The following is a 57,671-nucleotide window of genomic DNA, read 5'->3' on the forward strand; positions in this document are numbered from 1 at the left end:
AGGAGTATTTAAGGGTGCTGACCGAACTGAATGCGTTGTGTGCAAAAGCGTAACAAATCACTTAAATGACAAAAGTGTAAGGACAGGACTTTGTACCTGTCCAGACGACCCCACATCCTTCAGGGCAACCACAAAATATTGCTCCCACGGTAGTTTGGAATCATCAAGGCTAACTGATTGTGCTAATTTCCGGTAAACAAAAAGCCATTCTTGCCCTGCTCGCTGACGGACAATTTCACTCTGGTACGGAATTGGCGGAAACGTTAAGTATCAGCCGTTCAGCAATCTGGAAGCAGTTAAATGGTTTAGCTGATCTGGGTCTACAACATTCTGCCATTAGTGGTAAAGGTTACCGACTGGTAAGGCCATTGGAATTACTGGATGAGAACAATATTTTAGCAGCCGTTGACGAAAAAACACGCGCATTAATAAGCTCTTTTGAAATTCATGACCAAATCCCTTCCACCAATACTTACTTAGTAGAACGCGCCCTGGAAAATACCCATTCAGGCGCTATCTGTTTTGCAGAACAGCAAACGGCTGGTAAAGGCCGACGCGGACGGCACTGGGTTTCGCCATTTGGCAGCAACATTTACTTGTCGATACTTTGGCGTTTTCAAGCTAGTCCAATGGCAATATCTGGACTTAGCCTTGCCATTGGCATTGCCGTTATCCGAGCACTCAAAGTCCACTATGGCGACACGTTTCGTTTAAAATGGCCTAATGACATTTATTATCAGGATAAAAAACTGGGCGGTATTTTGGTTGAAGTTTCTGGCGAATCCGATGGCCCATGCGCTGCAGTCATCGGTTTGGGGTTGAATGTCTACTTACCGGAAACGGAAGCCGCTGAAATTACCCAGCTATGGACTGATCTAACCCAGATTACCGGACAACAGCAGCTCAATAGGAATGTTTTAGCAGGAACTTTGCTAGATCAATTGCTGTTTGTTATTTCCGAATTTGAAGCAGTGGGCATAGCCGCTTATTTGGACGAATGGCGTAGATACGATTGCCTCAAAGACAAACCTGCAAAGCTGTTTATCGGACAACATAGCTATGAAGGCATTGTGCAAGGTATTGATGACAACGGACTGTTGCTGTTAGCCCGACCCGATGGCAGCACCCAGGCGTATGCTTCAGGGGAAGTCAGTTTTAATAGCCAGCATACGTTACCGGAGCAGATAAAAATCCCCTCTCCCCCTGAGAGAGGGCTAGGATGAGGGGAATAACTGCTTTATTTTAAATCCCTCATCCCAACCTTCTCCCAGGGGGAGAAGGAGTTTTTAAATTTTTAGAGGTTTCCATCTTATGAATTTATTGATCGACATGGGCAATACGCGGCTCAAATGGGCGGTCGGTAATTACCTTGATATTGCCCCTGGGCAAGCTATAGAAAATGTCAAGATTGATCGGGCCGCATTCACCCAATTATGGCGGGCTATCCCCCAGCCTACCCAATTAGCAATTTCTTGTGTCAGCACCAGCCAACTATCGGATTTGGTTGTATCAGTAGCCAACGAACTCTGGCCTGGAATAGGGATGGTTCAAGCAAAATCTGAAGCACAAGGATTTGGGGTCACCAATGCTTATCAAGAACCTGAAAAGTTAGGCGTTGACCGTTGGTTAGGTATGATAGCTAGCTACAACAAATATCAAAAAGCACTTTGTATCGTTGGGTGTGGTACGGCTATTACGGTCGATGTCATCGATGCATCAGGCAGGCATCTAGGTGGATTGATTAGTCCAGGTTTGCGGTTGATGAAAGAATCGCTTGCAAAAGGCACTGAAAATCTTAGCTTAAGCAAAACTGTATATCCATTCGGACTCGCAACAAATACCGATGCCGCCATTTATAATGGTACATTATCAGCCGCCTGCGGACTAATCGAGCGTGCGCTAAAAAATCAGCCCGACACAACGCAGTTGCTTTTAACAGGCGGCGATGCAGAAGTAATCGCCCCCCACCTTTCCAGGCTGGCTATTATTGACCCTGATTTGGTATTGCGTGGATTGGCGTTAACGTTACAAAGACAATCATGAAAATACTTTGCCTATTAGTCCTTCTGGCCAACATTTTTTTGTTGACGTGGGAATACAGAAGCGGCGCTTTAACAACTCATAAAGAAAGCCCTGAAGAACAGGCTCTCAAAGGGAAAGAGCAAATCCTATTGATACGCGAATTGAAAAAAGAGACCCATTCTTCGTTACCTAACATAAATCAAGCAACTCAGACGGATGTACTGAAACCAGATAGCCGTATTATCGAAATACAGGGCAACATTGAACAAACGTACATAACAACCAAGCAAGCTGAACATCCCAAAGTCAAGTTATACCAATTCCAATAAGTTCTCATTGTTACCTTCTCCAAAGGGAGAAGGCTAGGATGAGGGGATTTATATAACAACTTTTTGGAATTGGTATTACCTTAAGAAGATTTAATTGGCTTGTAGAGACGCGAGATTTTGCATTTCAACCAACTCATTTTCAGCTCCAATAGCTGCCAGAATGACGATCTTGGAACATGGCGATCACATGATACGACTAGCATTACGTGAATAATGCAGGTAAATAGCTAGAAAAAACTGTGTTCCAAAAATTAGGGTTGCCATCAACAAATGGATAGGTTGCGCTACTGGTGGCACACCCAATCTATCCAGGGAAATGCCTGCAATAATCGCAGTGACTATTAGCCCCATCAACAATATACCCACCTTAAAAATAAGAGTCGTTCTACCAACTCCCTGAAATATTTTCCAAAACAGCCAAGCGTTGGTAAACAAAATTACGGAAGAAAAAGAGCGGTGTACATAAAAAATAATAGGAAAATCATCGCGCCAATACTGTCGGTCAATATAAGCGTGTTCGTTGGCAATCAAATCCACCGCTTCTCTCACCTGCGTTCCCATGACCACTTGCAATAGGGTCATCGCCATTGCCGCAACCAGCACTTTATTGAACTTGGCAGGTAACCCACTTATATCTAAATAGCCCCAATGCGCCTTTTGTGAACGAGCAAGAATGTAGATAAGCAAGGCGACAATGAATAAAGCCAGCAACATGTGCAGGGTAATAATAACTGGTTTGAGATTACTGGCAACAACCGTCGAACCTAGCCAACCTTGAAAGCCCACCAGAAAAAACACAGCCCAAGACAAGTAAAAAATCACTTTGTCATCGCTACGATAAATGCGCGAACGCCAAGCTGTAAGGAAGATGAGAAATCCAATGGTAACGCCTGTTAAGCGGTTTAGGTATTCCGTCCAGGTCTTTACAGGATTAAATTGGGTGTTTTCATAACCTATTGCATAACGTTCATGGTAATCAGGCGGTAACTGAGATTCTTCCGTCGGAGGAATCCACTGGCCAAAGCAGGTCGGCCAATCGGGGCAACCCATTCCAGCACCGGATGCACGGACTATTCCGCCAACCAGTATCAGGAAATAAACGGCAATGACGGTTAGCGTCGCTAAGCGGCGAAAAGACTGGACGGCTTGTTGGTCAATCATACGTTAAAAGGTAATAGCTTGATCTGGGCTTGCATATCATCTTGCAAACCAAGATTGTTGTAGTCAGAGTCAGTCGTTTGGAGAACAATTAGCATTTTGTAACTTTTTTCGCCTAACTGTGCCAGCAGTACTTTTCCTACCACCTCTTGCTCGGCACTATCTTTGTTGATTATGCTTGAATTCGATTCTGGGCGAGTTAAAGTTTGGCATTCGGCAAGAAACATCTCGCGTTTAGATTTGCCTAGATAATGTGTACGGGCGACAATTTCCTGTCCGGTATAACAACCTTTATTGAAGCTAATGCCGCCTAACTTATCGAGATTTAGCATTTGTGGGACAAATTCTTCTGAAGTTGCCGTCGTCACCCAAGGAATGCCAGAGATAATGTCGAGATAAAGCCATTCATTCGAGCTGCCTGTGCGGAAGCCTTTGGAATCAACTTGCTCAGTCCATATGCGTGTAGCACTATCAACGTTGGTCACCAACAGTTTACGGCTTGTCAATCCAGGAAAACTGATCGAGATGATGCCTTTTTGAATCAGTGTGGAGAAAGTTTGGGCAGCATGTTCAGGTTCACATAAACCTAATAAACAAAACTCATCAGAGCTATCCGTTATTTTGGCATCAGAACGCAACACATACATCTGCAATCGTTTTTTGACGGTTTCCAACAATTCTACCGGCAGAATTAAAAGAAATTCATCCGATTTTTTCACCAGCAAAAACGTAGCTATCGCCCTGCCTTTAGGGTTGCACATTGCTGCCAAACTACTTTTAGCCTCACTAATGTCATTGACATTACAGGTGATTTGTCCTTGCAACAATTTGGCTGCATCTTTACCCGTGACCGACAACACGGCAAGATGGGTCAGTGGGTAAATGCTATTTTCGCTAATGTTTGCTGTATCTGCGAAAGCAACGCGATTTTCATCATTGGGTAATGTCTGTTGGTTTAGCAAAAATGTTTTCCAGTTTGAGTTCATGCGTTAGGGTAAAGGCCAAAAAATATTGGCTAATTATACCCGTATTATGTAACAGCCACACAAAGCCCATAGCCGCGCAGCGTTTTAGAATAAACCCGAAAATCTATCGTCTCATCAATCCAACCGGAAACTTTTGGATGTTGATTGACATAACTTCATCTAAATTCTATTTTCAAGTGGTTTTAAGTGCGATTGCCCTGGGGTTTTAGGTTTATTTCCTTGAACTAAAAAAGATTTGCTCTGACAATAGCCGTATTTTTCGGAAAATCATATGGCTCCCTTCAACAATATACGCGCCCTCATCATCGACATGGATGGTGTTCTGTGGCATGGCAACCAAGCAATAGCAGGCTTGACCGAGTTTTTTCAAACCTTACGCGAACTTAATCTCCGTTTTATTTTGGCAACCAATAATGCCAGCCATACGCCGCAACAATATGTGAAAAAACTGGCAGATATGGGAGTTACGGTTGATCTCAACGAAATTATGACTTCCGCCATGGCAACAGCGATGTATCTGGCTGAAATCATGGATCCCTCCCAAACTCGGGTTTTTGTGGTCGGTGAAGACGGGGCGATCCAAGCTCTGCAAGAACAAGGCTTTATCTTAACCGGATTGTATGAAATCAACAGTGCAACCAATAGAGGTGCGGATGTGGTCGTTTGCGGCAAAGATCATTCGATAAGCTGGGATAAGCTCGCGACGGCAACGCTCAATCTCCGCGCTGGCGCGAAGTTTTACGGCACCAATGGCGATAACACCCTGCCCACAGAACTCGGTTTGATACACGGCAATGGTGCTATCTTGGCGGCATTGCAAACCGCAAGCGGCGTTAGCCCAACGATTATCGGCAAGCCCGAACCCATCATGTACCAGCAAGCAATTTCACGCCTCGGCACTGATCTTGCCGAAACAATAGCAATCGGTGATAAGCTTGAAACAGACATTCTTGGAGCAGTTCGTACAGGTATTCGCAGCTTGATGGTATTGACTGGGGTATCAACGGAAGCTGACTTGAAAGCATCGGAATACCAACCTACTTGGGTTATGAAAGATATTCGTGCGGTCACCGAGGCATTGAGGATGCTCAAAATAAACTAATCCGAATAGTTTAAAAAAACCCTTTTCCCTTTGATTAAGTCAAACACCTCCGGCAAAGCCGGAGGCTTGAAAATATGAACCGCTCAAAGCGGGTTAGTTATTGCTCCACCTAAAGGTGGCGGCGCCTTAAAATGAGCTAAGTTGTTCTATTCGCTGATCCTCGGCTTCTTGATGCCTGATGTAATTCCTCACCGTTGCCTCATCCCTACCCACTGTTGAAACATAATAACACCAATCCCAATAAGTTTTCATTGATACCTTCTCCAAAGGGAGAAGGTCAGGATGAGGGGATTCAAATAACAACTTATTGGGATTGGTATAACCTCTCGCCCAAAAACTTTGACCCGTGAAGTTCTTTCTGCGCCCCATATAGTTTCATGCTATGGCTCTAAAATACACATACGGAGGACACCATGGCAAACCATGCCCTTAGCACGAAGCGATAGTTTCTGCCTGTCCGGTTGCATTAATTGCATCAACAAGCGCTTTAACGCGCTCGTTGATTTCATGATAATCCTTCTTTGCAGAAATATATGTCTTTGGCACAGATAGATCAATCGTTATTGACCAGGCGTGCCGCAATCTTCTGATATATATAGTTTTGCGCGGTTGCTACATAATGCCGATCATACCGTACTTTAATAAGGCATAATGGTGATGTTTATGGGAATTCCGGCAATATTCCGTTAGCCTACTTAAACTTTAAAACTTATTGCTCCGGCCTTTTTAAAGTTTTAAGTCAAGCTAATTTAATGTATTGGTGCACATGGCTTTAATTCAGAAATAATTCAAACTTCACAAGACCGAATCTATAGAGTATCCATTTGATCGCAAAAAAACACGGTGCGCCATTTGTCGTCGAACTCAAGCCTTCAAAAAAATTACAACGCTTAATCATCGTTATCCACCTTATCGCCTTGGGCGCAAGTGTTGTTAACTCTCTGCCTATTGCAGTGAAGCTGGCTATAGGTGCTGTGGTCGGCTTAAATTTCAAGATCAACTGCCCCCGGCTTAAGATTGAACAACGTAAAATAAGGTATACGGAAAAGCTGGGTTGGGAAATTTCCGATGGTGGTGACTTTGAAGCGGTAGCAATATTAAAATCAACTGTCGTCACAACGGTTTTTATATTTCTACAGATGCACAATAAACCCACCATTCTTATCGCTAATGATGCACTCAGGGAAGACGATTATAGACAGCTTATAGTAAAGTTGAGAATGACTGTGCATTAGTCTTCACTGCTGTATTAATCGCCCAGATTACTGTTGGAACTTGTATAATGCCGCTTATTATCTGGAATCTCTGAACATGTTATCGTTCGACCTGAGTCCATCGACAATTCTCAGGAGAGCCCTGTCGAAGGATTTAATCAGACTCCGCAATTCTTTACCCTTACACCTTATTCGCTTCCAAGAGAACTTATGGCACTTTACTGTGGAATCGTTGGTTTACCCAATGTGGGTAAATCAACCTTGTTTAACGCACTTACCAAAGCAAAAATCGCGGCAGAAAACTATCCGTTTTGCACTATTGACCCCAACGTAGGTGTCGTGCCTGTACCCGATCCCAGGATGGATAAGCTGGCAGAAATCGTTAAACCAGAACGCATCATTCCTACTACCATCGAGTTTGTAGATATTGCAGGATTGGTTGCAGGCGCATCAAAAGGTGAAGGCTTAGGCAATCAATTCTTGGCAAACATCCGCGAAACTGATGCCATTGCCCACGTTGTCCGCTGCTTTCAAGATGACAATGTTGTCCATGTTGCTGGGAAAATCGACCCACTTTCCGATATTGAAGTCATTAACACCGAACTGGCACTCGCCGACATGGCTTCCGTGGAACGAGCGTTACTGCGTGTAAGCAAAGCGTCCAAGTCCGGCAATAAAGATGATCTGGCGAAAAAGCAAGTCTTAGACCGTATTTACCAACAACTTGATGCCGGATTACCAGCGCGGGGATTAGATTTAGATGATGAAGAAATATGCCTCATCAAAGATTTGTGCTTGTTAACCCTTAAACCTACCATGTACATTGCCAATGTCCAGGATGATGGTTTTACCAATAATCCCTTATTGGACAAAGTCCAAGCGTTTGCCGATAACGAAGGGGCAACGGTGGTAGCGATCTGTGCTGCCATAGAGTCAGAAATAGCGCAGCTTGAAGACGATGAAAAAAAGGAATTCCTTGATGATCTAGGCTTGGAAGAACCTGGACTAAATCGTGTGGTAAGAGCTGGCTATAGCTTGCTTAACTTAGCCACTTACTTCACTGCTGGGGTCAAAGAGGTCAGGGCATGGACCATTCCTGTCGGAGCAACGGCCCCTCAATCCGCAGGGGTAATCCACACCGATTTTGAGAAAGGCTTTATCCGCGCCGAAGTTATCTCCTATCAGGACTTTATTAGCTACAAAGGCGAACAAGGTGCGAAAGATGCAGGCAAGTGGCGGCTAGAAGGCAAGGAGTATGTCGTTAAGGACGGCGATGTTGTGCATTTCAGATTCAACGTTTGACAAAACAAGGGGCGAAACCTATAATTCGCGGCTGTCTGTCAAGACCCCTCATGCGGCGATATAGCTCAGTTGGTTAGAGCACGGGATTCATAACCCCGGGGTCGGTGGTTCAAATCCACCTATCGCCACCATGTATATCAAGCCCTTACGATAAGCCGAAGGGTTTTTTATTGCCTATGGGACACTCATGGGGCAGTTTCAAATAAGTCGAACTGTTCAGCAGATGACAATTGGCTCTGATCTTCAAAAGAAGACAAGGTGACCCCCAATAAGCGTACATTACGTTGACCCACATCGGTATTTTTCAGTAACTCTGCGAGCAAATCTTTACTAAAAATTGCGGCAGTAATCTTCTTGGCTAAAGTGCGGCTGCGGGTGATCTGTGCAAAATCGAAATATTTGATTTTAATGGTTATGGTATGGGCGGAGAGTTGCTTTTTCGTTACTTTCGTCAGTGCTTTATCATAGAGTTGTTGTAAGTATTCGAGTACCTCCTCGGTATTGTTAAGATCCTGCTGAAAAGTGGTCTCCACGCCGACTGACTGGCTTTTTCTGTAACTGACGACGGGGCGATTATCAATCCCTCTGGCAATATTGTAGTAATACAAACCAGACTTGCCAAAATGTTGCTGTAAATCTTCCAGAGATAGGTTTTTTAAATCTTTGCCAATTTGAATACCTAATTTGTTCATTTTAAGTGCTGTGGCTTTGCCTACACCATGAAATTTACGAATCTGGAGTTGCTCAATAAAATCAGCCCCTTGCTTAGGTGTAATCAAGTACAAACCATCCGGCTTATCCATGTCAGAAGCGATTTTAGCCAGGAATTTATTGTAGGAAATACCCGCCGAAGCCGTCAGTTGAGTTTGTTGCTTTATCTTCGCTTTAATCGCTTTGGCAATCAGTGTCGCTGAACCACCATTATACTCAGACTCTGTGACATCCAAATACGCTTCATCCAATGACAGCGGTTCAACCAGATCAGTATATTCGAAAAATATTTGCCTAATAGCTTGTGAAGCTTCGCGGTATGCGTCGAACCGAGGTTTTACAAAAATGGCTTGTGGACACAAACGATAAGCTCGAGTGGTGGGCATAGCGGAATGGATGCCATATACCCTTGCTTCATAACTACAGGTTGCTACTACGCCACGGGAGAACGGATTGCCACCTACGACCAAGGGCTTGTTGCGGTATTCGGGGAAGTCACGTTGTTCGACCGCCGCAAAAAAAGCATCCATATCAATATGAATGATTTTGCGGGACGTGGACATAAAGCCCTATTTTTGGCGTTTCTTAGGTTCGGGCAATTTCAATTCTTCAGTGATCGCCCATTCTGAGAATGGATAAGGTAAGGTGTCAGTATTAAATGTAAGAAATGTCAGTATATGGTAAGTATACAACGACAGATTACGCCCAAACCTAAGCACATTCTCATTTGCAGCACCGGTAAAAAGTACTGACGCTATCTGCAATAAAATAACCGCCCAAACTAACATCCTGACCAAGCCACCGATGGCAGCGAAGATCAGCATAAAAAATATGCGTTTCCAAGTACTGATTTTTTTCAAGTTTTCTTCGAGTTGTTCGTCCATCAGATTTTTACCCTCTATTCATAATGTCACGTAAATCCAACGCAGCGGCGTTGGCACGGGCTATATAAGTTGCCATTGTTAAGGAATAATTAGCTGTTACCCCGTAACCAGTGCCATTCAAAATCATCGGACTTAATACAGGTGACAAGGCATTTTCTAAAGCTTTAATCATAATGTCCACGGTGTTCATCGCCCGCTTATCCAACAAAATGTCATGAAAATCATATTTAACGGCTTTAAGTATGTGCAGCAACGCCCAACTAGAGCCACGGGCTTCGTAGAATACATCGTCAATCAAAAGCCAAGGCGTCTCACCCATAGGCGCAATTTTGGCATTTCTAACGGCGACATTAGGTTCGATAACCTCTAACCCAGGAATAAGCGCCGCACCAGCCGTACTTGAGCTTAAGCGAGTAGATAGATTACCTAGGCGCTTAATGACGACTTCGGTGTATTGCCAAAGATTGTCCGCACGGGAATAAAATTGCGCCCGTTTGACATTGCCTTCATATTTTTGCAGTCGAACCATGTATTTATGAAGCGCATCAATGCCTTTCTGATATTCCGCTTCAGTCGAAGGCAACGCCCAGGAATCATTTTCGTAATAAAAATAAGGTTCAGCTACTTTTAAATCGGGATCTTCATCAGACTGAGACTGGTCACGGGTAAAGTGATTTCGCAACGCTGTCGTCGCATCGCGTAACATCACCAAAGCTCCGTATTCAAAGTTTGATACGTTGTCGAGAAACACGCCCGGGGGCGCCACATCATTAGTTATATAACCACCTGATTTATGAAGCAAAACCTCGGCAATATGTGCCAGGGTATTGGTATAGGTATAGCCAAGTGGAATGTCAGTGGTTTTAGTTATCTTAGCCCGCTCCATGGCTTCATCCTGGATACTGAACTGCTGAGGCTCGGCACCCCACCAAACACCAAGAAAGACTAAAACCAGCAAAGATATAAGCACAAGCACACCAAAACCCCAGAGTATGCCCCTAGACTTTTCATCTTCAAGTAAATCGCTTGATGCCATTTCAGGTTTCCTGTGAGCTGTGGGTTGTGTTGAGGAGGGTTGGATTTGTTGTTGGATATATTGCAAACATGGTAACAGATTTTTGTTTATTTTGCCTATCCAGCAAGCTTATTGCGGCTTTTTTCTGGCCCGTGGATGCGCCTTATCATAGATTTCCGCGAGATGCTGAAAATCCAAATGGGTGTAGATTTGCGTGGTGCTGATATTGCTATGCCCCAACAGCTCCTGAACTGCCCGTAAATCCTGGCTGGATTCCAGCAAATGACTGGCGAACGAATGCCTGAGCATGTGCGGGTGGATGTGTTGGTCTATGCCCTTTTTTTTGCACCATTGCGACAACCTTAGCTCAATGCTGCGTTGACCTAAACGTCGTCCTTTGGTGGTCACGAATAATGCCACATTATCAATAGCCGTCATTTTTGCGCGTTCCTGCAACCAATTATTGATCGCTGTGACCGCTTTGCCGCCTATAGGCAGAATTCTGGATTTACCGCCCTTCCCTGAGCGGACTAGCAGTGAACGATCAGATAAATCAAGATCAACTAAATCTAACGAACTCAACTCACTTAACCTTAGTCCTGACGAATAAAACAATTCAAACATAGCAAGATCACGTATTTCCAGAGACGAACTCGCCCTTGCATCCAATAGCCCATTAATCTGATCGACATCCAAAGCTTTCGGTAATGTGCGTGCCTGTTTGGGGGCTTTGATGTGCTGTGCGGGATTACTTTCAGCCAAGCCATTTTTCAATAAGAAAGTGTAGAAGCTGCGGATAGCAGATAACTCACGTTGTAAGCTTTTACTGCCCATGCCCTTGCGATGCCTACTAGCAATGTGGGCGCGAACATCAGCTTGCTTAAGGTCAGTCCAGTTGAAGATGATCTTTTCTTTGCAATAAGCTGATAAGCGTTCAATATCACGTTGGTAACTTTTTACCGTGTGGATGGACGCACGTTTCTCATATTTAAGTTGATTTAAGAAGTTAGCCAGCATTTCCTCGGCGGCAGGCGACATTATTGCCCTTGTAACAACGCAATCAAGCGAGTGCCAACAATCTCGCTCATCTGAGTTAAAAACAGGCTGCCCATGCTGTAATGAAATCGTCCGTCTTCACGACTACCAACTGCCAAAAAACCTTCCAACTGAGTAAACATCATCGGCATAATGGCATACGATTGCACCTCAAGCGAGGAATCACCAAACAGGATTTTTGCTTGGGTCAAGGTAGGTTTTCCGCAGGTCGGCTCACTACTGGAAAGCTCTTTGCTGAATGGTTTTAGATCGTCACTGTCCGGTGCTATAAAGAGCTTGGAAAGCGTCGCATCAGGATTGTTTTTGATGATGCGGATAGCTACGAAATCGGTTAGGAAATACTCCGAAAGTACGATTTCCAGATTCTCAACAACTTCTTCAACGGTCTTGGAATCCAGCATTGCCAACGTCAGTTTGTGCATCCGCACATAAGACGTGTCGTTTTCCCTGGCAATCTCAATCAGCTCGGTTAACTGACCTTCCAGCTCCTGATGCCTACTCCTGAATATTTCCAATTGCTTGGAAATCAGCGATACCGCATTGCCACTGGGGTGCGGAATTCGCATTTGTTCAAGCAAATGCAGATGCTCATTGAAGAATTCTGGATGTTGTCGAAGATATTGTTCAATTTGTTTTGAAGTCAGATTCGATTTTTCTTGTTCATTCATAGCGTTATGTTTCCATCAAACTGATTTTTCCATCAAACACAGTCGTTGCAGGGCCTGTCATATATACCGGTTGGTCACGACCTACCCAGCTTATCGCAAGCTGTCCGCCAGGCAAATCGACGGTAACTTCGTTATCCAGCAAGTTTTGTTCAATTCCGACAACCACGGCGGCACACGCGCCGCTACCGCAGGCCAAAGTTTCCGCCGCACCACGTTCATAAACGCGAAGCTTAATATGCTTGCGATTGATCACTTGCATAAAACCGATATTGGCGCGTTCAGGGAAGAGCGTATGGCTTTCCAAAATCCGGCCTAAATCAGCCACAGGAGCTGATGTTATATTTTCAACTTGAATAACGGCGTGAGGATTACCCATAGACACCGCGCCTAACTCTGTCAGCGTGCCGTCAATTTCCACGGGATACGTTTGCGCTTCCTGGGCGGCAAGCAAAGGAATCTCAACGGGTGCATGTCTGGGTATGCCCATGTTGACCGTCACCAAATCATTCTCAGTTAACGTAAGCACAAGCTGGCCTGAGTCCGTATCAACGGTAATCGTATCGCCCGTAAACAAACCTTTTTCCCGCACAAACCGTGCAAAACAACGTGCGCCATTGCCGCATTGTGATACCTCACTACCATCGGCATTGAAAATACGGTATTTGAAGTCGGCGTTGCTACTCACTGCCTTTTCAACCAGCAACAGTTGATCGAAACCGATTCCGAAATGGCGGTCAGCCATGAAACGGATTTGTTCCGGCGATAACAAAAAGGTTTGCTTGATTGCGTCGATAACGACGAAATCATTGCCCAAACCGTGCATTTTGGCGAATTGAAGCATTATTTCTTACAAAAATTAAGGAAGAAGAGTGATTTATCTTTGATTAATCAAGTAACTTATCGTCTTCGCGTGGTGGTTCGCCGCCTTCGCGGGTCAAAATGTCCCGAAACGCCGCAAAATCAGCGCGATTTTTCCTGTCGGCAAAGAACTTGGCGGTATTCAATGCAGTCAGCTTTTCCGCGACCGCCATAGCCACAAACTGATTCAAGCTGATGCCTTCTTCTTTGGCGAGCTGTTCCACCGCCGCTTTTATCGAACGCGGCAACCGTAATGGATAAGTGTTGCTAGTCGTATTGCTCATTGTTTTATCCTCTTAAGTGCTTCCGAAGGTTTCAAGACTTCGATTCCGAATGTATTGGGTACGCTACCGTAATCGCGAAGATTAAAAGTGCCAATGGCATCGGCTTGCCCGTTAACCGCCGCTTCCAACACCATTTCATCCGCCGCGTCACGCAATTTTGGCCGCCAGAGAAAATACGTCGGGATAGGATCAACCAGCGCAGCAAGGGCATCCAAAAATTGCCCGACTTGCTTTTCATCCAAACCCGCAGCGTCCCGGTGTTCCGCCAAGCTGCAAGTCGCTTCGTACTCCACAACCAGCGGCACGTTGGCGACCAAGACAAACAAGCCGTCCAAAGCAGACACTAAAAGTGCCGCCGAAGCACCCGTAGGGCTTCGCATGGCGGAAACAACGACATCGGTATCCAAGACATATCTCATATCGTATATGATATGACAACCTAAGATTTGGTTCAAATATAAGGTGTTTTATTCCGGTAACACAAAAATGCGCCTCGTTCCTCGGCAGCATCCTATGCCCATTTTATGGTCTTGTTATTATTTTCAATAACAACTTTGGCCCCGGATTTAATTTAACATGACTTGACTCACTTTCTTTTTTTCTTAAAGCTTCCACGATTCGGCTTAGATCATTGCCATACCGTGCAGCGTGTTCCTTTCTGTAGCGACGGACTTCCTCAACGATTGGATCGTTAATCATCTAATATTCCTCCTAATTCTTCAGGTGAGCATAATTGTGGGCAGGCATACCCGCAAGATTCCACAAGCCGTGTTATAACTGCCTTTGTTTCAGCGTTATTGATGTTTTTGAAATTCCAAGTGAGCAAAAAATCCGCACCTTGAGCGGCAGCGATGCCAATATGCAATGCGTCTTCTTCGCTGCCCACTGGCACGGCATCATTAGCTAAAAGCAAATCAGCAACTTTAGTTGCCTCATCTGAAATGGTAAGACTGGCTATATCGGCAACGGTTTCAAGGCGAATCTGAGCAGCTTTGGGATCGCCCCTACCAATTTCCTCCTCCACCAAAATAGATATGCGAAGCTCAAATCGGTTTCGTTGGTTCTCCCACCAATCAAGAGTAATTGCTTGTCTGCCCGAGATGACAACATCACGGTTAGCCCGGGCTGTTAGATAGCTGATGACTGACGATTCAAGATAGACTATTGGTTTCATGAATATTCTGGATAAGAAAACACAAAGTGCTGTAGGTTGAGTTAGGCGCACAAAACTACTTTCGCAAAAATAATAACCGATTTGTCCGTGCGCCGTAACCCAACATTGGGCAGCAATTCAACTCCCGAACGTTGGGTTACGGCTCGCCCAAAGGTATACGATAGCTAAGTCCCAATGATTTTGCGAGCCTAACCCAACCTACAATTTACCCATCTTACGAGTTAAAGGTTACTTCTGACGATTTCCTTTTTCTGCTTTCGTCGTTGCTACTTCAGCCTTTTCTTCTGCCATATATGCCGCCTTTTTTTGCTTAAACTCAGCGGGTTCATAAATTCCACCCACAGAACGCACTTGCTGAGTATTGCAACTTGGATGTGCTGAAACAATCTCTTTAGGGCGTGCCGTAGGATGCGTAGGATTAAATGTATAGGGAAATACATCGCTTAATGGCCCAAAGACATAGTTTGTTTCTAAATGCCAGTCTTTTCCAGAGGCCCTCAGGGTATTTTTAGCTTCCTGCCAAAACGTACGTTGAGTTTCAAAGATGGGTAAGACAGCATTGCCATCTTTAAAACGGATATACAGGCAGTCTTTTTCAATAAGTAAGCTGCCTTCCTTAAAAGCATCCTTTATGTTGTTGCTATCTAACCCGTCACCATAGTTAAATACTCCCATATAAGGTAATTTTCCTACGATTGGCGGAGAAGGCTTCAGGTTGTCTTGTCCAGTCAGTGGATCGAATTTGGTATATTTATCATTGAGGATTAAACGGGCATATTGATGCGCTTGGGATAACTTACATTCCAATTGCGGTGGCGGTGTTACCCAACCGATATTTGTAGTATTGTATACCGTGGATTTTAAATCTATAGCTTGATTGCCGTAGTAACCCATGACTTTTCTACCTAACCACCTTGTGTATTTAACCGCTAGTTTATCTGGCGGCAGATATTCTGAAATAAGCACGGGTAAAACCTTGACACCGTTGTCTAGCTCTACATAAAAGCAATGATCGTTGCCGAGTTTGAGCGTACCAAGCTCACATTCAATAGAACCTTCTCCACATCGATATTCTTCCCACTCAAACCCTATAGCATTTAGCTCAACCGGTATTGACGATATGCTTGTTGCAACATGAATCTTAGACTTCGGGTTAGTAACTTGGGCTATTTCAGCCAAAACTTCATTGGCAGCAGCGGGTGGTAAAACGGCGATGGATTGGCAACTGACGGTAAAGAATAGTGCAGCTAAACATAAGCCGTTGGCGTGATAAATATTCATCTCAACTTTTCCTTTTAGAGACGTTATAACCGAAATAAACCCTGCTTCCCTATTGAGAACTTTAGAATTGAAGAAAATAGGGAAACAGTGCATTACCCTTAGATTAATACTTCAATTGATAACCTGCGTTATAAAGCTCATCCGTTGACATGTAGGTCAAAAATCCAGGATCATCGCCAGTAATTGGCAATGTTCCGCCATCATTACCACCGCACCAGCCTTTACCCTTGTGTATTATTGAACTCCAAGTCGAATTATTCTTACTAACTTTACTGAGCAAACCCACGGCAATATTTCCTATAAAAACTGGCCCGCCGCTATCACCTTGAAAGCAATCTAATTTAGGCCCAGCTACTTTCACCCATGTTTTGGAGCATACGACAGGTTTAGCAGGCTTTCCGGTCTTACCATCTGGGCCACAGCTTTTGAAAAGGATACTACCCACTAAACCTGGCATATATGCTTTATCTTTCACAGTTCCACAACTATAACCCGTGGTTTTACCATAATGACAGACAGTATTACCGACTACTGTGCTGGCGCGGGTACGGCGACCTGTCAGTGGTTTGGCTACATTGTCCGCAGCAAAAAACTGCGGTAACAGAATCGTTTGCAATAGCGGCGGCTTTACCGACATAACCTGAAAATCTTGGCTGGCATTATGAAATTCTTTAACATAAATTAAACCAAGTTTGTCATCTCCTACAGTTTTACGGTCATTAAGGGTTATATTGTAGTCGTAACAATGCGCCGCCGTCGTGGCATAAGATAGTCTGCCTGTCGCTTTATCCTTAATATTAAAGCCGGACGTACACCCGCCAAGCTGAGATGTTAATAACGGGCTTATTCTCATTGACATGATTTCTGATGCCCTAACACTTGCTGCAGCGTTGACTAATTTTGAACGCAGCTTGTTTATTTTGATAGGCAAATTGATAAACGAAGGAGCGGGACTAGCAAAACGGCTTGAGTTAGCAGTTGCCGTTTTCTTTGGCTCAACAATATCTAGCACCACTTCTCCGCTACGCTCGTCAATACCCGTCCCTTGGATACCCGGAATCGCGGCAAACTCTTTAAGATGGGCATCGCGAATTTTTTCAAGTTCTGCCAAGGTATAATCTGCACCTGATTGAAATTCAACTGGCAAATCAAGTATTTCAGAAAAAGGCACAGCGGTTTTATTCCGAATTGGAAAACTCGTATCCAATACCCTTGCATTACCCTTTAAGCGTACCACCAAATGGTAATAGGGTTTATGCTCAGCATACATGCCAGCTAAGCGGGTTTTATATTTATTTTGCAAATGGGCGACAACATCATCCGATGAAAGCTGAATAATTAAGTTACGCAATGCTTCAACAAAGCTAACCTTGTAGGTTTTGGAATATTCCATTGCATCCATATCAAGGGAGTGATCAGATGCAAGCATTGTAAATGCTTGATTTTGAGCATAAGCCACTGGCATTTGATAGGCAGCGACACCAAGCACAACGATGCCACAAAATCTGGATAAGCGTTTAGGGATTTTAATCATATTTCACCTTATTTTGGATTAATGAATGGTTACAAATCTGTGAGCCTATTTAAGCAGTACAATATAGACGGTAGCAATTAAAACATGGATTTGTGTGAATAGGCACTATATTTTTTACATGGCTATGAACAAGCCGCAGGTTGAATGGAATTTATTTCAGCTAATACTTTGAAATTAGTTTTGTAGGGTGGGCAACCTCAAGTTGCCCACTAAAACCGGAAACTCCGTAAACGGTGGGCAATTTGCCCACCCTACAGAGTCGGATATTAATTTTCATAACGCCAACAAATGTTCCCCCGCCCACAAATGCGAGATGCGCTCTCTATCCCGAATAACTCTAACTTTAGCACCATCAACCATAATCTCGGCACAGCGCGGCCTGGAATTGTAGTTGGAACTCATGCTAAAACCATATGCACCCGACGAACGTATCGCCAACAAATCACCCTGTTTTATTGATAACGCCCGGTCTTTACCCAGGAAATCGCCGGTTTCACATACGGGACCGACAATATCCCAATGTTGTTCGGTTACTTCGCTCCCTCTAGTAACCGGAATAATTTCCTGCCATGCACCATACAAAGAAGGCCGGATCAAATCGTTCATCGCCGCATCGACGATGGCGAAGTTTTTGTGTGCTGTGGTTTTCAGGTATTCGACCTGGGTAACTAATATGCCTGCATTGCCGACAATAGCACGTCCTGGTTCAAGCAAGATTTCATAAGGTTGCTTACCTAAACGCGCCAACATTACTTGTATGTATTCGGCTGGTTCGGGTGGATGCTCGTCTTTATAGCAAATACCCAAACCACCGCCTAAGTCGATGTGATGCAGGTGAACATCTTCAGCCTCAAGCGCATTCACCAGCTCAAGCACGCGATCCAAGGCATCCAAAAATGGTCTGGATTCGGTTAATTGCGAGCCGATGTGGCAATCTATCCCAACAATCTCGACATTCGCCATTGCCGCAGCACGGCGGTATTCGCCCAAAGCCTGATCTATATCAATACCAAACTTGTTTTCTTTTAATCCGGTGGATATATAAGGATGGGTTTTGGCATCGACATCAGGATTCACCCGAAACGAGACCGGTGCAATGACACCCAACTGGTGGGCTAAGATATTAATCCGATCCAATTCGCCGCTGACTTCAATATTAAAGCAGCGTATGCCAGTTTTTAATGCTGCCAATATCTCGTCTTCGCGCTTACCAACGCCGGAAAAAACGATTTTCTTCGGATCGCCACCTGCGGCAATCACGCGTTCCAATTCACCCAAGGAGACGATATCGAAACCCGAACCCAATCGCGCCAACAGGTTTAAAATAGCGATATTAGAATTGGCTTTTACCGCATAGCAGATTAAATGTTGTTGCCCACCAAAAGCGTCATCGAATGCTTTCCAGTGCCGCTCTAAAGTGGCTCGTGAATAAACGTAGCAAGGGCTGCCGTGTTGATAAATGATGTCTTGAACAGAAACGTCTTCAACATATAATTCGTCGTCTCGATAGTTAAAATAATCCATTGTTATTGGTCTTTTACGGGTTGTTTGATGTCTGGTTGCGGCGGCGGCTGTGGTTTTGTTTCCTGTTTTGGCGCAGCATCCTTATTAGTTTCAGGCTCTGCGTCCGGCTCTACATAGACGGGTGGCTTATTAGTCGGCAAATACAAAGGGCCAGGCTGACCACAGCCAGCTATCAATAAACAAAATAAAAATAAGGGATAACTATGGTCTTTCATGGATCGTTTTATTTTAAAGAAAAATTAGTTTGCATGATAAGCTGAAATGCAACAAAAGGCATCAGAAAGCAACAACTGGGTTCAATTTAATAGACATATATCCCTATCAAGACGGGTCTTTCACAAGGACTTAGCGTTAATCAAAACATGTAGCTGGTGGGCATGACTCATTTAAGTGCTGCCAGGACGGTATTTCGGTTTAATTCTGGCACCAATATATGAATAAAATCATAAATATAATCACGCAAAAAAGCATCGCGGCGCAGACCAAGATAGGTGGTGCTGGCAGGGAATAAATGACCGACATCCAACATCCGCAAATTTCCGTCACGCTCCTGGTCGTATGCCATCGCAGCCAACAAGCCAACACCTAAACCCAGGTTGACGTAAGTTTTTATCACATCGGCATCAATCGCGGTCAACACCACATTTGGCTCAAGACCAGCTTGATTGAACACACGTTTGACAACTGACCCGCCAGTAAAAGAAAAATCATAAGTAATCAGAGGATAACGGACAATTTTTTCCAAGGTGAGCGGGAGATCATTCCATAAGGGATGCTCATAAGGTGCGACAACACAGCGATTCCATTGGTAGCAAGGCAAACACAAAAGGTTTTCGTAAGTACTGATAGACTCCGTTGCAATACCTATATCCGCTTCGCCACTCACGACTTGTTCCGCCACTTGCGATGGATTACCCTGATGTATCGTCAAAGTAACATTGGGATATTCCTGCATGAATTGCTTGACGGCTGGCGGTAAGAAATAACGCGCTTGGGTGTGGGTTGTGGCTATGGTTAATGTTCCCCGATCCTTTTGGGTGAATTCTTCACCAACCCGCTTGATGTTATCCAGTTCACGCAACACCCGCTCGGCAAGATTGACAATAATTTTACCTGGCTCAGTAATGCCAATCAGCCGCTTGCCGTTGCGCTGGAATATCAGCAGCTTAAGCTCTTCTTCCAGTAATTGAACCTGCCTGCTAACCCCTGATTGCGAGGTATGCAAAGCTTCGGAAGCATTTGAAATACTGAGATTTTGCTGAACTATCTCACGAATGTAGCGTAATTGGATTAGGTTCATTAGTTCTTTCTTTATGACAAAATTGCATAAAGTTAGCATAACATATTATTAAAAGACGGGGTATGTGGCAGGTATAATGTGCCTTTATCTCAATCAAACATTCAACAGGGATTACTTTTCATGAATTTGATGTACTCGGCTTCGGGTTTTGCAGTGGGCTTATTGGTCGGTATTACCGGTGTCGGCGGTGGCTCACTGATGACACCTTTGCTGGTGTTTTTATTCGGTTTCAAGGCATCGGTAGCCGTGGGAACTGATCTCTTATATGCCGCCATCACCAAAACGGCTGGGGTCTTCGTGCATCATGGCAAGCACCGTTCAGTAGATTGGCCAATTGTCGCTTGGCTTTCGTTAGGCAGCTTACCTTTTGCTGTCTTGACCCTGTTTGCCATTAAGCATTATATGGATATTGGCAAGGAAACTACCGGAATCATTACCTATTCGCTTGGAATCGCCCTGATCCTGACTTCCTGCGCTTTGTTAATTCGTGCGGTTATTTTGCGTAAATCCAAAGCCTTGGGGCAACTTGATGACGACTACAGCAATATGATGAATGCTGGACGTTTCTCACCGCGTTGGCAAATACCCATAACGATACTTACCGGCGCGATTTTAGGTGTGCTAGTGACTTTGTCATCTGTGGGCGCAGGTGCATTGGGTACGGTTGCCTTGCTGTTTCTTTTTCCACGCGAGAGTACCTTGAAAATTGTTGGCACCGACCTCGCCCATGCCATCCCGCTTACCGCCGTCGCGGGCTGGGGACATCTTATGTTGGGGAATGTTGACCTGACGTTACTGGGTAGCTTACTGGTGGGTTCATTACCTGGCATCTGGATAGGCAGTCATTTGAGCGCAAAAATTCCCGAACATTATTTACGGCCTGTGTTGGCTTCGGTATTACTGCTGATTGGGCTGAAGTTTGTTACGCAATGAGAACGTCATGAAAACCCTTTAAAAAGAGACCGAAGGCCAAATTACCATTGGCAACTTCAAGAATGACGGGAACGTGTTATTTAATCCAGGCTTGCCTAAATAACCGTTCGTTATCGTTATTTACCAGTAGGTACACCAAAACCTTCTCCCGTGGGAGAAGGTTGAGTGAGGGGAAATCCGTACAATCTTAATGCTGAACAACTTTAGGTAAAGTTTTAGCTTCTTCAATCCAAGTGGTCACTTGAGTCAATGAAGGTGTGGTTTTAGCCAGGTGTTTTTCATCATTGGCTTGCGATAATGCTTTTTGCAGATTTTCCGCATTTCGTTGTGCCAATTCAGGTACGGTATCTACACCCGCTGCTTCCAGTAATTCTGAAAACTGACCGGCAACACCTTTGATGCGAAATAAATCGGCATGATTAACCCAAGTCAGGATCAATTTGGCGCCAATGCCCGTCTTTGCAGATAATTCATCGCGGCCTTTTGCCGTTGCGCCGGATTCAAGTAGTTTTTCTACCGTATTGATATCCGCTGCTTTGAGTTTCTCAGCATATTGTGGGCCGATGCCTTCAATATCATCAATTTGTGCCATTAGCACCTCCTTAATTAATTTGATAAGATGTTGGTTAAATAGCCTGAATGGATAACCCACTCTGCTGGGTGCAATAGTATCATCAGTTTAGCCGCTAAGTCGCCATTAAATAAATTCACCTACCCAACCTAAGCCATCTTTGAGATGATACGGATTAGTCTTTTTATCTTGCTATATTACCTATTATTAAATACCACTAACCATGACCGAATCAGCAGACGTTTTATTTTCCGAAGCAAAAAGTGTAATCCCTGGCGGTGTCAATTCGCCAGTCCGCTCATTTAGCGGTGTCGGTGGAACACCCGTTTTTATTGACCATGCCCAAGGCGCTTATATCTACGACAGTATGGGCAAGCGTTATATTGATTACGTTGGCTCGTGGGGGCCGATGGTCTTGGGACACGCCCATCCCGAAGTTATTTCGGCAGTCAAAACCGCTGCTGACAAGGGCTTAAGTTTCGGCGCACCCACAGAAATTGAAACGCTGTTGGCGCAGAAAGTGTGTGAATTAGTGCCGTCTATCGACCTGGTGCGTATGGTCAGCTCCGGCACGGAAGCCACGATGAGCGCGATTCGCTTGGCGCGTGGTTACACAGGACGGGATAAAATCGTCAAATTTGAGGGCTGCTATCATGGACATGCTGATTCTTTGCTGGTGAAAGCGGGGTCCGGCGCATTAACGCTGGGCGTGCCAAGTTCACCAGGGGTATCCGCAGCCGTTGCCGAAAACACCTTGACGCTGCCTTATAATGATAACGAGGCAGTAACGAAACTGTTTGCTGAAATGGGCGAGCAAATTGCCTGTATCATCGTTGAACCTGTTGCTGGCAACATGAATTGTGTGCCGCCCGCTCCTGGATTTTTACAGACCCTGCGCCAAGTGTGTGACGAATACCATGCTGTATTGATTTTTGATGAAGTAATGACCGGATTTCGTGTGGGATTATCAGGTGCACAAGGGCTTTATGGCATCAAACCTGATTTGACCACGCTAGGTAAAGTCTTGGGTGGCGGAATGCCAGTCGGGGCTTTTGGTGGGCAACGTAAAATTATGGAATATCTCGCCCCCTTGGGGCCAGTTTACCAAGCTGGGACATTATCGGGCAATCCCGTTGCAATGGCGGCTGGCCTGAAAACGCTTGAATTGATTAGCGCACCTGGTTTTTACGAATCGTTAACGGCAAAAACCGAAAAACTCACTTCTGGTTTGAAAGGACGGGCGGATAAGGCAGGAATTGCATTCACCACCAACAACGTCGGCGGCATGTTCGGCCTGTTTTTCAATAATGAAGAAAAAATCACCCGCTTTGCTCAAGTGATGGCTTGCGACCAATCCTTATTCAAACGCTTCTTTCATGCAATGTTGGCAGAAGGCATTTATCTTGCCCCTTCCGCATTTGAAGCAGGTTTTGTCTCCGCAGCACATTCCGATGAAGACCTGGAACAAACGCTAGCTATTGCCGAAAAAATCTTCGTCCAGTTAACGTAAGTAGGAACAACCGTTGACCGTCACGGAGTTTATTAATAACCTACCACCTTGGACAATCGCACTCGCCGGCCTAATCGTCGGCGCAATACTGATGCGGCTTTTTACCCATAAAGATAAAATCGCCATCCAGCAATTGTCGATCAATATTGCCGTTTCTGAAGAAAAAATAAAACATCTGCAAGCCGTTGAAAATGATCTAAAACAATATCAACAACTGCTTACCTCCGCCAAAACCAAGAACGCCGAACTGCAAACCCGCATTGCAGAACAAGAAAGAAGCACTTACGAAAAACTCAAATTGTTACAAAATGCTGAGACCCAACTAAAAACCCAATTTGAAAATTTGGCCGGAAAAATCTTTGAAGACCGCAGCAAACAGTTTGCCGAACAAAATAAAACTAGTCTCGACCATATCGTCACACCGCTTAGGGAACAACTGGGCGAATTCAAGCAACGGATAGAAACCGTTTACGACAATGAAAACAAGGACAGGATTACGCTTCGAGAGGAAATCGTATCACTCCGGCGCGATACCGCGAAAATGAACCAGGAAGCGCTCAACCTAACCCGTGCACTGAAAGGAGACAAAAAAAACCAAGGTAATTGGGGTGAGATGATCCTGGAAAAGGTGTTGGAACGTTCAGGCCTGCGGAAAGGCATTGAATACGAAACCCAGAGTGCATTCCGCGATGACGATAACCGCCTGTTTAAACCAGATGTCATTATCCATCTACCCGAGAACAAAGATGTCATTATCGATTCCAAAGTCTCGTTATTGGCATATGAACGGTATTGTTCATCTGAAGACGACCAAGAACGCATGATCGCCATCAGGCAACATACCGGCGCAGTACGTGAACACATCAAGAGCCTGAGTGACAAGGATTATTCCGGCTTACATGGCATCAAATCTCTGGATTTTGTGCTCCTGTTCATGCCCATTGAAGCCGCATTTGTTGCTGCTTTTCAGGCTGATGAACGCTTATTTACCGATGCGTTCGAGCATAAAATCATCGTCGTCACGCCCACAACCTTACTGGCGACTTTACGGACGATTGAAAATATCTGGCGTTACGAACGGCAAAACGAAAACGCTCGTGCAATCGCCGAAAAAGCGGGGATCGTCTACGACAAGATACGTGGATTTGTGGAAGAACTCGACAAACTAGGCAAACAACTTAGCACCGTTCATACGACCTACGATGGCGTCATGAACAAACTGACCCAGGGCAATGGCAATCTTATCCGGCAAGCCAGCAGTTTTGTTGACCTGGGTGTTAAAGTCAAAAAAACCTTCCCTAAAAACATTAGCAATCAGGCGGGGATTAAAACGGATGAAGATTAAAAAATGACTTTGATGATGCGTTAGCAAGAAACTTGTGCTTATCTTCAATCAAAGTTCATTTTCTAATACTCTCTTACTTTTGATAGATGATCTACCATACCATCTGACATAAGTATTTATACGTATTTACATAGACACCTAGTTTCATATAATGCTCACGTCGGTAGTTATAAGATTCCGTATTTAATTAAGTACGGATTTTGAACATTGAAACAGTCTTTTTTTCTATAAGTTCATTGATAATTATCGGCAATTAGCATATTATCGACACCCGTTCCTGTTTTATCAATCAACAAGGTCAAACTTGGTGTGAGCCAAGCAAGGGAAAGCCACAGGTCTTTTGCTATAGCCAAAGACAGATAGGTTGCATTTTTCAATATGGTTGACATCATGGACTTTTAAAAATGTCGCATAGTAATGCTTAGTATCCTTATGTATAAATCAAAATTCGCATTTCTTACCTTAAATGTGTATTTTTTGAAAAAAACTTTATTGGCCGTGGTCGGAATAAAACATGTTCTGCCAATTTAGGCCTTACTTAATATTTTTTGAGGTGCTTATAAAAAAAACACAAATTGCTCTATTAATTTCCTTGCTCGCATCCGGATCCGCTTATGCGGGTACTTTTACAAATGGTGGTTTCGAAAACGGCAATCTGAGCGGCTGGACTCAGGGTGGTGGTAGTTGGAATGGTTCTGCTACACTACCAACAGCATCTTCTTATGTCGGCGGCCCATCTAATAACACTGTGGTAGGCGTGGGTAAGGATGCAATTACAGGCGCGAATACCGTTTATAACGGCAATCATTCTGTGCGTGTTAATGATTCTATTCCTAACTCTTCGGTATCAACCATTTCACAAAGCGTAACTAATTACACCGATAAGAATATTTTCTTCCAGTGGAACGCGGTGTTGGAGTCATCCCATACCCTAACGGATTCAGATTATTTCTCGATAACGCTACGCGATGACACCACAGGTGCAGATATAATAAGCCGCAGTTACAGCTCTGCTGGCGCAATTGGCTCTGGCACAAGCGGCGTTACATGGACTCCATTCTCCGGTTGGTTCACCAGCGGTTGGCAATTAGAAAGTATCGACTTGGTAAAGCTAGCTGCAGTTGGCCACGACTTTACTCTCAGTATGCTACTCTCAGATTGCCCTTATGGTGGTCACGCAGGTTACGCTTACTTGGATGGCTTTGGTGGCACAGTCGTTCCTCCAGGCCCAGGTAACGTGCCGATTCCAGCAGCTGTCTGGTTGTTTGGTTCGGGCCTTGCTGGATTGTTAGGAATACGTAAAAAATCAAAATTAGCGGCTTAATAAACTAGCTTTTTCTTGATATTGGAAAGCAGTGACGGTTAACCGTCACTGCTTTTTTATTGCAATACCAATTGGACATATACAACAACCCTGTAGCTCTGAATAAAGAACGTAGAAAAATAAGTTTTACCCTAGCCACCTCCCCACCCCACCTAAAGCAATCAAAAATTACTTTGTTTGCTATAATGAACCGATTTTTTATTCAAGCAAGAAGTCCATTCAACAATTTTTTTGTGGGCAAGCACAGTTTTATAGGGCTTTACGTTAATTTCGGACATCTTTCGCCTTGTAGATCAGGTTTTTAACCCTCTCTATTTAAGGATTAGTCCGATAAGCTCCGTAGACATTATAAATTACGCACATGAATGAACGAGGTCTCCATCGATTTTTAACGGGGTACATTGTCGCCAGCGTAATTCTTATCACTTTCGTTGTTGTCAAAATTGTCCAACAAGAAATCGCCAAGTCAAAATACCAAGCGCATTATCTCTCCGAAATTACCAAACAATTAAGTTTTAAACTTAATCCTGGCGCTAGCAAATCAATCCGCTACCCAAGCTATGGCCCTTATGACCAGCGCCTCGGCTATACGCTAATCCCAGCCTCTATTGCTCGATTGGAAAAAGTAGGATTCAATATTACCGCACAGGCATCGTCCTCGCCCATGATGAACAAATTGGGAGGCTATGGTTTATTTCCTATCTATCAAGAAAAAACCAGAATCGGTTTAAGCATTGTAGATCAAACAGATAAGGCTATTTTTAGCACTATCTACCCTATTCGTGGCTACTCAAGTTTCGAGGCAATTCCGCCATTAGTCTTGCAAACGCTACTGTTTATTGAAAATAGGGAATTACTTAACGATCAAAATCCAACCCTGAATCCTGCGGTTGAATGGGATCGCTTTGGCTTTGCCACACTGCAAATGATGGCCAATAAACTGGGCATTACCGACAGCGTTCCAGGTGGCAGCACTCTGGCAACGCAAATTGAAAAATATCGACATTCTTCCAATGGCTATACCAATTCAATCAGCGACAAAATACGTCAGATGGCAAGCGCTTCTATCCGTGCTTACTTGTTGGGGCCTGATACCGGTGAAATGCGACAGAGAATCGTCCTAGCTTACCTCAATTCCATGCCGTTATCAGCAACACCGAAATCTGGTGAAGTACATGGCCTGGGAGATGGTTTAGCTTCATGGTTTGATGCCGATTTCGATAAGGTCAATAAGCTACTTAACCCAGCAGCTTTTAAGCCACGCGAACAGGTTAGTCCGCAACAAGCAACCGCCTTTCGGCAAGTGCTGACTACTTTGTTGTCTCAAAGACGGCCTTCATACCTTCTGGGTAAGGGGTTCAAAACATTGCAAGAACTTACCGACAGCTATCTGCGGCTTATGGCCAATCAAGGTTTTATAACAACAGCGTTACGCGATGCCGCACTCAAGATTACCCGTGTAAAACCGGTCACATCCGTGCTGAATCCAACCAACTTTATGCCAACAAATAAAACGCAAACCGTGCTTCGAACCCGGCTTGCCAAAACATTAGGCATTAAATCGAATTATGAATTGGATCGCTTAGATTTAACCGTAAAAACGACACTCGATTACAATCTACAGCAATCTATCAGTAAAGCACTACACGGCTTGAGCGAGCGTGAAAATGCACAGGCAGCAGGTATTTTGGGGTTTCGGATGCTGGATGCCAATATCGATTTATCAGCAATTATCTATAGCTTGATGTTATTCGAAAAAAGCCATACGGGTAATTTGTTAAGAGTCCAAACCGATAGTTTTGACCAACCTTTGGACATCAACGAAGGCATTCGCCTGGATCTCGGCTCAACCTCAAAATTGCGTACGATGGTGCATTATTTGGAGCTGATTGCCCAACTTTATCAAAGTTACCACGGCCGTTCTCCAGAAGATCTTAAACAAATCACATTCCATCCCCGCGATTATCTATCTGCCTGGGTTATCCAGCAACTCAACACAAATAGCGGTATCAGCCTTGAAGACTTACTTAACGAAGCGCTCGACAGGAAATATTCTGCAAGCCCTTACGAATACTTTTACACTGGCGGCGGCTTGCATCATTTTAATAATTTCGACAAATCCGAAAACAGCCAGATCAAGTCAGTGCGCCATGCCTTGCGAGATTCGACCAACCTTGTGTTTATCCGCTTGATGCGCGATGTTGTTTACCACCACCTGTACAAACCTGACGGCATAGCACGTTGGCTTGACGATCCTGCTGATCCTAAGCGCAATGAATATCTGGAGCGCTTTGCTGATCGTGAAGGCAGGGCTTATTTGCGGCGCTTTTATGTCAAATACCAAGGAAAATCCTCCGAAGAGGCCATGCAATTGCTGACCGAAAAAGTGCAGCCTAAAGTGTCGCGCTATTCTATGCTGTACCGATCAATCTACCCAGACCATGATGAAACCCAATTCTACCTTTTCCTAAAATCCCATATAAAAGGGGTCGAATTAGTTAATGAAGATATTTACAACTTGTATGACAAGTATTCCATTGAAAATTTTGACTTACAAGATCAAGGGTATATAACCAAAGTCCATCCACTGGAATTATGGCTGGTGCGGCATCTAACCCTATACCCGAAAGCGACTCTGGAGAATATCCTGGATGCCAGTTACGAACAGCGCCAAGAAGTCTACCGCTGGCTGCTTAAAAGCAAACGCAAAAACTCCCAACAACGGCGCATTATGACCTTGCTTGAAGAAGAAGCATTTAAGGAAATCCACAAAGCATGGCAACGTGTCGGTTACCCCTTCGGCAAATTAACCCCCTCATATGGGACTTCGATAGGTGCGTCAGGAGACCGTCCCGTCGCCTTGGCTGAACTGATGGGCGTATTACAAAATGATGGCCTTCGCTTACCCTCTATCAGATTCGACAGCTTGCATTTCGCCTCGGCTACCCCGTATGAAACGATAATGAATAAACTTCCTGAACAGGGTGAGCGCATTTTTCCGGCAGAAGTTGCCAGAACTGCTCGCGGCGCTCTTGCTGGTGTTGTTGAAGGTGGAACAGCTTCACGCCTGCGAGGTGTTTATACCGGCAGCAATGGCGAGCCTTTGCTGGTCGGAGGTAAAACAGGCACTGGAGATCATCGTAAACAGGTATGGGGTGAGCGTGGACGACTGTTGGAATCAAAATTCATCAGCCGCGCCGCCACTTTTGTATTTTTTCTCGGTGATCGGTTTTTTGGTGTGATTACAGCGTATGTAGAAGGCCCCAACGCTGGGCGTTACCACTTTACCAGCTCATTACCGGTGCAGATTATCAAATACCTAAAACCTACACTTTCGCCTTTGTTAAACGGCGTAGTGGAAGACAAAGGCTTGCAAAAAACATCTGTTGAAAAACTGAATAACGATACCATACATTAATTAACAAATATCATTAGCCCTAAAAAGTCGATTGACGCTGAAGTATTCGTAGTCAGACTTAAACCAAGAAATATCTACGAATTATATATCTGGGCATCTCTAATAATTATAACAAGACAATTGCCTTAGATAACCACTTAGAAAACCTTGATCAAAAACAGTTTAGCCGTCCCCAAATCCACGAAAGGTCGAAAGTTTCACTGATCGCATTACCTCAAGCACTACAAACAGACTACTCCTTTCAACCTTGGAAACCACCTTGAATGTTGCCACAGCCGCCAGAACTTACAAGGCGGATATTTGCTATTTGATGAGCTGAGGATTTGTTAAAGCCCGCGCTGCAGCACCTTGGCGGCGTTTTATCCATTTTTGTTTTATGGTGTTGTCTTTTTGTATAAGAGCCGTATTTACGGCCTGTATTTCGGTCGTTGTCATCAAAACAGGTTCCTGAGGGTCAGTGTCTTCCACCCCAGATGCATCCAGTACTACACCGGCTGATGTTGTTACATAACTAGGTGTTGATGATGGGATAACAATTTGGGCGAGTGCCGAAAAAGGCAAGGTACAGCACAAAATAGTAACAATAGTTTTCATGGTTTTTCCTTATTAAATAAGTGCTACCGCCTAATCATTTTCTTATAAACGGTAGCTTTGGTTTTTGTTGGTTAGGGCATCAATTTCTAGATTGTCATGAGGCGACTTCAAAATTGATGCTGTTGAGAGAAACGCTTTAAAGCTACTGCAGAACTGACATCGGGCGCATCATATCGTGATCCTCATGTTCAGTAATATGGCAGTGCCAAACGAATTGGCCGAAACCCTCAAACTTCATCCGCACTCTGGTAACCTCACCGTTCACAATATCACCTGCTACTGCGAGTGGATTGCTGGTCAGGGAAGGGTAAGCAATGACTGTGTCTTTCCAACCCTTTTCAATTACTAAAGCAGGTGTCGCTGGAGCAGGGTAGGTGATATTGGTCAGCTCACCTTTGGCACCTAGTACAGCGTTAAACGGCTGCCGTTCAATGACCTGAAAATCACCATCATGTAAATGGACAGGATGGGCATCTACCGAATTATTGAAGATTTCCCAGGTTTCTACCGTATTGTTCAAAGGATGCTCAGTGACAGGATCCATCCAGCTTAGAAAGCCAGCGGACGGAGTGCCAAGGATAGGCAAAATACGATTAAACTGATCTACAGTTTCGCCTAGCAGTACCTGATGCGGGGCAGCGAGCGGATCAGTTTGAACCAGCGGCGCTATCGGAGCGCGTAAGGTAGTAGGAATGGTTGCAACAGGAGCGGCTGATAAGGGTAAATTAACTTTAAATTGCATCAGCTGGTCGTGCAGACCGATTGTTGGTGCGGCAGCACCTGCACCGCCAAATGGCGTTCCTGCTGAGTTAGTCAAGGTAATATTCTTTCCTTTCAACGCGGAAAAATCAACGATAATATCGTAACGTTCAGCAGGTGCTACCGTCAGCGTAGTCGCGGTTGTTGGGGCATTCAGAAAACCGCCATCACTACCGATAAGCTGGAATGGAATCGGAACGCCAGCAGCACCCGCTTTAAGTCCTAAGGTATAAAATCTAGCATTAGAACCGTTTAGAATACGGAAACGATATTTACGTGGTTCGACTTGCAGGTAAGGCCATGCAGCCCCATTGACTACCATAACATCACCGAAGAACTCTGGCACGGTACTTGGGGTAACACCTGTACCAATTACATCAACATCAGGATAAGCAAGAGAGCCGTCCGTATGGAACATGCGGTCTTGTAGCACAAGTGGCACTTCATGAGGGCCAGAAGGCAACTGATTGTTGGCAATCATAGCCATTTCATTATCATCACGAATCATATACAAACCCGCCAGCCCAGCATACACATTTAGCCGTGTCATGCCTAGGGTATGGTCGTGATACCACAACATCGTACCTTCCTGGTTATTGGTGTAATCGAAAGGATTAGGGTTGTAGGGGACTGAAGGCACGGTCATTGGTATGCCATTCTGTCCATTAGGCGAATGCCAGGCTTCTGAATATCCGTCACTGTTTTCATTGATGATTTTTGCACCATGCAGATGACCGACACTGCGAATATCCGGCTCACCCGCATCAGTACCGTGAATGGAGTGATCGACAGGTACGATGTGTCCAGTCGCCGTCAATGTATTCAGGTACTGTACTTTTATCGGTTTACCGAGCCCAGATGCATTAACAGCTACATCCGTTGAACGTGCCACAATAGTGTGGGCAGGGTAAGTAAAGGTATCTGGGCGGGCTGGGTCACCATAAGCGAACACATCTGTGGCAGGAAATCCGGGCGGCAGAATTTGCGCCTTCACCTGCCTAATATCCAACGTATAAGAATCAGTGCCTGGAACGCTAACAGTATTCGGTATATGTTTAAAGAACGGCGCTGTTGGGTTAGGCAATGGCAGCGCATACTTGGGTATTTTCATGGGACTTAAAACGGGTAGGCTATATGTTCCCGTTGGATCAACGATACCAGTCAATGCTAAAGCGGCCACCGGAACAGCAGGAATCATGGCTACTGGACCATTATTAAGCAGATTAGTTTCGGTGGCTGCGGCTGCGACCGAAGCTATGAAGGGTGACGGTGTAGTACCTAAGCTACTGGCTACTGGCGTGACAGGTATCCGCAGATTACTGACACGTCCAGCATAAAGAGGTAGATCATAGGCGCACGAAACAATTTGGCCGCTAGTTGTACACACCCAGTGATCGGCATCTCGCGAAAACTTAAGCGGTGCAGTAACGTTAGTGGGTAAAGTGAAGGTAATGTTAATAGGTGCGTTAGCAACTTTAACTGTGTTGCTTACCCTCACTTGCACCTGGCTCATGGCATTTGCACGTAGCGTGGGTACAGGTTGTAAAACGGCAACCGATAAATCAGGTCGTTTAACGACCACTACTGCTGAAGCGGTGTGTGCCAGGCCGAAAAACAATGCACAAGCTAATAATGTTAATGGAATCGGAGAAATCTGGGCCATTGACTTCAATGACGGCCTTTCTTTATCCGCTGTTAATATGCCGCCATTTGGCGGGGTATGTCGTTTCATTTTAATACCTCGTTAAATCAGGGTTATGACTTAAAGGAGCAATAAAATCGTCATCAAAAAAACAGCTTTCGTTGCTATTAATGAATCGCTGTCGCACCAGTGCAATTTCCAGTGGCAAACTTAAACACTGTTTGCACTGAACCTTACGCAATGGCACTTACAATGATTAGCAAAGCGTTTTGGGGCACGCCCTAAGAAGATAAAAACTGCTAAACAACATAATCGGTTAGCTGCTTAATGTTTTCTTAATGGTATTGTAGTAAAATGCTCACAAGCTTAAGGACTGCCAAGTTTTAGGCCCAGTTGGTATTTTACTAGCGATGTAGCTGATAATTCTTACATGGGATTAACAGCTACGTTTAGCTCCACAAAATTCAATAGTTTTACGTTAAGCGTCCTTTGTACTAGATTTCATCTGCTCTTTAATATCAATATAGGGCGTATTCTCAGTCAAGAAATCAAAAAATTCTTAATCTCCCTCTGGGTATTTAGCAACACAAACAAAATTCACTATTTTCTTTTTATTCGTGTTGGTATTAACTACCCCCGTGATGCAATGTACCGCCTATCAACAGTCCTGCAAGGTAAATAGAATGGGGTATTCATGGTTATGAAATGGTTATAGAAAATAACCATTTTGTGACGGCTCTGTTAACCTATTTTGGCTTTATTCAGTTAATGACAGTAGATAGCTACGTAGACTGCTCGCTTTATTGTCCAAACCTAATTTCTTGCGGATATGCTTGCGGTGAATGTTGACCGTTTCTGGCGAGCTATTTAAGGTCACAGCGATAGCCTTAGTGGATAGCCCTTGCCTAACCATTGATGCCACCTGTATCTGGGTGGGGGTTAACTGTTGGTAAGCAGATGGAAGATTAGCCGCATTCCCATAGACTTTCACCATCTGTTTGAGATTGGCTTCAAGAATGTCGATCAGACGCGTGGTTTGAAGTCGACCAGCACTCGCTCCCTTCAACTTTTGTAAGAAAGGCATAATGGTGTTCTCCACCTCACCTGATAGCATCATTTTAGTATCCGCTATGTCCGTTTCTCGGTGCTTGATTAAAACGTTAAGCACTGCGTTAATTTCCGCCGTTTCTTCCTTGATTTTTTTTATATCACTTTTAGAGGTTACCGCCTCTTTCTCCAGACGCTGGCGAGCATCAAGTAAAATATTTAATACCTGATTTGCCCGCAAAATGACCTTGTGTGCATCATCTACAATAATGCTAGCCTGCGGCTCAAATGCTACTGCGATAAAGCGCAGAACTTCCTCAGCTTGTTTACGTTCGGTGATATCCGTGAGCGTAACGCGCATCAGAGGGGTGCATTTTTCTTCCTGATATCGAGACTCAATGTGGGCGTAAAAGTTAATGCCGTCTTCGCGGCGGATAAGCAATTCACAACTATGCTGACAGTCTTGTTGTTTTACGAGTAGTTCATACCGATGCCAATGATCTTTATAGTCATCGGCGATAAACTCAGCAAAGTACCGATTAACGATTTCCTTGCGTTCCACCCCGAACAATTTGGCACCAGTGACGTTGATTTCAGCGATCACTCTTTCTGGAGTAAGGGTGAGATAGGCGACAGGGGCAAATTCATACAGCTCAAGGTAATGGAGGCGCGATGTTTCCAGATCAACAATCGTCTGTCGCAGTTCCTCGTTCTGCATCTCTAGCACTATTTGCCGTACGCCTAGTTCGCATAGGAACTCATCGACGATAGGGATCGGTACATTTGTCGATTCAACTTGAGCGATCTGCTCAACGATTCCTATGTGTAATTGTTGATTAATCTCGTTGGAGTTATCGCTCATAGATAGAATTCTATCGAAACTAGAGTTATCTTAGGGTCACTGATAATTTTATCCCATTGATTTTTAAATTTTTCTGATACTGGCTTTTAGCAGACCAACACGAAGGCTAGCTCAGGCTAAGCTAATAAATGACCAAAATCACCCAAAAGTTATAAGCTTGCTCAATATCATCCCATTCATCAGAAGTATTTGCTAAAGTTTTACCTCCAGCTCGCCTTCATGGTTGCTGCGTTGAATAGCCTTGACAGATTTATACCGCATCTCGGCCGGATGCTTAATTTCCTTAAGCCCCGCTAACCGATAAGGCTTTCTGCGTTGACAATAACATCACAAACTGGCTGGCTTCCAAAATAGTCAGCTCCATCGCGTGTATTAATTGGGAAATATCAATGCCAATCTCAATAAATTCGTGTTGTAGGGCTGAAATGGCTCGCGCATTAAGGTTGTGTTTAAGGTATAGCACCTGATCTTTAAACGATGACAATACTGGCTGAATTTTTGCCTCAGCCAGCCGCATGGTCTTGATTAACCTTACGTAGTTTTGTTTTGCCGCTTTAAGTTGCTGTTTGCTGCTATTGCGAAGGTTGCGGTTTGAGTATTCATTCAGCTCACTTTCCCATTCCGCAAATAAGGCATGACTGACTTCTTCTATTGCCCTTATCCTGTCGCTGACAGAATCAGATTTTGAGCGGCAAAATTGATATTGCCGATTCAGCAGGTTGTATTTTTGCTCTAAAGTCGATTCGTTTACGTTGACTAAGGATCTGAATTTTCCGAGTGCGTCTTCAAATTCATTTCGGGTTTCTTGCAGGCTGGTACACGCCTGTTCGACCTGATACACCACAATGTCGCGTTTGTGTTCGCCAATGGATTCCCGTGCGCTGTAATAAAAATTCCTGAACAGCTTCGATAAAATCCTACGAAAAAAACCGAAAATAGTCTTTCTTAGACCCTTTGATGGTATTTTTACTGAACTAGGATACGAATTCTTCTGCATTAACGATATTTAGTTTAAATGACGTTTGTTGGGTGAATTTATGGAACGATACATCGACAATCTGCTGTTGTACAAGTTTCAACACATCAAAATTAGGCTCGATATTAACAGATTTGACCAGGATAAGCTCATCAGCTACCAGCGTTTTAGCTAACCATGCCGATAAACTGTCAGACGTAATCTCCCAGGACGACGGGATACCGGCCTTGTCAAGCTCTGCAACATCAGGTGACCATATAGCAATACCTTTCTTATTGATTTGTTTGCTGCATTCGGCTATTGAGGCGGCAACCGCAAAATATGGTTTTAGCGCATTCATTACTAAGGCCATCTGCTGCATGGCTAAGAGCGCCATAAGGTGTGCAGTTCTATCATCAAACCGCCACGGCTGTTGCAACTGCCTGACTTGATCCGCAAACACGCCACCTCCCGGAACAATGACTACTGCCCTGCCCTGATAGCTGCGTTCAATCTTGTCCAGACATGGCTGAAGCATGCCTGATGTAGCCAAACTACCACCCAGCTTGATAACGATCATAGAGTGGAAAACTATAAAATTTCAAAAAATGCCTTCTCCCTCAGGGCATAAGTATCTGCCCCTTCTCCCTTGAGGGACGACTGCGTGAATGCAGGACGTAGGGCAACGCCTGGAACAGTTGCCGAGAAGGTCGGGATGAGGGGGATATAAACAGTTGATTTTATTCTCCTCACCCCAACCCTCTCCAGCAGGACAGGGGCTTGGTGATTTGGCAACCCATTGTTTTTGTTACATTGAAAGTTGTGTAGATACTTATGCCCTCTGGGCATAAGTATTGTTAGAGACTCCCTTTAAGCTGTTTGCTATTCGAATTATGCGGCGCACAAATACATCCACAGACGTTTACAATAACTCCAAGGCAAACATAATCGCATCTTCACGACCATTTTCCGCAGGGTAGTAACCTTTTCTGATGCCAATCTCGTTGAAACCAAGTTTACTGTACAATGCGATTGCACCCGGGTTAGAAGGCCTGACTTCCAAGAACATGGTTTCTGCCTCACCTTTAGCTACCTCAATGAGGTTTTCCATCATTTTGCGACCTATGCCCTGCCCTTGCTCATCGGGATCGACCGAAATATTCAGAACGTGAGCTTCACCGACGCCTAACGTGAGAATACTATAACCCAGGATTTTGCCATTCTCCTCACAAACCCAACAGCCATAGCCGACTTTAAAGCAGTCGATAAAAATATCTTCATCCCACGGGAATGGATAGTTTTTCCGTTCAATCTCTAGCACAGTAGTTAAATCAGCGTAAGTCATTGTGCGCATCCGCATCAAGTCTAATCTCGTCACTGAGTCAGGAAAAACTTTGGCATAGAATTCCTTATCGGCATCATAGACCAAAACGCTTTTTATTTTATCCATCCATCCACGCATGTTTAACCCTTTTTTGTTATCAATGCCAATCTCTATGAAAACCCCCTCTCCTGCTGGAGAGGGTTGGGGTGAGGAGATTAAAACCAAGTATCGATCCACTCATCCTAAACTTCTTTGGTAGTGAGAAAAATCGGTAGCTTGATTAATAGCGGAGTTACAAACCTAGGTTTGTACTCCAAAATACACACCGTCCACAGGCACAAAGCCCACCAACACATCAGAGAATACAGGTTTAACTTACTGTCCCTGCTACTTTATGCCCTTTGCAATTACTTGGGGGAGAAGAAACTAAAATTCCATTCCTTACTTTCCCTTTACTGTTCGTACCGCCAATTGCAAATCCTGCCACGCCTTGCGTTTTTCCAGCAATGAACGCAGCAAATAAGCCGGATGATAAACCACAACCAAGGGAATCCCATCCAGATCATGTACCTTGCCCCTCAGTTTACCGATTGGCGCGTCCGTCTTCAATAAGGTTTGTGCGGAAATACGACCGACAGCCAGTATTATTTTCGGCTTTATCAATTCCCGTTGCCTTCGCAGGTAATCGCTGCAACTTTCCGCTTCATCCGGTTTGGGGTCACGGTTGCCCGGTGGCCTGCATTTTAGGATGTTGGTGATGAACACTTCATCCCGTTCCAGCCCTGCCGCCCTTAACATCTCAGTCAACAGCAACCCGGCCTTGCCGACAAAAGGCTTGCCCTGTTCGTCTTCATGCTGCCCAGGTGCTTCGCCGATGACCATCCAATCGGCGGTTTTGTTGCCTGTGCCGAACAGGGTTTGGGTGCGGGTTTGGCACAACGCGCATTTGGTGCAGGCGGCGACTTCGGCTTGTAAGTTATCCCAGGTTGATAGGCTTTGGGGCTGTTCTAGCGGCTGTTCAAAAGCATTTGATTCCGGCTTAAGGCATGGGATTTCTTCTAGCTTTCCTTCAACAAACGGCTGCACGGCAGGCGTTGATGTCCGGGGTATCCAGACATCGATGCCCATTGCTTGTAAGTATTGGAGTCTAGTGGTGTTATCCATGTGCGAGAAGATAAACAGGAAGAAATAGCGTTATTTACTTTTATTATGTGTTTTCCGCCACGAGAATATATTCTAACATACAGACGTAGGTACGATTAGCGCACCGTAATCGTACGCATGTAGGTAAATTCTCTTTCGATTATGTAATCGCCGATAGTAGGCATATAGTAAAGAGAATACTTTTACGCTAAATTAACGACTTATGCCCAATTACAAACGCGCCTTTGTACCCGGCGGCACATGGTTTTTTACGGTAAACCTACTGCAAAGGCAACAAAATGACCTGCTCATTCGGGAAATCGAATTACTACGGCAAACGGTCAAGCGGGTTAAAGCAAAATATCCATTTGCCATTGATGCCTGGGTCGTATTGCCAGACCACATGCATTGCGTATGGACATTGCCGCCAAACGATGCCGATTTCAGCACCCGCTGGCGGTTGATAAAAAGTGGTTTTTCGAGGGCTTTACCCAACATCGAATACCGTTCCAAGGTACGAATCGCGGCAGGCGAACGGGGTATTTGGCAACGGCATTATTGGGAACATTACATCCGCGACGATTTAGATTATCAACGACATATTGATTACGTGCATGTAAACCCGTTGAAACACGGTTATGTCCAGCGCGTAACCGATTGGCCTTACTCGTCGTTCCATCGTTACGTGGCAAAAGACTTTTACCCCGAAAATTGGTGCGGCGACGTTAATACAGAGGTTGAAGGTGGCGATTGAACATGCGTACGATTACGCTACGCTAATCGTACCTACATCCCTTCACGCGATGTGAATTTTTTAACGTGATTCTCGCATACTTCTTATATCATCTATACCTAGCTTAGCTCTATCGCGGATTCCTGAATAAGCATCACCAACATAGAAGCTTATTAGACCCCTATATACATTGTCAGCATCATCAAGACATCCTTTTTTAAGAGCTACATCGGCATAACCAAAAGCTAATTCAGTATGATAATTTCTAATAAGATCCGATCTATAGCGTGAATATAGCAATTCAGCGCCTTGGCTATGCTCTAACATTTTGATGTAATTTTTTACAGAATCAGCATTACGGCCATTACAACCATTTTCAGCAGAATAGGCTTTCAGAGCATTTTTACCGTCAGAATATCTATTTGATGTTTCATTGTAGAAATTACTTACATCATTCACTTGATGAGAACCCACACAGCCTACATTAAGCATCAATAACACTATCAAAATTAATGAATTTATAAACATAAGTACTGTCCTTTTCTGTTAAGTTCTTAATTGTAATATTTTTAACGATTCAACACACAAATGGATTAAGCAACTCATACGATAAAAAAAATAATCTATGTGTAAATTAGATTCCAGTTGTATTTTGTCGGGCTCAAAATGCCTTATTTGAAATTGATTACCTGTTTTTGTTAATTCGCTAAACTCCCTTTCTATGTGCTCGCAAAATAATTGATTATTTTCTGATACAACATCAACTAGAACTGTAGGGCGGAATAGCGTAGCGTATTCCGCCGCATGAAATATTGCCCAACATACTACGAAACTATTTAAAATCTCCTTCAATCCCCCTTTTTCAAAGGGGGATTGAAGGCTTTGCCATTTTTCGCCTTTCGCCTTTTGTGCCTTATTTTTACACATCCCCCTTCTGCGGATGCCTACGTTCTGGACTAAGTAACTTGTTGACCGCATTGATGTAAGCCTTCGCAGAAGCGATCACAATGTCAGTATCCGCGCCCAAACCATTGACGATGCGCCCGGCTTTTTCCAATCGAACCGTAACTTCGCCTTGGGAATCCGTGCCATTGGTGATGTTGTTGACTGAATAGAGTGCCAAAACCGCATTGGTGACAACCAACTTTTCAATCGCTTTCAAACTGGCATCAACCGCACCGCCGCCTTCTGCATTTCCGGTCACTTCCTTATTGTCGATGCGCAAGGTAACTTTCGCATTCGGCACTTCGCCCGTTTCCGAACAGACTTTCAAGGCGACTAATTTGATATGTTCATCTTCTGCCTCAAACCCAACCTCTGAAATCAATGCTTGTAAATCTTCATCAAAGATTTCGTGTTTTTTATCGGCGAGTTGCTTGAAGCGTGAAAAGGCCTCGTTCAATTCTTCTTCTGATTGAAATTCTACGCCCAACTCGGTCATGCGACTTTTAAAAGCATTCCTGCCGGAATGCTTGCCCAACACCATGCGGTTGGCCGACCAGCCGACATCTTCAGCGCGCATGATTTCGTAAGTCTCGCGGCTTTTCAAGACGCCGTCCTGATGGATACCGGCCTCGTGGGCAAACGCATTTGCGCCGACGATGGCCTTGTTGGGTTGCACGGGAAAGCCAGTGATGGACGACACCAATTTTGAACAGGTTAAAATTTCCCGCGTATCAATCCGTGTTTGGCAAGCAAACACGTCATGACGGGTACGCACTGCCATCACGACTTCTTCCAATGACGCATTACCCGCCCGTTCGCCCAAGCCATTGATGGTGCATTCCACTTGCCGTGCGCCATTCATGACGGCAGCCAAGGAATTCGCCACTGCCAAGCCCAAATCATTATGGCAATGTACAGAAAAAATAGCCTTGTCGGAATTGGGTATACGTTGGATCAAATTTGCAATGGTCGCACCAAATTGCTGCGGTACGCTGTAACCGACGGTATCGGGAATATTCAGGGTTGTCGCACCCGCATCAATGACGGCTTCAAGAATACGACATAAAAAATCCTCATCCGAACGGCCTGCATCTTCCGGCGAAAACTCGACATCATCGGTAAACTGCCGAGCGCGTTTGACGGCTTTCACCGCATGTTCAACGACCTGGTCTGGGGTCATGTGCAATTTCATTTGCATGTGGATGGGCGAGGTGGCGATAAAGGTGTGAATCCTCGACCTTGCCGCGCCTTTTAATGCCGCACCTGCTTGGTCGATGTCCTTGTCTAATGCCCGTGCCAAGCCACACACAACGCTGTCTTTAATGACATTAGCTACAGACTGTACGGCTTCAAAATCGCCTGGACTGGCAGCAGGAAACCCTGCTTCAATCACGTCCACTTTCAGGCGTTCCAACGCCCTGGCGATACGTACTTTTTCGTCGCGCGTCATCGACGCGCCTGGGCTTTGCTCACCATCGCGCAAGGTGGTGTCAAAAATAATCAAATGGTCTTTCATGGGGTCTCCAGCAATGGATACTATTCGGCAATCTCAACAGTGCCGAGCATAAAAATAGGGTTGTATTGTGTGAAAAACGAATTGGATGCCCGCTAGGGCAGGATTCTTAGGAGCAGGGATAAGCGCAGGCACAAGCAAACACGGGACTTTGCACCAGCAAAGCCGCTTTCTGTAACACTGTGTTTGTTGTTTTGGGGATACATAGCAAAACTATAACTTAACGCGCCTTAACTCTCAAGCAGAATCTACAATTTGCGTCCTTGTAATCGGCGCTTACGCATGACTAAGGTAACAACAGGCCCCGAAACGGCATAACCTAAAAATATCAAAAACAGCATGGTTTCCGGCTGTGCCATAACAAAAGCGATGGCAAGCATCACCGAAATCGCCACAAAAAACGGCACTTTCCCACGGAAGTCTATTTCCTTAAAGCTGGAATAGCGGAAATTACTCACCATCAACAAACCTGTGCAAATCGTTAATGCAATGGCGGCATATTTAACCACATTAATATCATAGCCATGTTCGATTGACATCCAGATAAATCCTGCAAGGACTGCCGCTGCCGCAGGGCTAGGCAAGCCTTGAAAATAGCGTTTATCAGCAGTGCCTACTTGGGCATTAAACCGCGCAAGTCGCAATGCCCCACCCGCCAAATGGACAAAAGCAGCAAAAAGCCCAGCTTTGCCAAAACTGGCAAAAGCCCAAAGATACATCACCAAGGCAGGTGCTGCGCCGAATGAAACCATATCCGATAAGCTGTCGTACTGTACGCCGAATTCACTCTGGGTATTGGTCAATCGAGCGACACGACCATCCAAGCCATCCAAAATCATAGCGACAAATATAGCGATTACAGCCGTCTCGTAGCGTCCGCCTATAGCTGAAGTAATCGCGTAGTAGCCGGAAAACAACGCGCCTGTGGTCAATAAATTAGGTAATAAATAGATGCCGCGCCGACGAATTGAGCGTTTTTCGGGTTTGTCCATTGTTTATCTATGCTTTATTTTTCTGAAAAAATTAGGGTGAAATTATACAACGTGCGGATGTTTCGCACCCAAGTTTAATATATGCTTGTGACAGGAATGTTAAGGGATCTCTGAACAAGTCCTTCGACAAGCTCAGGACGAACGGCAAGGGGTTGATTCCGTTCGTGGTGAGCTTGTCGAACCATGAGCGGAATCAACTTGTTCAGAGATCCCTTAATTCAGGTCACATTGTGTACTAAAAATCAAAACAACAAATAAAGGATTCGAATTTCAACTATGGTAAAATTCGCGCACCTTTAAGTGGCAAAACCCTTTTCTCACAATCAGGCAAATTCCACTAAATCCTAACTTTTTAACGCCAACACACGTACTATCATGAATAAACCAAAAAAAGTCGCAATTCTCACGGCAGGTGGCTTAGCCCCATGCCTTAATTCAGCTATCGGCAGCCTTATCGAGCGTTACAGCGAAATCGACCCGTCGATTGAAATTATTTGCTACCGTAGTGGGTACAAAGGCTTGTTGCTTGGTGACTTCTACAAAGTGACGCCAGCCATACGGGAAAAAGCCGGCCTGTTACATAAATTCGGCGGTTCTCTCATCGGTAACAGCCGTGTCAAACTCACTAACGTGAAAGACTGCGTTAAACGCGGACTGGTCAAAGAAGGTCAGGATCCACAAAAAGTAGCGGCTGACCAATTAGTCAAAGATGGTGTAGATATTCTACACACCATCGGCGGCGACGACACCAACACCGCCGCTGCTGATCTTGCCGCATTCTTGGCGAGCAATAACTACGGTTTGACCGTAATTGGTCTACCTAAAACCGTTGATAACGACGTGTTTCCCATCAAACAATCGCTAGGTGCGTGGACGGCTGCGGAACAAGGCGCACGTTACTTCATGAATGTCGTGGCAGAAAACAACGCCAATCCGCGTATGTTGATCGTACATGAAGTCATGGGACGCAGTTGTGGTTGGTTGACAGCAGCAACTGCTCAGGAATACCGTAAATTGTTGGATCGCGCCGAATGGTTGCCGGAACTTGGCTTGAGTCGCGAATCTTATGAAGTCCACGGCGTATTCATCCCGGAAATGGCGATAGATCTGGCCGCAGAAGCCAAACGCTTACGGGCAGTTATGGATAAGGTGGATTGCGTAAATATTTTTGTATCCGAAGGCGCTGGCGTTGAATCCATCGTCGCCGAAATGCAAGCCAAAGGCCAAGAAGTCCCGCGTGATGCCTTTGGCCATGTCAAACTGGATGCCGTCAATCCCGGCAAATGGTTTGGTGAGCAATTTGCCGAAATGCTAGGTGCGGAAAAAACCTTGATCCAAAAATCCGGTTATTTCGCACGGGCTGCCGCCTCTAATGTCGAAGACATCCGTCTTATCAAATCCTGCGCCGATCTTGCTGTTGAATGCGCTTTCCGCCGTGAGTCCGGCGTGATCGGCCACGACGAAGACCGTGGCAATGTATTGAGAGCAATTGAGTTTCCACGGATTAAAGGTGGTAAACCTTTTGATATTGATGCTACATGGTTCAATCAAACCTTGTCTGAAATCGGGCAAACAAAAGGTTCTAGGGTATCATCGGCAGGTCATTAAGTAGCTTAATTATGAATAAATATTACTTACTCAACCAAAACGATAACTAGCACATAATGATTACCACCTAAAGCCCTCTAATTTCTGGATTTTTTGAACAGAAAGAATCAAAGAATTAGCGATGAATAGTTCTAAAATCCATCAAATCGTCCTTGCCAGCAATAATCTGGGCAAAATCAGGGAAATCCAGGCGTTGCTGCCGAGCTATTCGATTATCCCTCAGTCAGAATTTATTCAATCGGAAGCGGAAGAAACGGGCGTTACGTTCGTTGAAAATGCCTTGTTGAAAGCACGGCATGCCGCACAACATTGTCATTTGCCTGTACTTGCCGATGATTCCGGTTTGGTGGTGGATGCCTTAAGCGGTGCGCCGGGCATTTTTTCTGCCCGATATGCGGGTATTGGCGCTAGCGACCAGGATAACGTCAACAAGCTGCTGGTAGCATTGAACGGCGTGGCCTTGGAAGAACGCACGGCACGGTTTATCTGTGTGATGGTGCTTATCGAACATGCAACCGATCCGGTTCCGGTTATTGCCCAAGGCATTTGGGAAGGACGGATTTTATTTCATCCTACAGGTAGTAACGGCTTTGGTTATGATCCGGTATTTTGGGTGTCCGATCATAACTGCGCTTCTGCTGAATTATCGGCAGAAGTAAAAAATTCACTAAGCCACAGGGGGCAAGCACTTAGGCAGTTGGCGGTTTTGCTTGGAGACAAAAGCATGATGGTAAGGACGAAGTTATAAATGAATGGGCGAATTCACCCCAGCCTTTTCCTTAGCAGGACTAAAGGCAATACACAACCCACCAAAATACAAGCCAATAGCATCGCACCCATAGCAGGTGTCCAATCTACGGAATAGCTGTCCGCCCTGATCGGCTTAGTCAGCCCCGGTATGCTGGGCAGGTCGCCGTCGCCGCCATCCACTTTGAGCTGGGCTTTCATGCCTTTTTCCATGTGCTGTGGCAGTTCGCAGTGGACGAGGTAGGTTTTTTTCATAGCAGGCATAATTAGAGAAGCTTTTAACTCCCCTGCCCCGTATAGCTCCAGGTGGAACATGCCTTGTGGATATAGATAGCCCGGCAGTCCATGTATCATTAGCTGATGGCGTATTTGGTCGTCATTAATAAAGGTGACGTTAATGCGGGAACAAGGTGGAACATCCCACTGCTGATTATCAAATGCGTACATTTTTCCGTTAAACTTTTTGGCGTGTTTATGTCCGGCGCGGATGGTTATATCAACATCCTTGGATATTTTTGGGCAATCCTTAGGCAGGCGGTCGGTATTGGCATTCATAATCATACCTTTTTCGTCCATCAGCATATGGTCGTGTTCCATCATGGCGAATGCTGGCGAGATGAAACCCACTACCAACAATAAGGCAATTAATCGAGTAGGGTGGGCGAACAGCTTTATCGTTTGCCCACCCTTTGACGAAGCAACGGTGGGTAGAAACGCATTACCTACCCTACAAAATATAACAAAAAGTAGTTTCATTCTTGCCGCTTCCGTCTAACCATAATCAGCACAATCAATAACCCAGCAATCAAACCAATCAACAGCCCAAAAATCACCAATTTCTTAACATCCGGCGATATAAGTCCTGCATCGCCAAACGACGAGGCATAGTCGCTTTGCTGCCAAGGTGCCTGTTTTTTGGCATAGTAATCTTTGTCGAACACCTCAGCCAGCATTTGGTCGTGCATTTTGGGCATCCCTTGCTCATCGATAAGGGGTTTATACGCCAAGATTGCCATGTTCCCACCCGGCTCTAGGCCATCAGTAGTCGTGCCAGTCAACACATGGTCATGGAACATCCATAAGCCGGGACCGTAGCTGTGTAATCCATCATTGGATGTCTTCAGGTTAAGATCAATCCGCTGTGCCACTGCAATATCAAACACATCACGTGTTACTTGTTGCCCAGATGCTAAATCCACGCCATCCATTGCAGTAATGGTTGCCTTATGTCCATGAAAATGGATGGCAACTTCCGACTGCTGAACATTGGCAATTCGAATTTTGATCGCCTCATTATCACCCACGACAATCATCGAATCGCGTAAGGTATAGGGAAAGGAATGACCATTGAGCAGGAAGTAATTCTCGAACGACTCAGTGATATTATAGTCCCGCCCCATGTGCTTTGCGACGAGGCGAGGATCCGTTGCTGACTGGATGGTGCTTGCTAGTCTTTTGTCGATGGACTGGTAAAGCAAGTCATATTCCTGGTTGTAGGTTTTTTTTACCGCAACTGATGGATGGCGTACTTGTCCGGCACCGACATTAAATGTTTGCACCCAGTTATTGGGCTGATTTTCCTCGATAACAAATATACCGCTCAACCCCATCATCATGTGTTGCGCTGTTTGTACGTGGCAATGGTAAAGCATCGTACCTGTGTGCCGTGGCTGAATTTCATAGGTGTGGCTTTTGCCTGGAAAAACTGGGTGCATTTCCATGCCATCGTTATCTTCACCTTTGGAGTTTACAAAGGCATGATCCACCCCGTGTAGGTGAATGGTATGTGGTAAATAATGAGTGTTTTCCAGCGTAATATAAACCTTATCGCCCTGCTCAACGCGTATGGTGGGAGAAGGCGCACGTAAAAATGGCCGCGCCTCCCGTGAGCTAAAGTTTTTCAACGCCATGCCACTCGATTTAGGCGCGAATGCCCAAAGCCCCGGTTGAATACCCGGCGCGATATCGTACGTATTAATCAAATAGTTGCCATCTGGGCTGGCACCATTAAATTCGACGACTTCCAACTTGATATGGATGACATCAGGATCACCATCGTGATCAACATCATCACCCATAACCAACGCATCTTCCGCCAGATTAGACTGCATCAAGGTTGCCATCGAAATATTGTTAGTTCCCTTGACAGATGCGGCAATATCATAAGGATTGTCTGGTTCACAGAAAGGTGCTTCAACAATATCCACGCCGTCGATCACTTGGGACTTTCGCCATTCGGGATGCTCATTGGAACAAGGCACTTCGATTTTGGTAGTATCTCCTTGGGCGCGACTATACTCCGTAGCAGGCGGGTTAATGCCCGCTTCTTGAAACCAGCCAGGAGTGAATTGCATGGCAACGGCAATCAATACCAATACCAAAATCAGTATCGTCAAAGTAAGATAAGGTCTTTTTGTCATAATCCTGAAAATTTACAGCGATACGACCATTCTAAATGGCTGGTGGTTCAAAACCTAGCTGCGTTTGTTGAAAGCGGCATAAAGTTATTGGGTATAAAATACATCTATGAAAAAAACATGTCCATTAGAGAGCACGGGGATTTTTCAGCGTAGATAAAGACATGTTCCATTGAATTATAGTTGTACCAAACAGGCATTGAGATTAGGATAATTTGAACCATTGTGCTTAAACTGTAGCCATTGTCTGATAGACCAAATTAATACCAACTTGAAAACACAAGCAATACTCGAAATTGTAGGACAAGAAACCGAAAATTCTTGCATCCGCTTGTCTGGTGATTGGACGTTAAGCAACTTGACGATAGAACCAGCCCTACAAAAGCGCATCAAACAAGTTGCTGGCGATACTAAACTGCATTGGGATTTGCGTTCGGTAAATGTACTGGACAGTGCTACCGCTTTATTGCTTTGGCAGGCATGGGGGCAATCCGTGCCTGTTGGACTAGAAATAAAGCAGGAACATCAGCGTCTGCTCGACAAGTGGCAATCCCAGGAAGTCCCTGCTCTTGATTCTCCTATCTTTTCTGTCGAACAAACAGCCGCTTACCTTTCACAAAGAACATGGGAAGCATTTGAACAACTATTGAATTTCATCGCTATCTTAGGTCAACTGGTTCTGGACAGCGTTAATTTACTGCGCCATCCGAGCGATATTCCTTGGTCGGAAATATCTATTACTGTGTATGACGCGGGAGTTAGGGCTTTAGGCATCACCGCGCTAGTCGGTTTTTTGATTGGCATCGTATTAAGTTATCTTTCCGCACTACAATTAAAACTGTTCGGAGCGGAAATTTATATTATTGATATTCTAGGCTTAAGCGTTATTCGTGAATTGGGGCCGTTGCTTGCCGCTATTCTGGTCGCAGGTCGTTCCGGTTCGGCGATGACGGCGCAAATCGGCATTATGCGGGTTACGGAAGAATTGGACGCGCTGTCTGCGATGGGAATTTCGCATTCCTTGCGGCTGGTTTTACCTAAAGTGATAGCACTAACAGTCTCTTTGCCGTTGTTAAGTGTGTGGACTAGCGCAACGGCGTTGATTGGCGGCATGTTTTCGGCGCAGAATACTCTGGATATTAGCTATCAGCAATTTCTTTTAAAATTGCCAGATGCCGTGCCCTTGCTAAATGTATTTATCGGACTGGGCAAAAGTGCCGTATTCGGGCTGATGATTGCCTTGATAGCCTGCCATTTCGGTTTTCGCATCAAACCAAATACCGAAAGTTTGGGCAACGAAACGACGAATTCTGTGGTTGCAGCAATTACGGTGGTGATTATGGTCGATGCCATATTCGCCATACTTTTTATGGATGTGGGAATGCCGTGAGCGAGCCGTATGCAATACGACTGGAACATATCTGGACAAGTTTTGGGGACAAAGTTGTCCACAAAGACATTAACCTTGCCCTGCCCAAAGGTGAAATACTTGGTTTGGTGGGGGCTTCTGGCTGCGGCAAAACTGTGTTGTTACGGGAAATTATTGGTTTGCAAATCCCCAACAAAGGCGAGATATTTGTGATGGGTGAATCGTTGAAGACCATTTCAAGCAGCCACGGAAAGCGATTACGTAATCATTGCGGCGTGTTGTTCCAAAAAGGCGCATTATTCAGCGTGCTTAACGTTTTCGAGAATATTGCTTTTCCCTTGCGCGAACTGGGTGTTGAAGATGAGGAATTCATCAAGCGGCTGGTGTTTATGAATCTTGAAAACGTTGGTTTATCAGCCAAAGATGCGTGGCTAAAACCGGCAGATTTGTCTGGCGGGATGACCAAACGCGTTGCTTTGGCACGAACTCTAATTTTGGAACCAAGCCTGTTGTTGTTAGATGAGCCGACATCGGGGCTTGATCCAATCTCCAGCCAGGATTTTGTTGATTTATTGTCTGGGCTACATCAAGATCTTAAATTTACGGTGATTTTAGTGACGCACGATCTGGATATATTACGAGACTTATGCACCCAGGTTGCGGTACTGGCAGACCAGCAGCTGGTGGCTTTTGGTTCCCTGGCTAGTATACTGGCTTGCCAACATCCGTTCGTTCAACGCTATTTTCATAACCAACGCGCCCAGCGCGTGTTCAGCTATCAAGCCAAAACCCAACCCCAGACTCAACAAGGACAGTTAAATGGGTAGAAATAACCGCGCCTTGCTTACCGGATTGTTTTTAGTCGTCCTGTTAACCGCAACCACAGGAGTCATTTATTGGCTGGGTAATCTGGAACGGGAGCGGGATGTCTATACTATTTCGACCCAGGCTTCGGTATCGGGGCTTAATCCTGAATCAACCGTGTTTTTTCGCGGTATTGCCGTAGGTAAGGTGCTGAATATCCGCTTTGATCCTGAAAATGCGGGAATTATTCTGGTCGGTATTGAAATCGATAAAAATATCGTCCTCACTAAAGGCGTGTATGCCACTCTGCATCTAAAAGGCGTGACCGGACTAACCCAACTGGAACTGGGAGATGCTGGAGAGATAACCGAAAAACTGCCGCCGGGCAATAACATTGCCAACCGTATTCCCTTAATGCAATCTGTTACCGACAGGCTGCTTAACTCTGGCGATGAATTGTTAAAAAAAGCCGACCACCTCATGATTCGCTTAAGCAGTTTATTGAATGAAGAAAATGAAAAGAATATCGTCGGTATACTCGCCAACCTGAAAACCTTGAGCGACAAATTGGCTGACCTGCAAAAAAGTGTTGAAAAAGCACTGGTAGGCATTCCCTCATTAACTACTGATGCACGAAAAACGCTTACCCATATTGATACCTTGGCTGGTGATTTACAAAATTTGAGCAAAGAGGCAAGAAATTTAAGTAAAAAAGTCAGTGTAGTTGCCGATACAGGTAGCGTTGCTGGCAACCAGTTAGTACAAACCACCTTGCCCAAGGTCAACCGATTACTGGCTGATCTCCAAGCGACGACAGAGCAGGTAAAAAAAGTGGCTAATATCTTAGAACACAACCCGCAATCGGTATTGCTAGGGCCAGAACAGCAAGAACCAGGGCCCGGTGAACCGGGCTTTGAGGAGCCAAAATGAAAACATTAATGACTGTCATGTTAATTCTAATTGCAAACGGTTGTAGTATCTTTCCCCACCCCCGGCCATCGGCTGTGCATGATTTTGGTTACTCTATTTCGAATGCACCTTCCGAAATCAATACTTCAACCCAACAATCGCCGATTACCGTGGAAGCACCCAAATGGCTATCCGATAACCACATTCGCTATCGGCTGCTGTATTCAACGCCAACACAGGTAAGATTTTATTCACTGGATCGCTGGATAGCACCACCGCCAGAACTGTTTGAGCAACTGCTTAATGCAAGCGGTAAGCAGTGGCATAATCCCGTAACCATTCAGCTACAGGTTTTTGAACAACAATTTGATACGCTCGATAAGGCAAAAGTAGTCATGCACTTTACGGCTATCATCACTGCTGGTGATAAGGCTAAGGTCAACAAGCGAGATTTCCATTTGCAACTCCCCTGCCCTACGCCTGATGCCAAAGGTGCTGTTAGCGGTTTTACTCAGTTAACGAAACAAGCTGTTGATAAGATTCAGGCTTGGGTAGCGACGCAAAATCTTGCGTCTCCTCTTTAAATTCATGCCGAAATGACATTCTTGGATAATCGTCATTTATTCAGATAGTATTTATCAATCAAAATCAGTAGAATACGCCACCATGATTTTATTGGTGGTTAGAAGGATTTAATGAAAATACTCATTCTTGGGGCTGGAGTGACTGGCTCTGCCGTAGCCGCTGCCTTAGCCAGTGAAGAAAACGACATTATGGTCGTGGACTTTAAGCCGCTACTCTTGGATGCTTTGAAAGAGCGATTTGATATTGCCACCGTAGCGGGTAATGCCGCCCACCCCACCGTCCTGGAACAGGCGGGTATCCATGACACGGATATTGTGATAGCGGTTACGGACAGCGACGAGACCAATATGTTAGCCTGTCTCATCATCAACGCCTTGTACACCCGCCCCAAAACCATAGCCCGAGTACGGGCGATTGATTATCTCAAACACCCGCAGTTATTTGGCCCCCAGGGCATTCCTATCGACCATGTGATTAGTCCTGAGCAGATCGTTATGGAATCCATCCGTAATTTGATCGACTTTCCTGGCGTGTTACATATTTCCGATTTTGCGGGTGGGCTGGTGCGGTTATTTTCCGTAAAAGTCACCGAGCATGGATTTTTAACCGAGAAAAAAATCAAAACCCTGAGTGATCGTTTAGCCAATAAAAAGATTCGTGTGGTTGCCATTTTCCGTAAAGGTAAACCCTTGTTGGTTAATGGTCAGGCTATTATAGAAGCGGGGGATGAGGTCTTTATCGTAGCGCCTCGTGATGAAGTGCGTCGGGTTCTGAAAGAACTCAACAAACTGGAAGCTCCGCTTAAGCGCATCATTATTGCCGGCGGTGGACATATCGGTAAGCGACTTGGTCTCGCACTTGAAAACGACCACCAAGTTAAAATCATTGAGAAAGACCCAAGACGGGCAAAGAAAATATCCAATGAGCTGCTTAAATGTGTCATCTTGAAAGGTGATTGCGCTGATGAAACGCTGCTGCTGGACGAATCCATCGATAGCACCGACCTGTTTTGTGCGATCACCGAAAACGATGGCGTAAACATTATTTCTGCCGCACTGGCAAAAAGCTTAGGTGCGCGTAAAACCATCTGTTTACTTAACCATATTTCCTATACCAAATTGCTGCCTGGTACTGGTATTGATGTCGCTGTGTTGCCCAATCAGGAAACCCTGGGCAGTATATTAAAGCATGTCCGTAAAGGCGATGTCGCGCAGGTCAGCTCCCTGTGCGGCGGTACAGCCGAAGCGATTGAGGCTGTCGCCCACGATAATGGTTCGTTTTCGGTCGTAGGCAAGCGCGTGGATACGATACATTTCCCGCCAGGTATCGTCCTCGGCGCATTGATTAGAGATAAGCAAGTCATCGAGATTCATCACGATACGGTATTTGAAGAAAACGACCATGTGGTAATGTTTGCGATGGATAAAAAACTTGTTGCCACCATCGAGAAAAACTTCCAACCGCTGGGAAAATGATTTCGACATTTATTTTAAGCACAAATGAGCAATCATAAAGACAAGCTGCAATCTAGATTTGCTTCATTTTTTAAACGCTTCCCTTGATAAAATACATGGGTGCTAACGGTGTCTAGTCCGCTGTCAACCTGTAAATACGCCTGACTTGTATTATGACTTCCTTCCTGACCATCCTTCATATCTTCAGCGTAGTCATTATGGGCTACGGTGGCTTAATGTCGACCTGTTTGCTGACCTCATTGATTTTCGATGATGGTGCCGCCACGGCTTTTTCCCAAAGCACATTAACCACTCTTTTGACGGGATGCTTATTGTTTTTGTTGACCCGACGATCACCAAAAAAGGTATCGAAACGGGCAGGGTTTGTGCTGGTAACCATGTGCTGGTCCCTAGCATCGGTATTTTGTACTTTTCCGCTGTTGCTATTTTTGCCTGAACTGAGTTTTGTCGATGCTTATTTCGAGGTTATTTCCGGACTGACCACCACTGGGGCAACGGTACTCAGCGGTTTAGACCACTTGCCAATGTCCATCAATTTGTGGCGGCATGAGTTGACGTGGTTTGGTGGCATAGGGATCATTGTTTTTGCGGTCGCCATTTTGCCTATTTTAGGCATTGGCGGCATGCAATTGCTTAAGTCAGAATCGCCTGGCGCCGTTAAAGAATCCGATTTACCACCACGCATTGCACAGACTGCAAAAGCCTTATGGTCAGCCTATGTAATCATAACCATTGTTTGTATCATCTGTTTACGCTTGGCTGGGATGAGTTGGTTTGATGCGGTATGTCACGCATTTGCAGCAATGAGTTTAGGCGGGTTTTCTACGCATGATGCCAGCGTTGGCTTCTTTGATTCCGTGTCCATCGAAATTGTGCTGACAACTTTTCAGCTACTGGCCGCAATGAATTTTGCCACACATTATTTAGCCCTTAAAAAGCACTCATTGAAGCCCTATACCAAAGATATAGAAGTACGAGGCGTGCTTTTTGTGGTGCTGGGTAGTTGTGTCATGTGTGCATTGGTATTGTGGCATCGCGGCACATATCCCGACTTTTTGACTGCGTTGCGCCATGCCACATTTAATCTAGTCACTGTTGCAACGACATGTGGATTTATGAGCCAGGACTTTAATCTTTGGCCTATTTTCGTACCGATGTGGATGCTGTTCTTGAGTTGTATTTCTGCTTCTTCTGGTTCTACGGGTGGAGGTATCCGCATGATAAGGACTATTATTTTAATGAAGCAGACACAGCTTGAGATGTTTAAATTCATTCACCCTTATGCCGTTAAGTCTATAAAAGTTGGGGATAACGCAATAAGTAACGATATTGTCACATCTGTAACTGGCTTCATTTTTCTGTATTTTATGTGCGTAATTGTTCTGGTATTTACGCTACTTCTAAGCGGCTTGGATTTCATTACGGCATTATCTGCAATAATTGCCACTTTTAATAATATGGGGCCTGGGCTTAACCTAGTTGGCCCTGCAAGTAATTTTAGCGTTTTAAGTGATTTTCAAACCAACGTTTGCTCATTTGCGATGCTTTTGGGGCGGGTGCAGATTTTTTCCATCATCATCTTGTTCGTGCCGGAATTTTGGCGGAAATAAGCTTTAAGGGGTTGTTTGATGCGGTAAAGCTGTATGGCCGCCCATCAATCTGCGGCCAGGCCGTCAATACAGCTTTAACAACCGTAGCCGGAGGAATAGCCAAAAATACACCCCAAAACCCCCATAAGCCACCAAAAAACAAAATAGCAATAATAATGGCGATAGCATGCAATGCCAATCCCAATAAGTTCACATGTTATCCCTTCTCCAGTGGGAGAAGGTTAGGATGAGGGGATTCAAATAACTACTTATTGGGATTGGTATAAGTTGACGGCTTCCGAAAACAACACTGGCACCAGCACTACACCGTCCAAAGCTTGAATAACTGAGTAAGCAATAACGATATACATAAGGTAACCTCTAAAAATTCAAAAAGCCCTTCTCCCTTTGGGATGCCTACATGGATGTAGGTAGTAGGGCAATGCAGGAGCTATTGCCGAGAAGGTTGGGATGAGGGCTTTAAAATCAAGTGGTTATTTCCCTCACCCTAGCCCTCTCCCAGAGGGAGAGGGGATTATTAGAGATCCCCATAAAGTGATCGTCGCTAAATCCCAGATTCCGCGAGCTCCATCCAGGTTACTCGGTTAACACATCCACAAAAGCGCCGAGTTCCATCAAACCAACGCACGTTCCTGTAGCAGTTTAATCTCATCCCTGATCTTAGCGGCTTGTTCAAACTCCAGGTTTTTTGCGTGCTTGTACATAGCTTCTTCGAGTTGTTTCAGTTTTTTGCCCAGTTGTTTGGGCGACATTACCTGGTATTCCGCTGCACTTTCCGCGATTTTTCCTTGCGTTTTGCTGAATCCAGGTAATCCTGAGCCTGGAATGGCGATTTGTAAGATGTCGATGATGGATTTGTTGATGCTTTTCGGTTCTATGTGGTGCAGTTGATTAAACGTGTGTTGTTTTTCACGTCGGCGGTCGGTTTCATCAATCGCCTGCTGCATCGAGCGGGTGATCTTATCGCCGTATAAAATAGCTTTGCCGTGCAAATTTCTGGCGGCTCGGCCAATGGTTTGTACCAGTGAGACGACGGAACGCAAAAAGCCTTCCTTATCGGCATCTAGGATAGCCACCAAAGACACTTCGGGAATATCAAGCCCTTCGCGTAACAGGTTAATCCCAACCAAAACGTCAAACTTGCCTAAACGTAAATCCCGGATAATTTCGACGCGTTCCACGGTTTCGACATCGGAATGCAGATAACGCACCCGAATATCGTGTTCCGAAAGGTATTCCGTCAAGTCCTCGGACATCCGTTTTGTTAAGGTGGTGACGAGTACGCGTTCGTTTACCGCCACGCGTTTATTGATTTCAGAAAGCAAATCATCAACTTGGGTTGAGGCAGGACGAACTTCTACGATGGGGTCAAGCAAGCCCGTCGGTCTGACGACCTGCTCGACAAAATCCACGCAATGGGCTTTCTCATAAGGCCCTGGTGTTGCCGAGACATAAATGCGTTGGGGCGATTTTGCCTCAAATTCGTCGAACATCAGGGGGCGGTTATCTAACGCAGAAGGTAGTCTGAAACCGTACTCCACCAAGGTTTCTTTGCGCGAACGGTCGCCTTTGAACATGGCCCCAATCTGCGGCAGGGTAACATGGCTTTCGTCGATAATCACCAAGGCATCTTCACTCAGGTAATCGAACATAGTGGGCGGAGATTCACCCGCTTGCCTGCCGGATAAGTAGCGCGAGTAATTTTCGATACCCGAGCAGTAGCCAACTTCCATTATCATTTCTAGGTCGAATAAGGTGCGTTGCTCCAGGCGTTGGGCTTCCACCAGCTTATTGGCAGAATACAGATAAGCCAAGCGTTCTTTAAGTTCTATCTTGATTGATTCGACGGCAGATAATAATTGCTCGCGGGGCGTGACATAGTGGCTTTTAGGGTAGACTGTGTAACGGACAATCCGGCTGATGATTTCGCCAGTTAAGGGGTCGAATAAGGACAATCGTTCGACTTCATCATCAAATAACTCAACCCGTAAGGCTTCCTGTTCGGATTCGGCAGGGAAAATGTCGATCACTTCACCGCGTACTCGGTAAGTTGCCCGGCGCAGTTCAATGTCGTTACGGGTATATTGCATTTCGGCAAGCCGTCGCAGAATATCCCGTTGCTTAATCATATCGCCTTTTACCAGATGCAATACCATCTGGAAGTACGATTCCGGTTCACCTAAGCCATAAATTGCAGAAACGGTTGCGACTACAATGGTATCTTTTCTTTCTATTAATGCTTTGGTAGCAGATAGCCGCATTTGTTCGATATGTTCGTTTAAGGAAGCATCCTTATCGATAAAGGTATCAGAGGCGGGTACATAAGCTTCGGGTTGGTAATAATCATAATAAGAGACAAAATATTCCACGCTGTTTTCAGGAAAGAACTCTTTCATTTCGCCATATAATTGTGCTGCCAGCGTTTTATTCGGTGCCATAATCATGGCGGGGCGTTGCACTTGGCTAATGACATTGGCGATGGTAAAAGTTTTGCCCGAACCGGTTACGCCCAGCAAAGTTTGATGTACTTCGCCATCATTCAAGCCTTCGATCAGTTGCTTGATCGCCGTGGGCTGGTCACCAGCGGGTTGGAATGGGCTATGGATTTTGAATGGCTTTTGCACGATTCAGATCAATAAGATTTTAGGTAGGTCTGAAAACGTGGTAAAAGCTGCATTGCCACAGCGGCACCGAGCGTATCAGCGACCCAATCCAACGTTTCTGAGTCCCGCCCTACAACAAAAGATTGATGCCACTCATCTGACATACCATAAAGACTGCAAAAAGCAACACTGGTAATCGCCACGGCAGAGGGAGTAACAAAATGCCGGAAACTGCGCCAGGTCAGAATACCTAAAACAAAATACGCTATGAAATGATGGATTTTGTCCTGTATTCCGAATACGATGGGGACGGGCAGTGAGGGCTGATTCGAAAGCCAAAAAATAAGAGTACAAAGGCCAAGAAAAGCCAGAATGTCGAAAATTTTAAACATATACAGTCCTGAAAAATCCTTTATGAATAATCTGTTTGAGATTGCCGAAGCGTGTTTACATCACCCAAATATCGATGAAAAATTGGCATTGACCCATTATGCCAAATTTTTATTCGATACCGAGCAGTTAGATTTTAAATCAAATAACCCCGTACTAACGATTGAACGGGTTAAATTCCCCGAAAAGCCCATTTTGCAAGCACCTCGCCTCATGCCCAAGCGCAAATTAACTTCACCGGAAGGAATGATTGCATTTTTCCACGCCATTGCCCATGTTGAATTTGTGGCGATTTATCTGGCTTGGGATTTGCTTTATCGCTTTCGCGGGTTACCTGTGCAATTCTATCAGGATTGGCTTTGTGTTGCCGATGAAGAAGCGCAGCATTTTGAACTTATCAGGCAACATTTACGCAATTATAATATTGGATATGGTGATCTTCCTGCACATGGTGGCCTGTGGGATCATGCAGTTGAGACAGCTAACGATTTGTTGGCAAGATTAGCATTAGTGCCACGTTGTATGGAGGCAAGAGGATTGGATGTGACACCAGCTATCATTACCAAGTTTGCAGCACTGAGAGATGACGCAGGTGTGGCGATTTTAAACCGGATCCTGAATGATGAAGTTAAGCATGTGGAACGAGGATCGTACTGGTTTAAAATTGTTTGCAGCCAGAAAGGGTTAGAGTCGGAAACACAATATCAAGCCTTGATTAGCCAATATTATCGAGGTGGCAAGCCCAAAGGGCCTTTCAACAGGGCAATGCGAAAAATCGCGGGTTTTTCGGATGCTGAGTTGGATTGGTTGGAAGCGGGCTAATATGAAAAACTATGATTTTTTGTAAAAAAGAATCGTCCAAAGTGATGCTCCGCGTTCATTTTGAATTAAAGGTATTGGTGGTTATTCAGCTTAGAAGGGCTGGTTTGTAATTTATAGCTATATATAATAACGCACAAAAAATCGAAATAACTGTCATAATTGCGCCGTTTTATGACGTGTTAATCTGTTGTCTCTAAGCCTGAAAGCTTAAAACTCTAAAAAACTACTCTTCCTCTGGAAGGATAGAGTTAGGTAGATATAACTGATTGCTATTAAGAAAATTACCTGATCCTTCTCCCTGAGGGATGAAGAAAAATTGG

General features: G+C 44.9%; 55 protein-coding genes, 1 tRNA gene and 2 pseudogenes (1 of these 58 only partly in view). 23 read left to right on the forward strand and 35 right to left on the reverse strand.

Features of this window, described 5'->3' with window-relative positions:
* The 4 genes from ABL924_RS00275 to ABL924_RS00290 form a co-directional block, all read left to right on the forward strand.
* Positions 1 to 53, forward strand: partial view of an ATP-binding protein gene (locus ABL924_RS00275; protein ID WP_349025057.1) — the final stretch only. Its footprint begins 2,488 nt before the window's first position; 53 of the gene's 2,541 nt are visible here — the last part of the coding sequence; its start codon lies off the left edge, out of view; its stop codon occupies positions 51 to 53.
* Between the two features lie 126 nt (positions 54 to 179).
* Positions 180 to 1,223 (forward strand): bifunctional biotin--[acetyl-CoA-carboxylase] ligase/biotin operon repressor BirA, encoded by a 1,044-nt coding sequence (gene birA, locus ABL924_RS00280; RefSeq protein WP_349025058.1) that lies wholly within the window; start codon positions 180 to 182, stop codon positions 1,221 to 1,223.
* Positions 1,224 to 1,311: 88 nt separating this feature from the next.
* On the forward strand, positions 1,312 to 2,043 hold the full coding sequence (locus ABL924_RS00285) for a type III pantothenate kinase (RefSeq protein ID WP_349025059.1): 732 nt from the start codon (positions 1,312 to 1,314) through the stop codon (positions 2,041 to 2,043).
* The gene (locus tag ABL924_RS00290; protein WP_349025060.1) at positions 2,040 to 2,351 is read left to right on the forward strand and encodes a hypothetical protein; all 312 of its coding nucleotides are present in this window, start codon (positions 2,040 to 2,042) and stop codon (positions 2,349 to 2,351) included. Before ABL924_RS00285 ends, ABL924_RS00290 begins: the two co-directional genes overlap by 4 nt.
* 183 nt (positions 2,352 to 2,534) lie before the next feature.
* On the opposite strand, the gene ABL924_RS00295 is transcribed toward ABL924_RS00290, so the two are convergent.
* Together ABL924_RS00295 and ABL924_RS00300 are read right to left on the reverse strand one after the other, a co-directional pair.
* A complete protein-coding gene (locus tag ABL924_RS00295) occupies positions 2,535 to 3,512 on the reverse strand; it encodes a COX15/CtaA family protein (RefSeq protein WP_349025061.1) in 978 nt (325 codons plus the stop codon).
* Positions 3,509 to 4,495 carry a folate-binding protein gene (locus tag ABL924_RS00300; RefSeq protein ID WP_349025062.1) on the reverse strand — a complete coding sequence of 329 codons (987 nt, stop codon included), beginning with the start codon at positions 4,493 to 4,495 and terminating at the stop codon, positions 3,509 to 3,511. The genes ABL924_RS00295 and ABL924_RS00300 overlap by 4 nt, the downstream gene beginning before the upstream one ends.
* Positions 4,496 to 4,766: 271 nt before the next feature.
* Here ABL924_RS00300 and ABL924_RS00305 point away from each other — a divergent pair, with 271 nt between their 5' ends.
* Positions 4,767 to 5,597 (forward strand): HAD-IIA family hydrolase, encoded by an 831-nt coding sequence (locus ABL924_RS00305; protein ID WP_349025063.1) that lies wholly within the window; start codon positions 4,767 to 4,769, stop codon positions 5,595 to 5,597.
* A 126-nt stretch (positions 5,598 to 5,723) separates the two neighbouring features.
* Here the strand turns inward: ABL924_RS00305 and ABL924_RS00310 are convergent.
* Positions 5,724 to 5,825, reverse strand: a pseudogene (locus ABL924_RS00310) (IS200/IS605 family transposase); the annotation flags it as partial.
* 596 nt (positions 5,826 to 6,421) lie between these two features.
* On the opposite strand from ABL924_RS00310, the gene ABL924_RS00315 reads away from it, so the two are divergent.
* From ABL924_RS00315 to ABL924_RS00325, 3 genes are all read left to right on the forward strand, one after another.
* Positions 6,422 to 6,832 (forward strand): protein YgfX, encoded by a 411-nt coding sequence (locus ABL924_RS00315; protein ID WP_349025064.1) that lies wholly within the window; start codon positions 6,422 to 6,424, stop codon positions 6,830 to 6,832.
* 189 nt (positions 6,833 to 7,021) lie between these two features.
* Entirely contained in the window at positions 7,022 to 8,113 is a 1,092-nt protein-coding gene (ychF, locus tag ABL924_RS00320; protein ID WP_349025065.1) for a redox-regulated ATPase YchF, read from the forward strand.
* Positions 8,114 to 8,167: 54 nt separating this feature from the next.
* Positions 8,168 to 8,244, forward strand: a tRNA-Met gene (locus ABL924_RS00325).
* A 54-nt stretch (positions 8,245 to 8,298) separates the two neighbouring features.
* Here ABL924_RS00325 and dinB read toward each other — a convergent pair.
* The 14 genes from dinB to ABL924_RS00395 all read right to left on the reverse strand — a co-directional run bounded on the left by dinB (position 8,299) and on the right by ABL924_RS00395 (position 20,402).
* Positions 8,299 to 9,387: a DNA polymerase IV gene (gene dinB / locus ABL924_RS00330; protein WP_349025066.1), complete on the reverse strand. Its 1,089-nt coding sequence runs from the start codon at positions 9,385 to 9,387 to the stop codon at positions 8,299 to 8,301.
* A 6-nt stretch (positions 9,388 to 9,393) separates the two neighbouring features.
* Complete coding sequence (locus tag ABL924_RS00335) at positions 9,394 to 9,708, reverse strand: DUF4389 domain-containing protein (protein WP_349025067.1); 315 nt, start codon at positions 9,706 to 9,708, stop codon at positions 9,394 to 9,396.
* Positions 9,709 to 9,715: 7 nt separating this feature from the next.
* Positions 9,716 to 10,744, reverse strand: a complete 1,029-nt coding sequence (locus ABL924_RS00340; RefSeq protein WP_349025068.1) for a DUF2333 family protein — start codon at positions 10,742 to 10,744, stop codon at positions 9,716 to 9,718.
* 108 nt (positions 10,745 to 10,852) lie between these two features.
* Entirely contained in the window at positions 10,853 to 11,761 is a 909-nt protein-coding gene (gene xerC / locus ABL924_RS00345) for a tyrosine recombinase XerC (protein WP_349025069.1), read from the reverse strand.
* The gene (locus tag ABL924_RS00350) at positions 11,761 to 12,447 is read right to left on the reverse strand and encodes a DUF484 family protein (protein WP_349025070.1); all 687 of its coding nucleotides are present in this window, start codon (positions 12,445 to 12,447) and stop codon (positions 11,761 to 11,763) included. The genes xerC and ABL924_RS00350 overlap by 1 nt, the downstream gene beginning before the upstream one ends.
* A gap of 4 nt (positions 12,448 to 12,451) precedes the next feature.
* Positions 12,452 to 13,288: a diaminopimelate epimerase gene (gene dapF, locus ABL924_RS00355; protein WP_349025071.1), complete on the reverse strand. Its 837-nt coding sequence runs from the start codon at positions 13,286 to 13,288 to the stop codon at positions 12,452 to 12,454.
* A 43-nt stretch (positions 13,289 to 13,331) separates the two neighbouring features.
* Entirely contained in the window at positions 13,332 to 13,589 is a 258-nt protein-coding gene (locus ABL924_RS00360) for a toxin-antitoxin system HicB family antitoxin (RefSeq protein WP_349025072.1), read from the reverse strand.
* On the reverse strand, positions 13,586 to 14,008 hold the full coding sequence (locus ABL924_RS00365) for a putative toxin-antitoxin system toxin component, PIN family (RefSeq protein WP_349025073.1): 423 nt from the start codon (positions 14,006 to 14,008) through the stop codon (positions 13,586 to 13,588). Before ABL924_RS00365 ends, ABL924_RS00360 begins: the two co-directional genes overlap by 4 nt.
* 272 nt (positions 14,009 to 14,280) lie before the next feature.
* A complete protein-coding gene (locus ABL924_RS00370; protein ID WP_349025074.1) occupies positions 14,281 to 14,763 on the reverse strand; it encodes a type II toxin-antitoxin system VapC family toxin in 483 nt (160 codons plus the stop codon).
* 228 nt (positions 14,764 to 14,991) lie between these two features.
* The gene (locus tag ABL924_RS00375) at positions 14,992 to 16,044 is read right to left on the reverse strand and encodes a hypothetical protein (protein ID WP_349025075.1); all 1,053 of its coding nucleotides are present in this window, start codon (positions 16,042 to 16,044) and stop codon (positions 14,992 to 14,994) included.
* A gap of 103 nt (positions 16,045 to 16,147) precedes the next feature.
* A complete protein-coding gene (locus tag ABL924_RS00380) occupies positions 16,148 to 17,578 on the reverse strand; it encodes a trypsin-like serine protease (RefSeq protein ID WP_349025076.1) in 1,431 nt (476 codons plus the stop codon).
* 273 nt (positions 17,579 to 17,851) lie between these two features.
* The gene (gene lysA / locus ABL924_RS00385; protein WP_349025077.1) at positions 17,852 to 19,102 is read right to left on the reverse strand and encodes a diaminopimelate decarboxylase; all 1,251 of its coding nucleotides are present in this window, start codon (positions 19,100 to 19,102) and stop codon (positions 17,852 to 17,854) included.
* Positions 19,103 to 19,104: 2 nt separating this feature from the next.
* The gene (locus tag ABL924_RS00390; RefSeq protein ID WP_349025078.1) at positions 19,105 to 19,317 is read right to left on the reverse strand and encodes a lipoprotein; all 213 of its coding nucleotides are present in this window, start codon (positions 19,315 to 19,317) and stop codon (positions 19,105 to 19,107) included.
* A 167-nt stretch (positions 19,318 to 19,484) separates the two neighbouring features.
* Positions 19,485 to 20,402 carry a CysB family HTH-type transcriptional regulator gene (locus ABL924_RS00395; RefSeq protein WP_349025079.1) on the reverse strand — a complete coding sequence of 306 codons (918 nt, stop codon included), beginning with the start codon at positions 20,400 to 20,402 and terminating at the stop codon, positions 19,485 to 19,487.
* Between the two features lie 120 nt (positions 20,403 to 20,522).
* Between ABL924_RS00395 and ABL924_RS00400 the strand changes: the two genes are divergently transcribed.
* Positions 20,523 to 21,335 carry a sulfite exporter TauE/SafE family protein gene (locus ABL924_RS00400; RefSeq protein ID WP_349025080.1) on the forward strand — a complete coding sequence of 271 codons (813 nt, stop codon included), beginning with the start codon at positions 20,523 to 20,525 and terminating at the stop codon, positions 21,333 to 21,335.
* Positions 21,336 to 21,522: 187 nt separating this feature from the next.
* Here ABL924_RS00400 and ABL924_RS00405 read toward each other — a convergent pair whose 3' ends face one another.
* Entirely contained in the window at positions 21,523 to 21,927 is a 405-nt protein-coding gene (locus tag ABL924_RS00405; RefSeq protein ID WP_349025081.1) for a DUF4332 domain-containing protein, read from the reverse strand.
* A 202-nt stretch (positions 21,928 to 22,129) separates the two neighbouring features.
* On the opposite strand from ABL924_RS00405, the gene hemL reads away from it, so the two are divergent.
* Together hemL and rmuC are read left to right on the forward strand one after the other, a co-directional pair.
* On the forward strand, positions 22,130 to 23,416 hold the full coding sequence (gene hemL / locus ABL924_RS00410; protein ID WP_349025082.1) for a glutamate-1-semialdehyde 2,1-aminomutase: 1,287 nt from the start codon (positions 22,130 to 22,132) through the stop codon (positions 23,414 to 23,416).
* A 13-nt stretch (positions 23,417 to 23,429) separates the two neighbouring features.
* Positions 23,430 to 24,761 (forward strand): DNA recombination protein RmuC, encoded by a 1,332-nt coding sequence (gene rmuC, locus ABL924_RS00415; RefSeq protein ID WP_349025083.1) that lies wholly within the window; start codon positions 23,430 to 23,432, stop codon positions 24,759 to 24,761.
* Between the two features lie 233 nt (positions 24,762 to 24,994).
* Here rmuC and ABL924_RS00420 read toward each other — a convergent pair whose 3' ends face one another.
* The gene (locus ABL924_RS00420; protein ID WP_349025084.1) at positions 24,995 to 25,153 is read right to left on the reverse strand and encodes a hypothetical protein; all 159 of its coding nucleotides are present in this window, start codon (positions 25,151 to 25,153) and stop codon (positions 24,995 to 24,997) included.
* Between the two features lie 122 nt (positions 25,154 to 25,275).
* Between ABL924_RS00420 and ABL924_RS00425 the strand changes: the two genes are divergently transcribed.
* Positions 25,276 to 26,085 carry a VPLPA-CTERM sorting domain-containing protein gene (locus ABL924_RS00425; protein ID WP_349025085.1) on the forward strand — a complete coding sequence of 270 codons (810 nt, stop codon included), beginning with the start codon at positions 25,276 to 25,278 and terminating at the stop codon, positions 26,083 to 26,085.
* A gap of 361 nt (positions 26,086 to 26,446) precedes the next feature.
* Positions 26,447 to 29,503 carry a transglycosylase domain-containing protein gene (locus ABL924_RS00430; RefSeq protein ID WP_349025086.1) on the forward strand — a complete coding sequence of 1,019 codons (3,057 nt, stop codon included), beginning with the start codon at positions 26,447 to 26,449 and terminating at the stop codon, positions 29,501 to 29,503.
* Between the two features lie 303 nt (positions 29,504 to 29,806).
* Here ABL924_RS00430 and ABL924_RS00435 read toward each other — a convergent pair whose 3' ends face one another.
* The 7 genes from ABL924_RS00435 to ABL924_RS00465 all read right to left on the reverse strand — a co-directional run bounded on the left by ABL924_RS00435 (position 29,807) and on the right by ABL924_RS00465 (position 37,850).
* Positions 29,807 to 30,097 (reverse strand): hypothetical protein, encoded by a 291-nt coding sequence (locus ABL924_RS00435; protein WP_349025087.1) that lies wholly within the window; start codon positions 30,095 to 30,097, stop codon positions 29,807 to 29,809.
* 142 nt (positions 30,098 to 30,239) lie between these two features.
* Positions 30,240 to 32,588 carry a multicopper oxidase gene (locus ABL924_RS00440; RefSeq protein ID WP_349025088.1) on the reverse strand — a complete coding sequence of 783 codons (2,349 nt, stop codon included), beginning with the start codon at positions 32,586 to 32,588 and terminating at the stop codon, positions 30,240 to 30,242.
* Positions 32,589 to 33,255: 667 nt separating this feature from the next.
* The gene (locus ABL924_RS00445) at positions 33,256 to 34,407 is read right to left on the reverse strand and encodes a LuxR C-terminal-related transcriptional regulator (RefSeq protein ID WP_349025089.1); all 1,152 of its coding nucleotides are present in this window, start codon (positions 34,405 to 34,407) and stop codon (positions 33,256 to 33,258) included.
* A gap of 283 nt (positions 34,408 to 34,690) precedes the next feature.
* The gene (locus ABL924_RS00450) at positions 34,691 to 35,404 is read right to left on the reverse strand and encodes a DUF2959 domain-containing protein (protein WP_349025090.1); all 714 of its coding nucleotides are present in this window, start codon (positions 35,402 to 35,404) and stop codon (positions 34,691 to 34,693) included.
* Complete coding sequence (locus tag ABL924_RS00455; RefSeq protein ID WP_349025091.1) at positions 35,382 to 35,942, reverse strand: uridylate kinase; 561 nt, start codon at positions 35,940 to 35,942, stop codon at positions 35,382 to 35,384. Before ABL924_RS00455 ends, ABL924_RS00450 begins: the two co-directional genes overlap by 23 nt.
* Before the next feature lie 342 nt (positions 35,943 to 36,284).
* Complete coding sequence (rimI, locus tag ABL924_RS00460) at positions 36,285 to 36,824, reverse strand: ribosomal protein S18-alanine N-acetyltransferase (protein WP_349025092.1); 540 nt, start codon at positions 36,822 to 36,824, stop codon at positions 36,285 to 36,287.
* Between the two features lie 303 nt (positions 36,825 to 37,127).
* Positions 37,128 to 37,850 (reverse strand): uracil-DNA glycosylase, encoded by a 723-nt coding sequence (locus ABL924_RS00465; protein ID WP_349025093.1) that lies wholly within the window; start codon positions 37,848 to 37,850, stop codon positions 37,128 to 37,130.
* A 202-nt stretch (positions 37,851 to 38,052) separates the two neighbouring features.
* Between ABL924_RS00465 and ABL924_RS00470 the strand changes: the two genes are divergently transcribed.
* Positions 38,053 to 38,583 carry a transposase gene (locus tag ABL924_RS00470; RefSeq protein WP_349025094.1) on the forward strand — a complete coding sequence of 177 codons (531 nt, stop codon included), beginning with the start codon at positions 38,053 to 38,055 and terminating at the stop codon, positions 38,581 to 38,583.
* A gap of 60 nt (positions 38,584 to 38,643) precedes the next feature.
* Here the strand turns inward: ABL924_RS00470 and ABL924_RS00475 are convergent, their stop codons facing one another.
* The 4 genes from ABL924_RS00475 to pssA form a co-directional block, all read right to left on the reverse strand.
* A complete protein-coding gene (locus ABL924_RS00475; protein ID WP_349025095.1) occupies positions 38,644 to 39,090 on the reverse strand; it encodes a hypothetical protein in 447 nt (148 codons plus the stop codon).
* Positions 39,091 to 39,108: 18 nt separating this feature from the next.
* Complete coding sequence (locus ABL924_RS00480) at positions 39,109 to 39,489, reverse strand: hypothetical protein (RefSeq protein ID WP_349025096.1); 381 nt, start codon at positions 39,487 to 39,489, stop codon at positions 39,109 to 39,111.
* The gene (locus ABL924_RS00485; RefSeq protein WP_349025097.1) at positions 39,482 to 41,023 is read right to left on the reverse strand and encodes a 2-isopropylmalate synthase; all 1,542 of its coding nucleotides are present in this window, start codon (positions 41,021 to 41,023) and stop codon (positions 39,482 to 39,484) included. The genes ABL924_RS00480 and ABL924_RS00485 overlap by 8 nt, the downstream gene beginning before the upstream one ends.
* Positions 41,024 to 41,268: 245 nt before the next feature.
* Positions 41,269 to 42,012, reverse strand: coding sequence for a CDP-diacylglycerol--serine O-phosphatidyltransferase (gene pssA / locus ABL924_RS00490; protein WP_349025098.1), 744 nt, complete (start codon positions 42,010 to 42,012; stop codon positions 41,269 to 41,271).
* A 375-nt stretch (positions 42,013 to 42,387) separates the two neighbouring features.
* On the opposite strand from pssA, the gene ABL924_RS00495 reads away from it, so the two are divergent.
* Together ABL924_RS00495 and rdgB are read left to right on the forward strand one after the other, a co-directional pair.
* Positions 42,388 to 43,620, forward strand: coding sequence for a pyrophosphate--fructose-6-phosphate 1-phosphotransferase (locus tag ABL924_RS00495; protein ID WP_349025099.1), 1,233 nt, complete (start codon positions 42,388 to 42,390; stop codon positions 43,618 to 43,620).
* A gap of 121 nt (positions 43,621 to 43,741) precedes the next feature.
* Positions 43,742 to 44,368, forward strand: coding sequence for an RdgB/HAM1 family non-canonical purine NTP pyrophosphatase (rdgB, locus tag ABL924_RS00500; protein WP_349025100.1), 627 nt, complete (start codon positions 43,742 to 43,744; stop codon positions 44,366 to 44,368).
* Between the two features lie 14 nt (positions 44,369 to 44,382).
* Here the strand turns inward: rdgB and ABL924_RS00505 are convergent, their stop codons facing one another.
* Complete coding sequence (locus tag ABL924_RS00505) at positions 44,383 to 45,123, reverse strand: copper oxidase (protein ID WP_349025101.1); 741 nt, start codon at positions 45,121 to 45,123, stop codon at positions 44,383 to 44,385.
* Positions 45,120 to 46,787, reverse strand: a complete 1,668-nt coding sequence (locus tag ABL924_RS00510; RefSeq protein ID WP_349025102.1) for a multicopper oxidase domain-containing protein — start codon at positions 46,785 to 46,787, stop codon at positions 45,120 to 45,122. Before ABL924_RS00510 ends, ABL924_RS00505 begins: the two co-directional genes overlap by 4 nt.
* A 268-nt stretch (positions 46,788 to 47,055) precedes the next feature.
* Here ABL924_RS00510 and ABL924_RS00515 point away from each other — a divergent pair, with 268 nt between their 5' ends.
* The 6 genes from ABL924_RS00515 to ABL924_RS00540 all read left to right on the forward strand — a co-directional run bounded on the left by ABL924_RS00515 (position 47,056) and on the right by ABL924_RS00540 (position 53,536).
* Entirely contained in the window at positions 47,056 to 48,174 is a 1,119-nt protein-coding gene (locus ABL924_RS00515) for an ABC transporter permease (RefSeq protein ID WP_349025103.1), read from the forward strand.
* Positions 48,171 to 48,980, forward strand: a complete 810-nt coding sequence (locus ABL924_RS00520; RefSeq protein WP_349025104.1) for an ATP-binding cassette domain-containing protein — start codon at positions 48,171 to 48,173, stop codon at positions 48,978 to 48,980. Before ABL924_RS00515 ends, ABL924_RS00520 begins: the two co-directional genes overlap by 4 nt.
* A complete protein-coding gene (locus tag ABL924_RS00525; protein WP_349025105.1) occupies positions 48,973 to 49,887 on the forward strand; it encodes an MlaD family protein in 915 nt (304 codons plus the stop codon). The genes ABL924_RS00520 and ABL924_RS00525 overlap by 8 nt, the downstream gene beginning before the upstream one ends.
* Positions 49,884 to 50,450 carry a hypothetical protein gene (locus ABL924_RS00530; RefSeq protein ID WP_349025106.1) on the forward strand — a complete coding sequence of 189 codons (567 nt, stop codon included), beginning with the start codon at positions 49,884 to 49,886 and terminating at the stop codon, positions 50,448 to 50,450. Before ABL924_RS00525 ends, ABL924_RS00530 begins: the two co-directional genes overlap by 4 nt.
* A 111-nt stretch (positions 50,451 to 50,561) precedes the next feature.
* The gene (gene trkA / locus ABL924_RS00535) at positions 50,562 to 51,926 is read left to right on the forward strand and encodes a Trk system potassium transporter TrkA (protein ID WP_349025107.1); all 1,365 of its coding nucleotides are present in this window, start codon (positions 50,562 to 50,564) and stop codon (positions 51,924 to 51,926) included.
* A 197-nt stretch (positions 51,927 to 52,123) separates the two neighbouring features.
* The gene (locus ABL924_RS00540) at positions 52,124 to 53,536 is read left to right on the forward strand and encodes a potassium transporter TrkG (RefSeq protein WP_349025125.1); all 1,413 of its coding nucleotides are present in this window, start codon (positions 52,124 to 52,126) and stop codon (positions 53,534 to 53,536) included.
* Here the strand turns inward: ABL924_RS00540 and ABL924_RS00545 are convergent.
* From ABL924_RS00545 to ABL924_RS00555, 3 genes and pseudogenes are all read right to left on the reverse strand, one after another.
* Positions 53,502 to 53,886 (reverse strand): annotated as a pseudogene (locus tag ABL924_RS00545) (AI-2E family transporter); the annotation flags it as partial. The gene ABL924_RS00540 and the pseudogene ABL924_RS00545 sit on opposite strands and share 35 nt — an antisense overlap.
* Before the next feature lie 264 nt (positions 53,887 to 54,150).
* Positions 54,151 to 56,160 carry an excinuclease ABC subunit UvrB gene (gene uvrB, locus ABL924_RS00550; RefSeq protein WP_349025108.1) on the reverse strand — a complete coding sequence of 670 codons (2,010 nt, stop codon included), beginning with the start codon at positions 56,158 to 56,160 and terminating at the stop codon, positions 54,151 to 54,153.
* 8 nt (positions 56,161 to 56,168) lie between these two features.
* The gene (locus ABL924_RS00555; RefSeq protein WP_349025109.1) at positions 56,169 to 56,531 is read right to left on the reverse strand and encodes a VanZ family protein; all 363 of its coding nucleotides are present in this window, start codon (positions 56,529 to 56,531) and stop codon (positions 56,169 to 56,171) included.
* 22 nt (positions 56,532 to 56,553) lie between these two features.
* Here ABL924_RS00555 and ABL924_RS00560 point away from each other — a divergent pair, with 22 nt between their 5' ends.
* Positions 56,554 to 57,351, forward strand: coding sequence for a ferritin-like domain-containing protein (locus ABL924_RS00560; RefSeq protein ID WP_349025110.1), 798 nt, complete (start codon positions 56,554 to 56,556; stop codon positions 57,349 to 57,351).
* The last annotated feature ends 320 nt before the right edge of the window (positions 57,352 to 57,671 follow it).

The sequence above is a fragment of the Methyloglobulus sp. genome (genome assembly GCF_040079455.1).
In the GTDB taxonomy this organism is placed as follows: domain Bacteria; phylum Pseudomonadota; class Gammaproteobacteria; order Methylococcales; family Methylomonadaceae; genus Methyloglobulus.

Excerpts from the sequence above, each read along its gene's own strand:
- ABL924_RS00285 (WP_349025059.1), top strand. The coding sequence starts at position 1,312 with ATGAATTTATTGATCGACATGGGCAATACGCGGCTCAAATGGGCGGTC.
- ABL924_RS00290 (WP_349025060.1), top strand. The coding sequence starts at position 2,040 with ATGAAAATACTTTGCCTATTAGTCCTTCTGGCCAACATTTTTTTGTTG.
- ABL924_RS00295 (WP_349025061.1), bottom strand. The coding sequence starts at position 3,512 with ATGATTGACCAACAAGCCGTCCAGTCTTTTCGCCGCTTAGCGACGCTA.
- ABL924_RS00300 (WP_349025062.1), bottom strand. The coding sequence starts at position 4,495 with ATGAACTCAAACTGGAAAACATTTTTGCTAAACCAACAGACATTACCC.
- ABL924_RS00305 (WP_349025063.1), top strand. The coding sequence starts at position 4,767 with ATGGCTCCCTTCAACAATATACGCGCCCTCATCATCGACATGGATGGT.
- ychF (WP_349025065.1), top strand. The coding sequence starts at position 7,022 with ATGGCACTTTACTGTGGAATCGTTGGTTTACCCAATGTGGGTAAATCA.
- dinB (WP_349025066.1), bottom strand. The coding sequence starts at position 9,387 with ATGTCCACGTCCCGCAAAATCATTCATATTGATATGGATGCTTTTTTT.
- ABL924_RS00335 (WP_349025067.1), bottom strand. The coding sequence starts at position 9,708 with ATGGACGAACAACTCGAAGAAAACTTGAAAAAAATCAGTACTTGGAAA.
- ABL924_RS00340 (WP_349025068.1), bottom strand. The coding sequence starts at position 10,744 with ATGGCATCAAGCGATTTACTTGAAGATGAAAAGTCTAGGGGCATACTC.
- xerC (WP_349025069.1), bottom strand. The coding sequence starts at position 11,761 with ATGTCGCCTGCCGCCGAGGAAATGCTGGCTAACTTCTTAAATCAACTT.
- ABL924_RS00350 (WP_349025070.1), bottom strand. The coding sequence starts at position 12,447 with ATGAATGAACAAGAAAAATCGAATCTGACTTCAAAACAAATTGAACAA.
- dapF (WP_349025071.1), bottom strand. The coding sequence starts at position 13,288 with ATGCTTCAATTCGCCAAAATGCACGGTTTGGGCAATGATTTCGTCGTT.
- ABL924_RS00360 (WP_349025072.1), bottom strand. The coding sequence starts at position 13,589 with ATGAGCAATACGACTAGCAACACTTATCCATTACGGTTGCCGCGTTCG.
- ABL924_RS00365 (WP_349025073.1), bottom strand. The coding sequence starts at position 14,008 with ATGAGATATGTCTTGGATACCGATGTCGTTGTTTCCGCCATGCGAAGC.
- ABL924_RS00370 (WP_349025074.1), bottom strand. The coding sequence starts at position 14,763 with ATGAAACCAATAGTCTATCTTGAATCGTCAGTCATCAGCTATCTAACA.
- ABL924_RS00375 (WP_349025075.1), bottom strand. The coding sequence starts at position 16,044 with ATGAATATTTATCACGCCAACGGCTTATGTTTAGCTGCACTATTCTTT.
- ABL924_RS00380 (WP_349025076.1), bottom strand. The coding sequence starts at position 17,578 with ATGATTAAAATCCCTAAACGCTTATCCAGATTTTGTGGCATCGTTGTG.
- lysA (WP_349025077.1), bottom strand. The coding sequence starts at position 19,102 with ATGGATTATTTTAACTATCGAGACGACGAATTATATGTTGAAGACGTT.
- ABL924_RS00390 (WP_349025078.1), bottom strand. The coding sequence starts at position 19,317 with ATGAAAGACCATAGTTATCCCTTATTTTTATTTTGTTTATTGATAGCT.
- ABL924_RS00395 (WP_349025079.1), bottom strand. The coding sequence starts at position 20,402 with ATGAACCTAATCCAATTACGCTACATTCGTGAGATAGTTCAGCAAAAT.
- ABL924_RS00400 (WP_349025080.1), top strand. The coding sequence starts at position 20,523 with ATGAATTTGATGTACTCGGCTTCGGGTTTTGCAGTGGGCTTATTGGTC.
- ABL924_RS00405 (WP_349025081.1), bottom strand. The coding sequence starts at position 21,927 with ATGGCACAAATTGATGATATTGAAGGCATCGGCCCACAATATGCTGAG.
- hemL (WP_349025082.1), top strand. The coding sequence starts at position 22,130 with ATGACCGAATCAGCAGACGTTTTATTTTCCGAAGCAAAAAGTGTAATC.
- ABL924_RS00420 (WP_349025084.1), bottom strand. The coding sequence starts at position 25,153 with ATGATGTCAACCATATTGAAAAATGCAACCTATCTGTCTTTGGCTATA.
- ABL924_RS00425 (WP_349025085.1), top strand. The coding sequence starts at position 25,276 with ATGTTCTGCCAATTTAGGCCTTACTTAATATTTTTTGAGGTGCTTATA.
- ABL924_RS00430 (WP_349025086.1), top strand. The coding sequence starts at position 26,447 with ATGAATGAACGAGGTCTCCATCGATTTTTAACGGGGTACATTGTCGCC.
- ABL924_RS00435 (WP_349025087.1), bottom strand. The coding sequence starts at position 30,097 with ATGAAAACTATTGTTACTATTTTGTGCTGTACCTTGCCTTTTTCGGCA.
- ABL924_RS00440 (WP_349025088.1), bottom strand. The coding sequence starts at position 32,588 with ATGAAACGACATACCCCGCCAAATGGCGGCATATTAACAGCGGATAAA.
- ABL924_RS00445 (WP_349025089.1), bottom strand. The coding sequence starts at position 34,407 with ATGAGCGATAACTCCAACGAGATTAATCAACAATTACACATAGGAATC.
- ABL924_RS00450 (WP_349025090.1), bottom strand. The coding sequence starts at position 35,404 with ATGCAGAAGAATTCGTATCCTAGTTCAGTAAAAATACCATCAAAGGGT.
- ABL924_RS00455 (WP_349025091.1), bottom strand. The coding sequence starts at position 35,942 with ATGATCGTTATCAAGCTGGGTGGTAGTTTGGCTACATCAGGCATGCTT.
- rimI (WP_349025092.1), bottom strand. The coding sequence starts at position 36,824 with ATGCGTGGATGGATGGATAAAATAAAAAGCGTTTTGGTCTATGATGCC.
- ABL924_RS00465 (WP_349025093.1), bottom strand. The coding sequence starts at position 37,850 with ATGGATAACACCACTAGACTCCAATACTTACAAGCAATGGGCATCGAT.
- ABL924_RS00470 (WP_349025094.1), top strand. The coding sequence starts at position 38,053 with ATGCCCAATTACAAACGCGCCTTTGTACCCGGCGGCACATGGTTTTTT.
- ABL924_RS00475 (WP_349025095.1), bottom strand. The coding sequence starts at position 39,090 with ATGTTTATAAATTCATTAATTTTGATAGTGTTATTGATGCTTAATGTA.
- ABL924_RS00480 (WP_349025096.1), bottom strand. The coding sequence starts at position 39,489 with ATGTGTAAAAATAAGGCACAAAAGGCGAAAGGCGAAAAATGGCAAAGC.
- ABL924_RS00485 (WP_349025097.1), bottom strand. The coding sequence starts at position 41,023 with ATGAAAGACCATTTGATTATTTTTGACACCACCTTGCGCGATGGTGAG.
- pssA (WP_349025098.1), bottom strand. The coding sequence starts at position 42,012 with ATGGACAAACCCGAAAAACGCTCAATTCGTCGGCGCGGCATCTATTTA.
- ABL924_RS00495 (WP_349025099.1), top strand. The coding sequence starts at position 42,388 with ATGAATAAACCAAAAAAAGTCGCAATTCTCACGGCAGGTGGCTTAGCC.
- rdgB (WP_349025100.1), top strand. The coding sequence starts at position 43,742 with ATGAATAGTTCTAAAATCCATCAAATCGTCCTTGCCAGCAATAATCTG.
- ABL924_RS00505 (WP_349025101.1), bottom strand. The coding sequence starts at position 45,123 with ATGAAACTACTTTTTGTTATATTTTGTAGGGTAGGTAATGCGTTTCTA.
- ABL924_RS00510 (WP_349025102.1), bottom strand. The coding sequence starts at position 46,787 with ATGACAAAAAGACCTTATCTTACTTTGACGATACTGATTTTGGTATTG.
- ABL924_RS00525 (WP_349025105.1), top strand. The coding sequence starts at position 48,973 with ATGGGTAGAAATAACCGCGCCTTGCTTACCGGATTGTTTTTAGTCGTC.
- ABL924_RS00530 (WP_349025106.1), top strand. The coding sequence starts at position 49,884 with ATGAAAACATTAATGACTGTCATGTTAATTCTAATTGCAAACGGTTGT.
- trkA (WP_349025107.1), top strand. The coding sequence starts at position 50,562 with ATGAAAATACTCATTCTTGGGGCTGGAGTGACTGGCTCTGCCGTAGCC.
- ABL924_RS00540 (WP_349025125.1), top strand. The coding sequence starts at position 52,124 with ATGGGCTACGGTGGCTTAATGTCGACCTGTTTGCTGACCTCATTGATT.
- ABL924_RS00555 (WP_349025109.1), bottom strand. The coding sequence starts at position 56,531 with ATGTTTAAAATTTTCGACATTCTGGCTTTTCTTGGCCTTTGTACTCTT.
- ABL924_RS00560 (WP_349025110.1), top strand. The coding sequence starts at position 56,554 with ATGAATAATCTGTTTGAGATTGCCGAAGCGTGTTTACATCACCCAAAT.